Annotated in this window: 60 protein-coding genes, 1 tRNA gene and 2 pseudogenes (1 of these 63 running past the window's edge); 33 read left to right on the forward strand and 30 right to left on the reverse strand. The window is 73.4% G+C overall.

What is annotated here, in order from left to right; translation table 11 throughout:
* Positions 1-34 precede the first annotated feature (34 nt).
* Positions 35-1,378, reverse strand: coding sequence for an ABC transporter substrate-binding protein (locus AB0C04_RS11650; RefSeq protein ID WP_350871930.1), 1,344 nt, complete (start codon positions 1,376-1,378; stop codon positions 35-37).
* A 248-nt stretch (positions 1,379-1,626) separates the two neighbouring features.
* On the opposite strand from AB0C04_RS11650, the gene AB0C04_RS11655 reads away from it, so the two are divergent.
* On the forward strand, positions 1,627-2,403 hold the full coding sequence (locus AB0C04_RS11655; RefSeq protein ID WP_357051899.1) for a peptidoglycan DD-metalloendopeptidase family protein: 777 nt from the start codon (positions 1,627-1,629) through the stop codon (positions 2,401-2,403).
* A gap of 54 nt (positions 2,404-2,457) precedes the next feature.
* On the opposite strand, the pseudogene AB0C04_RS11660 reads toward AB0C04_RS11655, so the two are convergent.
* The 5 genes and pseudogenes from AB0C04_RS11660 to AB0C04_RS11680 all read right to left on the reverse strand — a co-directional run.
* A pseudogene (locus AB0C04_RS11660) lies at positions 2,458-2,703 on the reverse strand (TspO/MBR family protein); the annotation flags it as partial.
* 116 nt (positions 2,704-2,819) lie between these two features.
* Positions 2,820-2,966 (reverse strand): GPGG-motif small membrane protein, encoded by a 147-nt coding sequence (locus AB0C04_RS11665; RefSeq protein WP_357051902.1) that lies wholly within the window; start codon positions 2,964-2,966, stop codon positions 2,820-2,822.
* A 5-nt stretch (positions 2,967-2,971) separates the two neighbouring features.
* A complete protein-coding gene (locus AB0C04_RS11670; RefSeq protein ID WP_357051905.1) occupies positions 2,972-3,733 on the reverse strand; it encodes a metallophosphoesterase in 762 nt (253 codons plus the stop codon).
* Between the two features lie 9 nt (positions 3,734-3,742).
* Entirely contained in the window at positions 3,743-4,018 is a 276-nt protein-coding gene (locus AB0C04_RS11675) for a hypothetical protein (RefSeq protein ID WP_350871940.1), read from the reverse strand.
* A complete protein-coding gene (locus AB0C04_RS11680) occupies positions 4,015-4,656 on the reverse strand; it encodes a nucleotidyltransferase (protein ID WP_357051908.1) in 642 nt (213 codons plus the stop codon). Before AB0C04_RS11680 ends, AB0C04_RS11675 begins: the two co-directional genes overlap by 4 nt.
* Before the next feature lie 113 nt (positions 4,657-4,769).
* Between AB0C04_RS11680 and AB0C04_RS11685 the strand changes: the two genes are divergently transcribed.
* Entirely contained in the window at positions 4,770-5,555 is a 786-nt protein-coding gene (locus tag AB0C04_RS11685; RefSeq protein ID WP_357051911.1) for a dTMP kinase, read from the forward strand.
* Between the two features lie 106 nt (positions 5,556-5,661).
* On the opposite strand, the gene AB0C04_RS11690 is transcribed toward AB0C04_RS11685, so the two are convergent.
* Positions 5,662-6,351 carry an SDR family NAD(P)-dependent oxidoreductase gene (locus tag AB0C04_RS11690; RefSeq protein ID WP_357051914.1) on the reverse strand — a complete coding sequence of 230 codons (690 nt, stop codon included), beginning with the start codon at positions 6,349-6,351 and terminating at the stop codon, positions 5,662-5,664.
* 296 nt (positions 6,352-6,647) lie between these two features.
* Here AB0C04_RS11690 and AB0C04_RS11695 point away from each other — a divergent pair, with 296 nt between their 5' ends.
* From AB0C04_RS11695 to AB0C04_RS11705, 3 genes are all read left to right on the forward strand, one after another.
* Positions 6,648-7,562, forward strand: a complete 915-nt coding sequence (locus AB0C04_RS11695; RefSeq protein ID WP_350871947.1) for a MurR/RpiR family transcriptional regulator — start codon at positions 6,648-6,650, stop codon at positions 7,560-7,562.
* Entirely contained in the window at positions 7,559-8,518 is a 960-nt protein-coding gene (gene murQ, locus AB0C04_RS11700; protein WP_357051917.1) for an N-acetylmuramic acid 6-phosphate etherase, read from the forward strand. Before AB0C04_RS11695 ends, murQ begins: the two co-directional genes overlap by 4 nt.
* A 456-nt stretch (positions 8,519-8,974) precedes the next feature.
* Positions 8,975-9,964: a sigma-70 family RNA polymerase sigma factor gene (locus tag AB0C04_RS11705; protein WP_357051920.1), complete on the forward strand. Its 990-nt coding sequence runs from the start codon at positions 8,975-8,977 to the stop codon at positions 9,962-9,964.
* Between the two features lie 87 nt (positions 9,965-10,051).
* Here AB0C04_RS11705 and AB0C04_RS11710 read toward each other — a convergent pair whose 3' ends face one another.
* Positions 10,052-11,023: an NlpC/P60 family protein gene (locus AB0C04_RS11710; RefSeq protein WP_357051923.1), complete on the reverse strand. Its 972-nt coding sequence runs from the start codon at positions 11,021-11,023 to the stop codon at positions 10,052-10,054.
* A gap of 498 nt (positions 11,024-11,521) precedes the next feature.
* On the opposite strand from AB0C04_RS11710, the gene AB0C04_RS11715 reads away from it, so the two are divergent.
* Positions 11,522-12,049, forward strand: a complete 528-nt coding sequence (locus tag AB0C04_RS11715) for a DUF6232 family protein (RefSeq protein ID WP_357051926.1) — start codon at positions 11,522-11,524, stop codon at positions 12,047-12,049.
* A 79-nt stretch (positions 12,050-12,128) separates the two neighbouring features.
* Here AB0C04_RS11715 and AB0C04_RS11720 read toward each other — a convergent pair whose 3' ends face one another.
* Both AB0C04_RS11720 and AB0C04_RS11725 read right to left on the reverse strand, forming a co-directional pair.
* Entirely contained in the window at positions 12,129-12,455 is a 327-nt protein-coding gene (locus tag AB0C04_RS11720) for a DUF3817 domain-containing protein (RefSeq protein ID WP_350871956.1), read from the reverse strand.
* 26 nt (positions 12,456-12,481) lie between these two features.
* Positions 12,482-12,922, reverse strand: coding sequence for a hypothetical protein (locus tag AB0C04_RS11725; protein ID WP_357051930.1), 441 nt, complete (start codon positions 12,920-12,922; stop codon positions 12,482-12,484).
* Positions 12,923-13,055: 133 nt separating this feature from the next.
* On the opposite strand from AB0C04_RS11725, the gene AB0C04_RS11730 reads away from it, so the two are divergent.
* The 3 genes from AB0C04_RS11730 (at position 13,056) to AB0C04_RS11740 (ending at position 14,375) form a co-directional block, all read left to right on the forward strand.
* Positions 13,056-13,394, forward strand: a complete 339-nt coding sequence (locus AB0C04_RS11730; protein ID WP_357051933.1) for a DUF6158 family protein — start codon at positions 13,056-13,058, stop codon at positions 13,392-13,394.
* On the forward strand, positions 13,394-13,732 hold the full coding sequence (locus AB0C04_RS11735; protein ID WP_357051936.1) for a hypothetical protein: 339 nt from the start codon (positions 13,394-13,396) through the stop codon (positions 13,730-13,732). The genes AB0C04_RS11730 and AB0C04_RS11735 overlap by 1 nt, the downstream gene beginning before the upstream one ends.
* A 100-nt stretch (positions 13,733-13,832) precedes the next feature.
* Entirely contained in the window at positions 13,833-14,375 is a 543-nt protein-coding gene (locus tag AB0C04_RS11740) for a DUF1360 domain-containing protein (protein ID WP_357051939.1), read from the forward strand.
* A gap of 56 nt (positions 14,376-14,431) precedes the next feature.
* On the opposite strand, the gene AB0C04_RS11745 is transcribed toward AB0C04_RS11740, so the two are convergent.
* The 3 genes from AB0C04_RS11745 to AB0C04_RS11755 all read right to left on the reverse strand — a co-directional run bounded on the left by AB0C04_RS11745 (position 14,432) and on the right by AB0C04_RS11755 (position 16,307).
* Positions 14,432-14,641 carry a hypothetical protein gene (locus AB0C04_RS11745; RefSeq protein ID WP_357051942.1) on the reverse strand — a complete coding sequence of 70 codons (210 nt, stop codon included), beginning with the start codon at positions 14,639-14,641 and terminating at the stop codon, positions 14,432-14,434.
* 22 nt (positions 14,642-14,663) lie between these two features.
* Positions 14,664-14,891, reverse strand: a complete 228-nt coding sequence (locus AB0C04_RS11750; RefSeq protein ID WP_357051945.1) for a hypothetical protein — start codon at positions 14,889-14,891, stop codon at positions 14,664-14,666.
* A gap of 321 nt (positions 14,892-15,212) precedes the next feature.
* Entirely contained in the window at positions 15,213-16,307 is a 1,095-nt protein-coding gene (locus tag AB0C04_RS11755; RefSeq protein ID WP_357052265.1) for a 3-deoxy-7-phosphoheptulonate synthase, read from the reverse strand.
* A 300-nt stretch (positions 16,308-16,607) separates the two neighbouring features.
* On the opposite strand from AB0C04_RS11755, the gene AB0C04_RS11760 reads away from it, so the two are divergent.
* Positions 16,608-16,820, forward strand: a complete 213-nt coding sequence (locus AB0C04_RS11760; RefSeq protein ID WP_357051948.1) for a hypothetical protein — start codon at positions 16,608-16,610, stop codon at positions 16,818-16,820.
* Here AB0C04_RS11760 and AB0C04_RS11765 read toward each other — a convergent pair.
* Positions 16,787-17,545: a phosphodiesterase gene (locus AB0C04_RS11765; protein WP_357051951.1), complete on the reverse strand. Its 759-nt coding sequence runs from the start codon at positions 17,543-17,545 to the stop codon at positions 16,787-16,789. The genes AB0C04_RS11760 and AB0C04_RS11765 overlap by 34 nt on opposite strands.
* 129 nt (positions 17,546-17,674) lie before the next feature.
* Between AB0C04_RS11765 and AB0C04_RS11770 the strand changes: the two genes are divergently transcribed.
* The 4 genes from AB0C04_RS11770 to AB0C04_RS11785 all read left to right on the forward strand — a co-directional run bounded on the left by AB0C04_RS11770 (position 17,675) and on the right by AB0C04_RS11785 (position 22,432).
* Entirely contained in the window at positions 17,675-18,967 is a 1,293-nt protein-coding gene (locus AB0C04_RS11770; RefSeq protein ID WP_357051954.1) for a pitrilysin family protein, read from the forward strand.
* A complete protein-coding gene (locus tag AB0C04_RS11775; protein ID WP_357051957.1) occupies positions 18,964-20,307 on the forward strand; it encodes a pitrilysin family protein in 1,344 nt (447 codons plus the stop codon). Before AB0C04_RS11770 ends, AB0C04_RS11775 begins: the two co-directional genes overlap by 4 nt.
* A 433-nt stretch (positions 20,308-20,740) precedes the next feature.
* A complete protein-coding gene (locus AB0C04_RS11780) occupies positions 20,741-21,766 on the forward strand; it encodes an aspartate-semialdehyde dehydrogenase (protein ID WP_357051960.1) in 1,026 nt (341 codons plus the stop codon).
* A 192-nt stretch (positions 21,767-21,958) separates the two neighbouring features.
* Entirely contained in the window at positions 21,959-22,432 is a 474-nt protein-coding gene (locus AB0C04_RS11785; protein ID WP_357051963.1) for a PPOX class F420-dependent oxidoreductase, read from the forward strand.
* Positions 22,433-22,468: 36 nt separating this feature from the next.
* Here AB0C04_RS11785 and AB0C04_RS11790 read toward each other — a convergent pair whose 3' ends face one another.
* Complete coding sequence (locus AB0C04_RS11790) at positions 22,469-23,050, reverse strand: nucleotidyltransferase family protein (protein ID WP_357051966.1); 582 nt, start codon at positions 23,048-23,050, stop codon at positions 22,469-22,471.
* A 96-nt stretch (positions 23,051-23,146) separates the two neighbouring features.
* Between AB0C04_RS11790 and AB0C04_RS11795 the strand changes: the two genes are divergently transcribed.
* Together AB0C04_RS11795 and AB0C04_RS11800 are read left to right on the forward strand one after the other, a co-directional pair.
* A complete protein-coding gene (locus AB0C04_RS11795; RefSeq protein WP_357051969.1) occupies positions 23,147-23,848 on the forward strand; it encodes a TMEM175 family protein in 702 nt (233 codons plus the stop codon).
* Between the two features lie 89 nt (positions 23,849-23,937).
* Entirely contained in the window at positions 23,938-24,354 is a 417-nt protein-coding gene (locus AB0C04_RS11800) for a CBS domain-containing protein (RefSeq protein ID WP_350871981.1), read from the forward strand.
* Positions 24,355-24,406: 52 nt separating this feature from the next.
* Here the strand turns inward: AB0C04_RS11800 and AB0C04_RS11805 are convergent, their stop codons facing one another.
* A complete protein-coding gene (locus AB0C04_RS11805; RefSeq protein ID WP_357051972.1) occupies positions 24,407-25,510 on the reverse strand; it encodes a crosslink repair DNA glycosylase YcaQ family protein in 1,104 nt (367 codons plus the stop codon).
* A gap of 230 nt (positions 25,511-25,740) precedes the next feature.
* On the opposite strand from AB0C04_RS11805, the gene AB0C04_RS11810 reads away from it, so the two are divergent.
* Positions 25,741-26,112 (forward strand): SCP2 sterol-binding domain-containing protein, encoded by a 372-nt coding sequence (locus AB0C04_RS11810; RefSeq protein WP_357051975.1) that lies wholly within the window; start codon positions 25,741-25,743, stop codon positions 26,110-26,112.
* Positions 26,112-28,172, forward strand: a complete 2,061-nt coding sequence (locus AB0C04_RS11815; protein ID WP_357051978.1) for a glycogen debranching N-terminal domain-containing protein — start codon at positions 26,112-26,114, stop codon at positions 28,170-28,172. The genes AB0C04_RS11810 and AB0C04_RS11815 overlap by 1 nt, the downstream gene beginning before the upstream one ends.
* A 121-nt stretch (positions 28,173-28,293) precedes the next feature.
* On the opposite strand, the gene AB0C04_RS11820 is transcribed toward AB0C04_RS11815, so the two are convergent.
* Positions 28,294-28,941, reverse strand: a complete 648-nt coding sequence (locus tag AB0C04_RS11820) for an alpha/beta hydrolase (RefSeq protein WP_357051981.1) — start codon at positions 28,939-28,941, stop codon at positions 28,294-28,296.
* 132 nt (positions 28,942-29,073) lie between these two features.
* Between AB0C04_RS11820 and AB0C04_RS11825 the strand changes: the two genes are divergently transcribed.
* The 3 genes from AB0C04_RS11825 to AB0C04_RS11835 all read left to right on the forward strand — a co-directional run bounded on the left by AB0C04_RS11825 (position 29,074) and on the right by AB0C04_RS11835 (position 31,537).
* Positions 29,074-29,811: a lysophospholipid acyltransferase family protein gene (locus AB0C04_RS11825; RefSeq protein WP_357051984.1), complete on the forward strand. Its 738-nt coding sequence runs from the start codon at positions 29,074-29,076 to the stop codon at positions 29,809-29,811.
* A gap of 137 nt (positions 29,812-29,948) precedes the next feature.
* Positions 29,949-30,557 (forward strand): isochorismatase family protein, encoded by a 609-nt coding sequence (locus AB0C04_RS11830; RefSeq protein ID WP_357051987.1) that lies wholly within the window; start codon positions 29,949-29,951, stop codon positions 30,555-30,557.
* A gap of 2 nt (positions 30,558-30,559) precedes the next feature.
* Positions 30,560-31,537, forward strand: coding sequence for a DJ-1/PfpI family protein (locus AB0C04_RS11835; RefSeq protein WP_357051989.1), 978 nt, complete (start codon positions 30,560-30,562; stop codon positions 31,535-31,537).
* On the opposite strand, the gene AB0C04_RS11840 is transcribed toward AB0C04_RS11835, so the two are convergent.
* From AB0C04_RS11840 to AB0C04_RS11855, 4 genes are all read right to left on the reverse strand, one after another.
* The gene (locus tag AB0C04_RS11840) at positions 31,422-32,153 is read right to left on the reverse strand and encodes a hypothetical protein (protein ID WP_357051993.1); all 732 of its coding nucleotides are present in this window, start codon (positions 32,151-32,153) and stop codon (positions 31,422-31,424) included. The genes AB0C04_RS11835 and AB0C04_RS11840 overlap by 116 nt on opposite strands.
* 73 nt (positions 32,154-32,226) lie before the next feature.
* On the reverse strand, positions 32,227-32,940 hold the full coding sequence (locus AB0C04_RS11845; RefSeq protein ID WP_350871996.1) for a response regulator transcription factor: 714 nt from the start codon (positions 32,938-32,940) through the stop codon (positions 32,227-32,229).
* Complete coding sequence (locus AB0C04_RS11850) at positions 32,913-34,202, reverse strand: hypothetical protein (RefSeq protein ID WP_357051996.1); 1,290 nt, start codon at positions 34,200-34,202, stop codon at positions 32,913-32,915. The genes AB0C04_RS11845 and AB0C04_RS11850 overlap by 28 nt, the downstream gene beginning before the upstream one ends.
* Positions 34,192-35,370 carry an ATP-binding protein gene (locus tag AB0C04_RS11855; protein ID WP_357051999.1) on the reverse strand — a complete coding sequence of 393 codons (1,179 nt, stop codon included), beginning with the start codon at positions 35,368-35,370 and terminating at the stop codon, positions 34,192-34,194. The genes AB0C04_RS11850 and AB0C04_RS11855 overlap by 11 nt, the downstream gene beginning before the upstream one ends.
* Positions 35,371-35,660: 290 nt before the next feature.
* Between AB0C04_RS11855 and AB0C04_RS11860 the strand changes: the two genes are divergently transcribed.
* Complete coding sequence (locus tag AB0C04_RS11860; protein WP_357052002.1) at positions 35,661-36,644, forward strand: hypothetical protein; 984 nt, start codon at positions 35,661-35,663, stop codon at positions 36,642-36,644.
* Between the two features lie 105 nt (positions 36,645-36,749).
* Here AB0C04_RS11860 and AB0C04_RS11865 read toward each other — a convergent pair whose 3' ends face one another.
* A complete protein-coding gene (locus AB0C04_RS11865; RefSeq protein ID WP_357052005.1) occupies positions 36,750-37,295 on the reverse strand; it encodes a peroxidase-related enzyme in 546 nt (181 codons plus the stop codon).
* Between the two features lie 145 nt (positions 37,296-37,440).
* Between AB0C04_RS11865 and AB0C04_RS11870 the strand changes: the two genes are divergently transcribed.
* Entirely contained in the window at positions 37,441-38,196 is a 756-nt protein-coding gene (locus AB0C04_RS11870) for a class I SAM-dependent methyltransferase (RefSeq protein ID WP_357052008.1), read from the forward strand.
* Positions 38,197-38,232: 36 nt separating this feature from the next.
* Here AB0C04_RS11870 and AB0C04_RS11875 read toward each other — a convergent pair whose 3' ends face one another.
* From AB0C04_RS11875 to AB0C04_RS11885, 3 genes are all read right to left on the reverse strand, one after another.
* The gene (locus AB0C04_RS11875; protein WP_357052011.1) at positions 38,233-38,628 is read right to left on the reverse strand and encodes a hypothetical protein; all 396 of its coding nucleotides are present in this window, start codon (positions 38,626-38,628) and stop codon (positions 38,233-38,235) included.
* Between the two features lie 44 nt (positions 38,629-38,672).
* Positions 38,673-39,356 (reverse strand): hypothetical protein, encoded by a 684-nt coding sequence (locus AB0C04_RS11880; protein ID WP_357052014.1) that lies wholly within the window; start codon positions 39,354-39,356, stop codon positions 38,673-38,675.
* Positions 39,357-39,487: 131 nt separating this feature from the next.
* Positions 39,488-40,147 carry a hypothetical protein gene (locus AB0C04_RS11885; protein ID WP_357052017.1) on the reverse strand — a complete coding sequence of 220 codons (660 nt, stop codon included), beginning with the start codon at positions 40,145-40,147 and terminating at the stop codon, positions 39,488-39,490.
* 103 nt (positions 40,148-40,250) lie between these two features.
* On the opposite strand from AB0C04_RS11885, the gene AB0C04_RS11890 reads away from it, so the two are divergent.
* Positions 40,251-40,502, forward strand: a complete 252-nt coding sequence (locus AB0C04_RS11890; RefSeq protein ID WP_357052020.1) for a hypothetical protein — start codon at positions 40,251-40,253, stop codon at positions 40,500-40,502.
* Between the two features lie 205 nt (positions 40,503-40,707).
* Here the strand turns inward: AB0C04_RS11890 and AB0C04_RS11895 are convergent.
* A tRNA-Arg gene (locus AB0C04_RS11895) sits at positions 40,708-40,780 on the reverse strand.
* A 224-nt stretch (positions 40,781-41,004) separates the two neighbouring features.
* Here AB0C04_RS11895 and AB0C04_RS11900 point away from each other — a divergent pair.
* The gene (locus tag AB0C04_RS11900; RefSeq protein WP_357052023.1) at positions 41,005-41,706 is read left to right on the forward strand and encodes a hypothetical protein; all 702 of its coding nucleotides are present in this window, start codon (positions 41,005-41,007) and stop codon (positions 41,704-41,706) included.
* Between the two features lie 77 nt (positions 41,707-41,783).
* Here the strand turns inward: AB0C04_RS11900 and AB0C04_RS11905 are convergent, their stop codons facing one another.
* Positions 41,784-42,848, reverse strand: a complete 1,065-nt coding sequence (locus AB0C04_RS11905; RefSeq protein ID WP_357052026.1) for an alpha/beta hydrolase — start codon at positions 42,846-42,848, stop codon at positions 41,784-41,786.
* A gap of 106 nt (positions 42,849-42,954) precedes the next feature.
* Positions 42,955-43,368: an HPF/RaiA family ribosome-associated protein gene (locus AB0C04_RS11910; RefSeq protein ID WP_357052029.1), complete on the reverse strand. Its 414-nt coding sequence runs from the start codon at positions 43,366-43,368 to the stop codon at positions 42,955-42,957.
* Between the two features lie 281 nt (positions 43,369-43,649).
* Here AB0C04_RS11910 and AB0C04_RS11915 point away from each other — a divergent pair, with 281 nt between their 5' ends.
* The 3 genes from AB0C04_RS11915 to AB0C04_RS11925 all read left to right on the forward strand — a co-directional run bounded on the left by AB0C04_RS11915 (position 43,650) and on the right by AB0C04_RS11925 (position 47,277).
* Positions 43,650-44,462, forward strand: a complete 813-nt coding sequence (locus AB0C04_RS11915; protein ID WP_357052032.1) for a single-stranded DNA-binding protein — start codon at positions 43,650-43,652, stop codon at positions 44,460-44,462.
* A gap of 131 nt (positions 44,463-44,593) precedes the next feature.
* A complete protein-coding gene (locus AB0C04_RS11920) occupies positions 44,594-45,739 on the forward strand; it encodes a cobalamin biosynthesis protein (protein WP_357052035.1) in 1,146 nt (381 codons plus the stop codon).
* On the forward strand, positions 45,736-47,277 hold the full coding sequence (locus AB0C04_RS11925; RefSeq protein ID WP_357052037.1) for a cobyric acid synthase: 1,542 nt from the start codon (positions 45,736-45,738) through the stop codon (positions 47,275-47,277). Before AB0C04_RS11920 ends, AB0C04_RS11925 begins: the two co-directional genes overlap by 4 nt.
* A gap of 313 nt (positions 47,278-47,590) precedes the next feature.
* Here AB0C04_RS11925 and AB0C04_RS11930 read toward each other — a convergent pair whose 3' ends face one another.
* Positions 47,591-47,992 carry a rhodanese-like domain-containing protein gene (locus tag AB0C04_RS11930; protein WP_357052267.1) on the reverse strand — a complete coding sequence of 134 codons (402 nt, stop codon included), beginning with the start codon at positions 47,990-47,992 and terminating at the stop codon, positions 47,591-47,593.
* A 166-nt stretch (positions 47,993-48,158) separates the two neighbouring features.
* Positions 48,159-48,938, reverse strand: coding sequence for an alpha/beta hydrolase (locus AB0C04_RS11935; RefSeq protein ID WP_357052040.1), 780 nt, complete (start codon positions 48,936-48,938; stop codon positions 48,159-48,161).
* Between the two features lie 55 nt (positions 48,939-48,993).
* Here AB0C04_RS11935 and AB0C04_RS11940 point away from each other — a divergent pair, with 55 nt between their 5' ends.
* The 5 genes and pseudogenes from AB0C04_RS11940 to AB0C04_RS11960 all read left to right on the forward strand — a co-directional run.
* Complete coding sequence (locus AB0C04_RS11940; RefSeq protein ID WP_357052043.1) at positions 48,994-49,524, forward strand: PadR family transcriptional regulator; 531 nt, start codon at positions 48,994-48,996, stop codon at positions 49,522-49,524.
* 98 nt (positions 49,525-49,622) lie between these two features.
* Positions 49,623-50,279, forward strand: a pseudogene (locus AB0C04_RS11945) (hypothetical protein); the annotation flags it as partial.
* A complete protein-coding gene (locus AB0C04_RS11950; RefSeq protein ID WP_357052270.1) occupies positions 50,269-51,621 on the forward strand; it encodes a dipeptidase in 1,353 nt (450 codons plus the stop codon). The pseudogene AB0C04_RS11945 and the gene AB0C04_RS11950, both read left to right, overlap by 11 nt.
* Before the next feature lie 77 nt (positions 51,622-51,698).
* Positions 51,699-51,905 carry a hypothetical protein gene (locus AB0C04_RS11955; RefSeq protein WP_350872026.1) on the forward strand — a complete coding sequence of 69 codons (207 nt, stop codon included), beginning with the start codon at positions 51,699-51,701 and terminating at the stop codon, positions 51,903-51,905.
* Between the two features lie 70 nt (positions 51,906-51,975).
* Positions 51,976-53,070 carry the 5' portion of an ATP-dependent DNA ligase gene (locus tag AB0C04_RS11960; protein ID WP_357052047.1) on the forward strand. 489 nt of this gene lie beyond the right edge of the window, so only the first 1,095 of its 1,584 coding nucleotides appear in the window; the start codon lies at positions 51,976-51,978; the stop codon falls past the right edge of the window.

Genomic DNA, 53,070 nt, shown 5'->3' on the forward strand with positions numbered 1-53,070 from the left:
CGGTCCGCGTGCGCGGACCGGCCCACCGCTCAGATCACTTCCAGCTGTTCTCGATGCCCTGGAGCACCGTCGCGGTGTCCTTACCGTTGATCCACTCGACCATGCCCTTCCAGAACGTGCCCGCGCCGACCGCGGCCGGCATCAGGTCCGAGCCGTCGAAGCGGAAGACGCCGCTCTTGTCCTGCAGGATCTGGACCGAGAGCTTGTCGATCGGGCTGGCGACGTTGGCGATGTCCAGCTTGTTGTTCGCCGTGACCCAGTTGCCGAGCTTCGCGCGGCTGTTCACGTACTCGGCCGAGGCCAGGTAGGTCTGCACCGCCTGGACCTCGGGACGGTCGGCGTAGGCGACGACGAACTCGCCGGCACCCAGCACGGGCTTGCCCTTGGCCGAGTCGATGGCCGGGAAGTAGAACGCGAACGCGTCGCCGTCCTCGGCCACCTTGGTGCCGTCGGGGAACTGGTTGGCGTAGAACGACGCCTGCCGGTGCATGGCGCACTTGTTCGTGGTGATCGGCAGGCCGGCCTCACCGAAGGCGGTGGTGCCGATGCTCTTCACGCCGCCGAAGCCGCCGTTCATGTACTTCTCGCTCTTGAGGATGGTGCCGGCCTTGTCGACCGCCTCGACGACCCGCGGGTCGTTGAACGGGATGGCGTGGGTCGTCCACTGGTCGTAGACCTCGGGGCCCTGCGTGCGCAGCAGCACGTCCTCGATCCAGTCGGTGGCCGGCCAGCCGGTGGCGTCACCGGACTCGATGCCGGCGCACCACGGCTTGATGCCGCTGGCCGCGATCGTGTCGCTGAGCTTGATCATGTCGTCCCAGCTGGTCGGGACCGTCCAGCCCTTCTCCTTGAAGAGCTTCGGCGAGTACCAGACGAAGGACTTCACGTTGGCGCCGAGCGGCACGCCGTAGAGGGTGCCGTTGACGGTGCCGTACTTCAGCCAGTCGACCGGCAGGTTCTGCTCGGCCATCGCCTTGGTGTCGGCCCCGAGGGACTTCAGCTTGCCGGCGTCGGCGAACCGCTTGACCAGACCCGGCTGGGGTACGAACGCCAGGTCGGGCGCGTTGCCGCCGTCGACCCGGACGGGGAGCTGCGCCTCGAACTCGGCGTTGCCCTCATAGTCGATCTCGATGCCGGTGCAGTCGGTGAACTGCTCCCACGACCGCTCCAGCAGGTCGGCCTCCGCGTCGCGGATGGACGCGTAGATGGAGACCTTCTTGCCGTCGTTGCCGTCGTACTTCTCATATCCGGCACATTCCGCGGAGCCCGCGTTGTCGCTCTTCTTGTCGTCGCCGGTGCCGCAGGCCGTGGCGCTGAGCGCCAGCCCCAGTACGCCGGCGATCACGAAGGCCTGGCGTGGTCTGGTAAAGACCGCCATGCCGTCCTCCTTTCTAGCCGGCGCGGTCACGCTCTGACCTGCCGCCGGTCCGATGGGCGTGCCCATATGTAAGCGCTTGCATCTCCTGCGGTCCACCCCCTGCTGGACACGACCAAGTAACAATCCCGAAACCTCCGGGCCCCCCGATGGGCGCGCTCCCAGCCCAGACATCCGGCTCTTTCGATCGATGGAGATATCTGTCAGGCTAGAGCTGTCCCATCGAAGGATTTCGACATAGGAGGAGCTGGATGCGTAAGCGGTGGTTCAGCCTGATGGCGGCCAGCCTGCTGGCCGGCGTTGCCGTCCTGGTGCCCGCGGCACCGGCGATGGCCGCGCCGACCTTCAAGGTGCCGTTCCCGTGCGGCCAGACCTGGTCCGGCCAGACCCGCAGCAACCACAGCCCGGCGTACGCGGTGGACTTCAACCGGACCGACGACCTCGGTGACCCGGTGGTGGCCAGCGCGCCGGGCACCGTCGACCGGGTCACCGACCTCGGCGGCACCAGCTACGGCAAGTACGTCCGGATCTCCCACGCCGGCGGCTACCACACCTACTACGCCCACCTGAACGGCTTCAACGTCTCGGTCGGCCAGGCCGTCGGCTACGGGAAGGTGATCGGCTGGGTGGGCAGCACCGGCGGCTCGACCGGTCCGCACCTGCACTACGAGCAGCGCCTCAACGGCGGCGACATCCAGGTCCGGTTCAACGGCGCCCTCGCCCTCTACTGGGGCACGAGGAACTACACCAGCGACAACGGCTGCTCCTCGGGCGCCGGCTCGGGCACGGTCGACACCAGTGGCACCCCGCTGACCGTCCGCTCCGGGCCCGGCACCGGCTACGCCGCGGTCGACACCGTCGCCGACGGCACCCGGGTCACCATCCAGTGCCAGACCAGCGGCACCACGGTCACCGGCACCTACGGCACCAGCTCGATCTGGGACCGGATCGGCGCCGGCCGGTTCATCGCCGACGCCTACGTCTACACCGGCCACGACGGCTACATCCCGGGCGTGCCGCGCTGCTGAGAAGTCAACGGTGGGCTCGGTCGACCCGGTCGGGCCCACCGGCAGGCGGCGGCGTCAGCCGTTGAGCCGCCAGATCGCGAGGTCGAGCGCGGCGGCGAAGGTGACCCACGCCCGGTAGGGGAGCATGAGCGGGACCGCCACCCGGGAGACCCGGGCGCAGAGCGCCACCGTCGCGTCGACCGCCAGCCAGGGCAGGATGATCTCGGCGAACGCCAGCCCGTACCGGCCGGCGCCGAAGAAGAGCGGCGTCCAGGCCGCGTTGAGCACGAGCTGGACGATCCAGGCCCAGAGCGCCGGGCCCGGCCGGCCCGGACAGCAAGGCGCCGGGGTCGTCGTGCCCGGTGCTCCTGTCGGGAGGACGGAGACCGGACGCGACGACCCCGGCGGGTCCAGGTGTCACAACACGGGCGCCGGCGTCAATTGTTGAAGATGCTGACGCCAAACGGGCCGACCAGCAGCCCGACCACGATGAGGACGATGCCCCACAGAAGCTGCCGGCGGAACAGCGCCAGGATGCCGGCAACGACCAGTACGACCGCGAGAATCCAGAGAATCAGCTCCATGGCGATCAGATACCCGAGGCGCCGACGCGGGAAACCTGCTCGTGATCAAGCTGGTCGCCCAGGTGGAAGACGCTGTACGCCTGCTTGATCACCGGGTGCGCGACGTTGCGGACCCGCACCCCGCCCGGGGTGGTGCCGCGCTCCGTGCCGGCGTGCGCGTGCCCGTGCAGGGCCAGTGCGGTCGGTGCCGAGTCGATCGCCTGGCCGAGCTGGTACGAGCCGAGGAACGGGTAGATCTCCAGCGGCTCGCCGGCGAGCGTGTCCGGCACGGGGGAGTAGTGCGTCAACGCCACCAGCAGGTCGCAGTCGAGGCTGTGCAGGGCCTGGGCGAGCCGGTCAGCGCTGTCGGTGGTGGTCCGGACGAAGGACTTCATCTCCGGTTCGCCGAAGTCGCTGGCGCAGCGCCCGGCGAAACCACCGCCGAAGCCCTTCACCCCGGCGACGCCGAGCCGGCCGCCCGCACACTCGAGCACCACACCGGTCCCCTCCAGCACGGTGATGCCTGCGTCCTCCAACACCTTGACCACCTGCGGCACCTGGTCGCACTGGTGGTCGTGGTTGCCGAGCACGGTGATCACCGGCACCCCCAGCCCGCCGAACTCCTGGGCCACGCAGCGCGCCTCGGACTCGGTGCCGTGCCGGGTCAGGTCACCGGCGAGCAGCAGCGCGTCGGCGCAGTCGGGCAACTCCTCCAGGGCCGGCCGGAACCGGCCGACCACATCCTCGTCCAGATGCACATCGCCGACGGCAGCGATCCGGATCACCATGAACCTCCCTCAGGGCAGTTGCTCGATCTCCGTCGGCGCCTGGGCGCGGATCACCCCGATGTCGCTGGTGATCGGCACGTCCGGAAAGCGCTCGGAGACCCGGCGCAGGATCTCCTCGCGGCGGTGCGGGCTCTCCACCTCGCCGTAGAGCACCAGCCCGGTCTCCCGCCGGACCACGGTGATCCCCTGCTCGGCGACGGACGGATCCTCGGCCAGCAACCGGTGGATCTCCGCCTCGATGTACTCGTCGGGTGGTCCGACGCCGATGTCGCGGTGCTGGGTCACGATGTCCCCTTCTCTGCCGGGGTGCCGGAGTCCGGCACCACCTCCAGCCGGTCCAACAGCACCAGGAACGCCTCGGCGTACGGTGAGTGCTGCGTCTCCTTACGTACCCGTTCCCAGTCGATCTGCTCCCGCAGCGAGCGGGCCAGCGGCAGGCCACGGGCGAAGTCGCAGTAGTGCTGGGAGAAGCTGAGCAGCTTGTGCACCATCAGCTGGGTCGCGGAGAGCACCGGCATGTGGATCGCGTCGACCGGGCGGACCACGGTGTCGGCGAACGTCTCCTCGGTCACCGGGGTCTCGATCGGCCGGTGGATCAGGTCCACCATCCGCCCGTCGTCGTAGACCTTGACCAGCCAGTCCTCCGGCGGGCGCTCGGCGATGAAGCCCGCCTCCACCAGCGCCTCCAGGGCCTGCTCGACGTCGGCCTCACGGATGAGGAAGTCGACGTCGTGCTCGCTGGAGTGGCCGCCATGGGCGTAGACCGCGAAGCTCCCGCCGAGCGCGAACGGGATCTCGGACTGCTTGAGCACGGCGGCGACCTTCTTGAGGGTGTGCACGAGAGTCTCGTCCCCGCGCTCGGCCATCTGGGTCTCCCGTCGTCGTGAAACAGGCGGTTGGATTCCAACTCCCGTACCCGGCATTCCGGTCGGCCACACCTGTGCCGGTCGCGGGTGGGCGCGAACCGGGAGTAACGGGTTCATAACACCATGCCCGGAAGCGGCGGTCGGATAGCCTGTGCAAGGTGGTCAGATCAATGCGGACGCGACGCGGCCGAGCCCGGTTGCGCACCGTCGCTCTGATCGGCATCGACGGCTCGGGCAAGACCACCCAGGCGCACCGCCTCGCCGACGCGCTCACCGCCGCCGGCCGACCGGCCACCTACCATCGCAATGCCGGCGGCCGACGCTGGCTGGGTCGGCTCGCCCATCGACTGGGCCGGCCGGACGCCCAGCGGCTGGTCGGGCGGGACGGGCTGCTCGCGGTCGAGTCCGTGCTGCGCTGGATCGCCATCGCCGTCGCCCTGCTCAGCTGCCTGGTCACTGGCCGGACCGCGGTGATGGACCGCTACGCCGCCTGCCAGTACGCCAGCATCCGGGCCCACGGCGGGCACCGCTGGGAGCGGCTGGCCCGGGTCGGCTACCGGGTGTTCCCGCCGCCGCAGGTGACCTTCCTGCTCGCCGTCGACCCGACGGAGGCGTACCAGCGGATCGAGCGGCGCGGCACCGACCACGAGACGATGGGCTGGCTCACCGCCGCCGACACCGCCTACCGGGCGCTGCCGGAGTATCCGACCTTCGTGCTGGTCGACGCCGGCCGGCCGGCGGAGGAGGTCTCCCGGCAGATCCAGCGCCACCTGGCCGGGTGGCTGCCGTCGGGCGACCCGGAGCAGTGGACCGACAGCACCGGCCCGCCGCCCGACCTGGCGCCGGCGCCCGACCTGGCCCCGGCACCCGATCTGGCTCCGCCGCCACGGGCCACCGAGTCGGGCCGCCCCACGCCCGGGGTCGCCACGCCCTTCGCGGCCCAGGCCAGCCCGTAGCCCGCCCGTCGCGCGCTCGGCCCTGCCCGACGGCCCGGCCCCGCGCCGACCGGCCGCCGTCAGACGCGCCGACCGGCCGCAGGGCCCGGGAATCGTGCGTCGAAGCTCAGGCGCGGCCGTAGACCGGCACGGCCGCGCCGCTGGTCGGTGCCGACTCGTCGGAGGCCAGGAAGCGGATCACCGGGGCGATCTCGGCCGGGGCGACCCAGCGCGCATGGTCGGCGTCCGGTTGTGCGGCCCGGTTGGCCGGGGTGTCGATGACGCTGGGCAGCACCGTGTTGCAGCGCACCCCCGATCGGCGGTACTCCACCGCCACCGCGTTGGCGAAGGCGAGCACGGCCGCCTTGGCGGTGGCGTAGCCCGCCGCGCCGGGGAATGGCGCCAGCGCGGCGCGGGCGGAGACGCAGACGATCGCTCCGCCGCCGGCCGCGATCAGGTGCGGCAGCGCCGCCCGGGTGACCAGGTGGGTGGGGCGCAGATTGGCGGTGAACATCCGGTCGAACTCCTCGATCGGTGTCTCGTGCACCAGCCCGCCGCTGGCGTATCCGCCGACCAGGTTGACCACCGCGCGCAGCGGGGCCGCCGGGTCGCCGCTCGCGGCCTCGACCGCCCGGGCCGCGCCGGCCGGATCGGTGAGGTCGGCGACCAGCCGGACCACGTCGCCCGCCGGCGCAGTGGTCGACGCGCCCGCCCGCCCCGGGACGACCACCCGCCAGCCCGCCTCGCGGAAGGCGGCGGTGACCGCCTCGCCCAGCCCGCCCGTTCCGCCGGTGACCAGCACAGTGCGTTGCGCCATGGAGCACACGCTAGCGTCGCCGCCGACCCGCCGGTGCCCGGGTCGCCCGGCCGACGACGCCGGGACGTCCGATGCCGGCCTGCCGCATGGTCCGCCCGCCGACGCCGTACGGTTGGTCAGGCCTGGAAGTGCGCGTCTCCAGCCGCCGTCCGGGAGGCGGGAGCCGGCCCGGCGGCTGACGCGGCGACGCCGCTCGGGTGGCACGCTGTCCCGGAAGGTGGACCGGGTCGCCGGTGTTTTCTCCAACACGCGCAGTCATGGTTGACGCTCACGCCTCGTGAAAGTAAGTTTCATCCGTGGCGAAGAGTCCGAAGATTTCTGCGAGTCAGGAGCCCGGTGGGCTGATCGTCCACATCAGTGGCTTGCTCCCGTCGCTGTCGCCGGCCGAACAGCGGGTCGCCCGCCTGGTCGTCGCCAATCCGGCGGACGCGGCGCGCCGGACGATCACCGACCTCGCCACCGCAGCCGAGACCTCCGAGGCGACCGTCATCCGGTTCTGCCGCTCGGTCGGCATGGACGGCTACCCCCAGCTGCGCATCCGGCTCGCCGCCGAGGCCGCCCGCCGGGTCGAGCCGCCGGACGCGCGGGTGGTCGGTGGTGACATCCCGCCCGGGGCCGACCTCGCCCAGATCATCGCGACGATCGCCTTCAACGACGCGCGCGCCGTCGAGGAGACCGCCGAACAGCTCGACCCGGCCGTCTGCGAGCAGGTGGTCGACGCGATCGCCGGCGCCGGCCGGATCGACGTCTACGGCGCCGGCGCGAGCGGCTTCGTGGCCTCCGACTTCCAGCAGAAGCTGCACCGCATCGGCCGCACCGCCTTCTACTTCCCCGACGTGCACACCGCGCTGACCTCGGCCGCGCTGCTCGGCCGGGGGGACGTGGCGGTGGGCATCTCGCACACCGGCACCACCTCCGACGTGATCGAGGTGCTGGAGCAGGCCCGCGCCCGTGGCGCCGCCACCGTGGCGCTGACCAACTTCCCGCGGTCGCCGATAACCGAGGTGGCCGACCACGTGCTCACCACCGCCGCCCGGGAGACCACCTACCGCTCCGGGGCGATGGCGAGCCGGCTGGCCCAGCTCACCGTGGTCGACTGCCTCTTCGTCGGGGTCGCCGCGCGCAACCGTGCCCGGGCGAGAAAGGCCCTCGAGGTGACAGCCGAGGCCGTCCAGTCGCACCGGGTGGGTGGCGGACGGAGGCGGGCATGACGGCCGGCGCCGTGGAGCCGGACGAGGTGTCGTCACCCGCCGCGCCGGTCCGCCCGGTCGTCCGGGTGGGCGCCCCCACCGAACGCCGCAACCCGCTCAGCGTCGACCTCGACCTGATGTCGACCCGGGACGTCCTCGCCGCGATCAACGAGGCGGACCGGCGGGTGCCGGCCGCGGTCGCCGAGGTGCTGGACGAGATCGCCGCCACCGTCGACCTGGCCGTCGCCGCGTTGCGCGGCGGGCACCGGGTGCACTACTTCGGCGCCGGCACCTCCGGCCGGCTCGGGGTGCTCGACGCGGTCGAACTGGCCCCCACCTTCAACTCGCCCCGGGACTGGTTCTGCGCCCACCTGGCCGGCGGTCCGGACGCCATCTGGCGGGCCGTCGAGGACGCCGAGGACGACGATAGGGGCGGGGCGGCCGAAGCGGCCGAGTGCGTACGCGCCGGTGACCTGGTGGTCGGTCTGGCCGCCAGCGGACGCACCCCGTACGTCCTCGGGGCGCTCGCCGCGTCGCGCGCCAAGGGCGCCTCGACGGTGCTGCTCTGCGCCAATCCGGAGGCGGAGGCCGCCGGGTCGGTCGATGTCTTCATCGGGGTGGATACCGGACCTGAGGTGGTCACCGGGTCGACCCGGATGAAGGCGGGCACGGCGCAGAAGCTTGCGCTCAACGCGTTCTCCACCGCCGTGATGGTGCGTCTGGGCCGGGTCTACTCGAACCTCATGATCGACATGGTGGCCACCAACGCGAAACTTCGCGGGCGCATGATCTCGATCCTCGTGGAGGCGACCGGCTGCTCGGAGGAGGTTTCCCGGCGGGCCCTCAGCGAGGCGGACGGCGACCTGAAGACGGCCCTGGTCTCGCTGGTGTCCGGTGCCGAGGTGCCGGCCGCCCGCGCCGCGCTGGCCCGCTCGGCCGACCAGGTGCGGGGCGCGCTCGCCCTGCTCGCCTCCTGACGCCCCTTCGCCCGAATCCAGCGGCCCGGCGGACCCTCCGGGGAGCCGCCCAGGGGGCCCGGGGCGAGCGGGCATAGAACCCGGCTCCGGATTGTTCAACGGGGCGCGGGGTATTACCAACTCCGTGGATGAACCGACCCGTCCATCGGTGCGTATCAGGCAGTGACCAGGATCGCACCGGGCTGGTGACCCGGGTCGCTGTGCCCCACGACATCGCGATGTTGCCATATCAGGGGCGAACGGCGATCCGTCGACCCGCCGACCCGTTCGTGGTGCCCATCGGCGAGCCACCCGGCGGGGTGCTGACAGCAAACATGGACCGTGCTCTCAGCTACTACTCAGGCATTCGTGACACTTTCGACTCACGGCATGGAATCCCCGACACGTCTCAACTGTTGTGTAGGTGTCAGCACCGGGGGGCACAGCAGAAGTTTCGGGGAGCTGATGGACGTGGGGATGGCAAGGAACCGGGCAACCGGCGCGAGCGAGGGGACCGTGGGCAACGTGGACAAGAACATCGGCATGCGCACCGACGAGGTCGCCGAGGAGCGCGACCTGGTCGGCGTCTACCTGCACGAGATCTCCCGGACGCCACTGCTGGACGCCGCCAAGGAGGTCGATCTCTCCAAGGCGATCGAGGCCGGCCTCTACGCCGAGCACCTGCTCGACGAGGACCGCGTCCCCGCCGGTGTCGACCGGGACGACCTGGAGCGGCTGGTCGTCGAGGGTGAGCGGGCGAAGGACCTCTTCATCCGCGCCAACCTGCGACTGGTCGTGTCGATCGCCCGCCGCTACGTGCGGTCGGGGATGCCCATGCTGGACCTGATCCAGGAGGGCAACACCGGCCTGGTCCGGGCGGTCGAGAAGTTCGACTACGAGCGTGGCTACAAGTTCTCCACCTACGCGACCTGGTGGATCCGCCAGGCGATCAGCCGGGCGATCGCGCAGCAGGAGCGCACCGTCCGACTGCCGGTGCACCTGGTGGAGGACGTCAACCGGATGCGCAACGTGGCCCGCCAGCTCACCCGTGAGCTGGGTGCCGACCCGGAGCCGGAGCAGATCGCGGCGTCGCTCGGCGTCACCGTCGAGCGGGTCAACGAGCTGGTCCGCTGGTCGCAGGACACGGTGTCGCTGGACACCCCGGTCGGCGACGACGGGGACACCAACCTCGGCGACCTGGTCGCCGACAGCGACGCCCCGTCGCCGGAGGACATCGTCCTGACCGGGCTGGAGCGGCAGCGCATCGAGGGTCTGCTCAACCACCTCGACGACCGTTCGGCCGGCATCATGCGGGCTCGCTACGGGCTGGAGGACGGCCGCGAGCACTCCCTCACCGAGGTCGCGTCGCGGTTCTCGCTCTCCCGGGAGCGGATCCGTCAGCTGGAGATCCAGGCCCTCGGGCGGCTCCGTGAGCTGGCCCGGGCAGAGGGGCTGCAGGCAGCCTGAGCTGGTAGTAACACGGCGAACGGCCGGCGTCCGATAGGGGGACGCCGGCCGTTCGCCGTCTGGCGGGGCACCCGCCGCGTGGTTCGCTCAGCGCACCCGGCCGTAGCCCTGGATGGACATCATGTTCATGCCCCGCTTGAGCACGTTGCGCCCGGCGCTGGGCGCGTCGATCACCTGGCCGCCGCCGACGTAGAGGGCGACGTGCCCGAGCCCGCTGTAGAAGACCAGATCGCCGGGGCGCAGCTCGCCGCGACTGATGCGGCTGGTCGCGCCCCACTGCATCCGGGCGTTGTGCGGCAGGGACTTGCCGGCCGCCCGCCACGCCGCCAAAGTCAGGCCGGAGCAGTCGTAGCCGTTCGGGCCTTCACCGCCCCAGGAGTAGGGCTTGCCGACGGCGCCGTAGGCGTACCGGACCGCGACGCCGGCCTGACCGGAGATCGCGGGAGCGTCCCGGCCGGCGTCCGGCCGGGCGGCGGGCGCCTCGGTGGCCCGCCCGTACGCCTGACGGCGCAGCTCGTAGAGGCGCGCCAGGTCCCGTTCGATCCGGGTCTTCGCGGACTTCAGCTCGCGGGCCTGGGCGGCCTGCTGGGCCAGCACCATTCTCAGTCGGCCTCGCTCCTCGAGCAGCGCGCGCTGGCTCTCGGTGAAGCCGTCGATCTGCTCCTGCCGCTGCTTGGTCAGCTGGTCGATGGTGCCGAGCCGGTCGAGCAGGGCGGCCGAACCGCCGGGGCGCAGCAGCGCGTCCGCGGTGCGCAGGCCGCCGGTCTTGTACGCGGTCGCGGCGAGTGCGGCGACGTCGGCCCGGTTCTGCTCGGTCTGCTTCTCGAGCGGGCCGATGCGGGCCTGTAATCGGGCCACCGAAGTCTTGTTGTCCTTGATCTCCTCGGTGAGCTTGTTGTACGACTCGACGACCCGCTCCAGTTGGGCCGACGACTTCTCGATCCGCTGGGTCAGGTCGGCGGGGGACGGTTCGGCGTGGGCCGCCGCCGCCGGGGCGATCAGCGCGGCCGACAGGCCGGTGAGCGCCAGAGTTCGCAGCAGTGTTCTCAGGGATGACAAGAGCGGAAGGCCCCTCTCCCACGGCCGCCGGTGGCTGCTCTCGCCCTCGACGGCACCGGTCCGGGGCCCTCCGGATGGCGGGCGCTGGGCCGGCCGGCCCGATCAACTTAACCCGGGACGGGTGTGATCCGCAGTGGAAGTCGGGGCGAATGTTGGCAAAGTGGCGGAAAGTGAAGGGTGTGTCGGGTGACCCACCGTGATCACCAACGAGGCGACCGCTCGGCGGGTGCGCCAAGGTTGCGGCATTTGATAGGACAGTGGCTTTCGTCGTTCTGGGCGTATGCCGCCGGATAGCAGCCCGCCATAACCGATAAAGACGGAAATGGATTCCCTTTCCCGGCAATGTCCCGTCGCTCCCGTGGCGGCGCTGTCCGCTATTTGGCCGTACGCGCTGGCAGGGCCGCAACACAATGAAGCGCGAGCCGGGAATCCCGTCGACCGGCATTGATGCCTCAGACCGCGGCGGGGCCGACCCGGCGGACCGCCGTGGGAGGGACCGTGAATCCTGAAGGAGCCACCACGCGAGCGCGGCGTTCACCGAGGGTGACCGGCGCGAAGACCACGCTGCTCTACGCCCGTCCCGGCATCATCGTGACCATCGACCGGTTCACCGTCGGTCGCAACACCTTCCGGGTCGCCGAGTTGACGCACCTGCGCAGCACCCGCGGTCCGCACGACCGGGTCGCCGTCCGCGCCTTCGCCACCAGCGCGGTCACCATCAGTGCCGTCGGGTTGCTGCTCGGCTTCACCGGTGGCCTGCAACGGCTCACCGCCGGCGCGTACCTGATCCTCGGGGCGGTGCTGCTGGTGCCGGGCCTGCTCGTGCTGGCCGGCGACCGCTGGCGGCCGCCGGCGTACGAGCTGTGGGGGATGTACGGCGGCGAGGAGGTGCTGCTGTTCAGCGCCGACGACGAGCGCCAGTTCGGCCAGGTGACCCGGGCTCTGGTGCGAGCCCGGGAGATGAACCGGTACGGCGGGTGGAGCGAGCCCCTCGCCTCGACCGACCCCTGGCGGCCGAGCCGCTGACCGGTCGACGCCGGCCAGGCCGACCCCGGCCGGCGTCGACCGGCCAGCAGAAGCCAACGGCGAGGATCGGGCGGACGGCTCAGCCGGCGACCGGCTCCGGGGTGCGCTCGGCGGGACGGTCGAGCCAACCGGTCACCCGGCGCTCGGCGTAGAAGGAGACGAACGGCACGGTGCCGGCCAGCATCACGGCGAGCATCCGCTTCAACGGCCAGTCCGCCCGGCGGGACAGGTCGAACGCGGCCACCAGGTAGACCATGTAGAGGAAGCCGTGCGCCGGGCCGACCGTCTCCACCACCACCGCGTTGTCGAACAGGTACTTCAGCGGCATGCCGATCACGACCAGCAGGATCAGCACCACGCCCACGATCCAGGCGATCACGCGGTACCGGGTAAGGGCTGCGCCCACCTCTGTCCGTCCTTCCCGAGCCCGGCTCAGCCGGGATAGTCACCGGGCTTCGCGCCCGGATTGGCGTTCAACCATGACAGGTAGCGGTTGTAGGCGGCCAGGTCGGTGTCCTCCACGCCGTCCGCCGCGGCCGGCACCCGGGCCACCCGGACCGGCCGGCGAACCACCGGTCGGGTCGCGGACCCCGCCGCCCCGCCGCCCGGTCGCGCCCCGACGACCTCGGCCGGCTCCGCGTCGGCCGGCTCCGTCGGCGCGACGTCACCGCGCAGGGTGTGGCGCAACTCACGCCACCAGACGAAGACCACGAACCCCGCGAAGATCGGCCATTCGAAGGCGTACGCCCAGCTGAGCGTGTTGCCCGAGGCGGCCCGGCTGATCTGCCACCAGCCCAGGCCGAGGAACGCGACGACCAGCACGACCGTGGCCACGTGGCGCACGATCCACGCCGGGGTCCAGAGCCGCTTCATGGCATCGAGGGTACCGGGAGGGACGGCGCTCTCCGACGCGGTGTCGTAGTTGTCGGACGATCAAACGGGTTTGCTGGCACCCGATGTGGGCATCCGTCTAGATGCCAGCCCAAACGAGACCAGGGGGGCGACGATGACCGGATCAGTGCGACAGGACGGGTACCCGTCGAGCGGCGGTACGGACGCCAGCCCGGAGCAGCGGATGCCTGAGTGGAGCGGCGACCACCTGGCCGACCCGACCACCACCGGACTCGACGTGGACGGTGACCTCGGTGTCGACCCGGCCGAGCTGACCGACGAGGACCTGATCCGCGAGATGCACAGCCTGCACCGCACGCGGCTGGACACGCTGCGGCACGCCTCCGACTCCGCGCTCGCCAACCACCTGCGCCGCACCGCCGAGCTGGAGACCGAGTACCTGGCCCGGCACCCGGGGCGGGAGGTCGACCCGAGCCGGCTGCGGGACGAGTGATGGCGGCACACGCCGAGCGCGGGATGTCCGCGCCGCCGGAGGTCGTCTTCAACACCGCGACCGACCCGGACCGGGCGTCCGCGTGGCTGCCCCCGGCGCTGCGCACGGACGGCGCGCCGACCCCGGAGATCGCCGGCGAGGAGCTGCGCGCCACCTGGAGCGCACCCGATCCCTCGGACCTCACGGCCGAGATCCGGGTGGACCCGGAGGACTCCGGCGGCGCGCGGATCCGGTTCGACCTCGCCGGTGCGAACGGGGGAGGGGACCACGACCGGCTGGCCGCGGAGGCGCTGGACAGCCTCGCCCGCGAGGTGGCCGACAACCTCCAGGCCGGCTGAGTCGCGCCGGCGACCCCGGATCGCGCCAACCCCGAACGGCAGGCCTGGTGCGGGCCGGCCGGACCGGGTGGTGATCCCCCGCACGAGAACGAGGAGACCGGTGACCGACAGTGGTTTGAGGCAGAAGGTGGCGCGACTGCGCCAGGCGTACGCGCCACACGAGCACCGGCCGCTCGGCGGCTACCTGGTCGCGATGGGCACCTATGCCGGGGTCGCCGGGGCGCTCGCCGGTCTGGTGCGGTTGACCGGCCGGCCGGTGCCCGAGCGTCCGGCGCCCTCCGACGTGGTGCTGCTGTCGATCGCCACGCACAAGCTCAGCCGGCTGCTGAGCAAGGACGCGGTGACCAGCCCGCTGCGTGCCCCGTTCACCCGCTACGACCGGCCGATCGGCAGCGGCGAGGTGATGGAGCAGGTCCGCGACTCCGACAGCTCCACCCGGCACGCGATCGGGGAGCTGCTGAGCTGCCCGTTCTGCCTGGCGGTCTGGGTAGCCACCGGGCTCACCGGCGGGCTGGTGCTCGCGCCACGGCTGACCCGTCTGGTGGCCACCGCGCTGACCGCGGTGGCCGCGTCCGATTTCCTCCAGATGGCGTACGCGGTGTCCCAGCAGGCCGCCGAGGGCGGCGGGCACGACAAGGACTGATGCGAGGACGAGTAAGGGGCCGGCGGATGCCGGCCCCTTACTCGCGCCAGTCGGCGTCAGGTCGGTGTGGTGCCGTGGTCCTCGCCGGCCCAGCCACGGGCGGCCTCCGGCTCGCGCTCGCCCTCGTCGTCCCCGGTGATCACCTCGCGGTCCACCGCGGTGCGGTCGTGCTCGTTCGCGAAGTCCGGCTCGGGCAGGGTGTCGACGCCCTCCGGGGGCTGACCCAGCGCCGGCACCTTCTCGTGCTGCTCCTCATGGTGGGACATCTCGTTCTCCTCTCGCCGGGGGTCAGGTGACCGATCCGCCGAGCAGGTCCGCCGCCTCGTCCACCGAGTACTCGCCCTCGGGGAGCGCGGCGATCCGGGCGAGCCAGTCGGCGGGGAGCTCCGCGGCCACCGCCCGGCGGTAGATGTTGCCCTGACTGATCCGCTCCTGGCCGTGGTAGAGATCCTCGAGCAGGTCGTCGAGACGCCGGGCGTCCGTCGTCTGGTCGGTCACGGGTGCGTCGTCGGTCACGGCGATCAGCTACCCGTGCCGGAATCGGTCAAACGTCGCCGGCCCCGGCCCGGAGCTGGGCGGAACGCCAGACGGCGCCCCGGCCGGATGGCCGGGGCGCCGCTGGTGTCGGTGTGCAGGTCGCCTCTCGGCGAGTGGCTCGACGCGGCTCCAGCCGAACGGTTTTCCGCGAAGGCAATTGGGTGAGGCCCGGGGACACTGGACACACCGACACCTCACACAACCCACCGACCCCCGCCGCTCTTCCGCCCCGACCTGTGCCCCCGCTCACACCCGTCCCGGCCCCACCACGGGCCGGGACGAGGGGAGGGGGCCTGCGGATCAGGCGGGTGCGGGGAGGGTGGCGCGACGGGCGCGGACGGCGACGGCGAGCTGGTCGAGCACCTCCTCGGTGGTGTCCCAGCCCATGCAGGCGTCGGTCACCGACTTGCCGTACTCCAGCTCCCGGGTCGGGTCCAGGTCCTGCCGGCCGGGCTGCAGGAAGCTCTCCAGCATGATGCCGACGATGCCGCGCTGCCCGGCCGCGAGCTGGGCGGCCACGTCGGCCGCGACGAGCGGCTGGTTGCGGTGGTCCTTGCCGCTGTTGGCGTGGCTGGCGTCGATGACCACCCGCTCCGGCAGATCGGCGGCCCGCAGCAGGTCGAGGGCCCCGGCCACCGACTCCGCGTCGTAGTTCGGCCGGCCGCCACCGCCGCGGAGCACCAGGTGCCCGTCGGCGTTACCGCGGGTGTGCATGATCGCCGGCGTGCCGGAGAAGTCGATACCGGGGAAGACGTGCGGTACGCCGGCAGCCCGGATCGCGTCCACCGCGGTGCCGATGCTCCCGTCCGGGCGGTTCTTCATGCCGATCGGCATGGAGAGCCCCGAGGCGAGCTGCCGGTGCACCTGGCTCTCCACCGTCCGGGCGCCGATCGCGCCCCAGCCCACGGCGTCCGCGATGTACTGCGGGGTGATCGGGTCGAGGAACTCGCAGCCCACCGGCAGGCCGAGGCGCAGCACGTCGAGCAGGAGCGCGCGGGCCATCCGCAGGCCGGTGTTGACGTCGCCGGAACCGTCCAGCCCGGGGTCGTTGATCAGGCCCTTCCAGCCGACCGTGGAGCGGGGCTTCTCGAAGTAGACCCGCATGACGACCAGCAGGTCGTCGGCGACCCGGTCGGCCGCCGCGCGCAGCCGTCGGGCGTAGTCCAGGGCGGCGGCCGGGTCGTGCACCGAGCACGGGCCGACCACCACCAGCAGGCGGTCGTCGGCGCGGTCGAGCACCCGGCCGACAGCGCGCCGGCCGGTCAGTACGGCCGAGGCGAGCGTGTCGTCCAGGGGCAGTTCGTGGTGCAACAGGGCCGGGGTGGTCAACGGCACGACACGGTCGATCCGTTGGTCGCTGACCCGATCGGTCTCCGGGGTCGTCACGGTGGGAATCCTTCCGCCGACCGCGCCCGGGGCCGGTGCCCGGGTCGAGCCGGCTGCTCGTACGCAAAAGGGCAGGAACCCAAGTCCCTGCCCAGCCGGCTCGAAGAAAGGTGACGTCAGTTCATGGTGAAGTCACCGGCTCCTCCAGCCGGCTGCCTAAACCATCGATACGACCGCGTCACGAGGCCAAGCGTACCCGACGGGCCGGCGCGGATCATCCGGACGCCGCGGCAGCCCCGATCGGCCGGGCCCGGCCGGGTCGACCGATCTCGGGCGTGCGGGCGGTGGGGCGGGGGTATGAGGGGTGCCATGACTGACGAGCAGAGCGACCAGGACCGCGTGGAGTCCCGCGCCCACCTGCTGCCGGAGGAGGCGGCGGTGGGCAGCGACGACGCGGAGGCGCAGGCGGAGGCGATCCTCACCGAATCCGACCTGCGGGAGGACCGGAACCTCGCGCCGGACACCGTCCTGGAGCACCGGACCTCGGATCAGACGGTGGCGCCCAACGAGCCGCCGGACTGAACGTCGGCGCCGCGCGCCCGGCGGGAGCCCCGGTAGGTCTGCCCCCGCAGCCATGCCAGCGGCCCGGCGGCCCGCAGCCCGGCCGGCAGGTTGCCGATCGGGTCGAAGGCCAGCGTGGCGTCCTGCCGGGCACTGAGCTGGGTGCCGATGCTGACCTGACCGAACGGCCGCCACGGCCCCACGGCGGAGGCCACCGCGAGCACCAGGCGGGGCTCGTCCGTCCGGGTGGCGGCGGCCACCGCGGTCAGGCTGCGGCCCAGGTCGGCCGATTCCGGGTCGGCCAGCGCGGCCAGCCAGAGCCGCTGCCGGCCGGCGTGCAGCGGCATGATCGTGCTGTACGTCCCGGCGAAACGCCGCCGGGGCAGCGGCATGGCCCGCAGCACCGGCGGCGCGCCGCTGGAGCTGACCAGCAGGTCGAACGGGCGGCCGTCGTCGGGGTGCAGCCGGACCGCCAGGCCGAGCACGTCCGGCCAGCTCCCGGGCGTGGAGACGCCCTTGGAGAGCCGGACGGTCGCCGGGTAGCGGCCCGGCTCGTCGAGCAGGGCGACTCCGGTCGGCGGGCCGGCCGTACCCCAGATCGTCACCTCGCCGGCGAACGAACGTCCGGCCGGATGGAAGAGCCGGGCCCGCCGCAGGCGGGTCAGGACGGCGGCGGCGTGGCTGACGGCGGCACCCGCGCGCGTCACGGCAACGGGCGGGTTGGGGCGTGCGACGGGCGCGGGCATGCCCCTGCGGTACCCCGACCGGACCGGTCGATGCCCCGCCCGCCCGCCCGCCCGGCCGTCGCCCCCGCCCCGGCTCGCCCGGCGGCCGCACGTCACCTTTGCGCCCGCGAGATCGGATAGCGTCGTGCCATGCCCGACAGCGGTTACCCCTGGCCCATCGAGACGACCCGACTCGCCAACGGCCTGCGTGTGGTGGTGAGCGAGGACCGCACGGCCCCGGCGGTCGCGGTCAACCTCTGGTACGACGTCGGCTCCCGGCACGAGCCGGCGGGGCAGAGCGGCTTCGCCCACCTCTTCGAACACCTGATGTTCGAGGGCTCGGTGAACGTCGCGAAGACCGAGCACATGAAGCTGATCCAGGGCTCCGGCGGCTCGCTCAACGCCACCACCAACCCCGACCGGACCAACTACTTCGAGACGGTCCCGGCCGAACACCTGGAGCTGGCGCTCTGGCTGGAGGCCGACCGGATGGGCGGTTTGGTCCCGGCGCTGACCCAGGAGACCCTCGACAACCAGCGCGACGTGGTCAAGAACGAGCGCCGGCAGCGCTACGAGAACGTGCCCTACGGCGACGCCTGGCTGCGGCTGCTGCCGCTGCTCTACCCGCCCGGCCATCCCTACCACCACGCCACGATCGGGTCGATGGCCGACCTGAACGCCGCCGACCTGGCCACCTTCCAGGCGTTCCACCAGACCTACTACGCGCCGAACAACGCCGTGCTGACCGTGGTCGGCGACGCCTCCGCCGCCGAGGTCTTCGCGCTGGCCGACAAGTACTTCGGCGCGCTCCCGGCGCGGGCCGACATCCCCGCCGCGCCGGACGGCCGGAGCGTGCCGGCCACCGGGCGACCGGCGGTGGAGACGGTGACCGCCGACGTGCCGGCCCCCCGGGTCTACGTCGCGCACCGCACCTACCCGTTCGGCAGTCCCGGCTACGACGTGCTCACCGTGCTGGCCACGGTGCTCGGCAGCGGCCGGGGCAGCCGGCTCTACCAGCGGCTCGCCGACGGCGAGCGGCTCGCCCAGCCGGACCTGGTCGGGGCGTACGGGGTGGACCTGGCGCACGCGCCGGCGCCGCTGATCGCCACCGCCACCGCCCGGCCCGGGGTGAGCGCCGAACGGCTGTCCGAGGGGCTGCACGCGGTGGTCGACGAGCTGGCCAGTGTGCCGGTCACCGCCACCGAGCTGGACCGCGCTAAGGCCCTGCTCAGCACCGCCTGGTGGCGACAGATGTCCACGGTGGACGGCCGGGCGGACACGCTCGGCCGGTACGCGACCCAGTTCGGCGATCCGGCCGCCGCCGCCGAGCGCCTGCCGGCCTGGCTCGCGGTGACCGCCGAGCAGATCGCCGAAGCTGCCGTCGAGGTGCTCGCCGCCGACGATCGGGTGACCCTGACCTACCTCGCCGAGGAGAAGCCATGACGCTGATCGCCGTCCGCCCCGGCCCGGGCGCCGCCCGCCCGTACCGGTTCCCGCCGGTGGTCCGCCGTGCCGTGGCCGGCGGTCAGGTCGTCGCCGCACACCTGCCGGGGCAGAACCTCGCGGTCGCGCTGCTGCTGCTCGACGCCGGCGCCGGGCGCGAGCCCACCGGCAAGGAGGGCCTCGGCGGGGTGCTCGCCAAGGCCCTGGAGGAGGGGACCGCCCAGCGGGACGCGGCCGCGTACGCGCTCGCCGTGGAGGGGCTCGGCACCGAGCTGGTGGCCGGGCTGGACTGGGACTCGTTCCAGGTCAGCGTGCAGGTGCCGGTGGACCGGCTGAGCGCCGCCGTGGAGCTGCTGGCCGAGGCGGTCCGCACCCCCCGGCTCGACTCCGCCGACGTGCGCCGGGTCCGTGACGACGAGGCCACCGCGCTGCGGATGGACTGGGCCAACCCGGGACCGCGGGCCGACGCGGCGCTGCGCGCCGACCTGTTCGGCGCGGAGAACCGCTGGGGCCGGCCGATGTACGGCGACCCGGACTCGGTCGCCGGCCTGGACGTCGAGGACGTCACCGTCTTCCACTCCGAGTGGTTCATCCGTCCCGGCACCCTGATCGTCGCCGGCGACCTGGAGCGCATCGACCTGGAAGCGCTCGGCGCTGCCGCGTTCGCCGGGACCGGCGGTGGCCCGGTCGAGCGGGGCGGCCCGATCGAGGTGCCGCCGCACAGCGGTCGGCGGATCATCCTGGTCGACCGGCCCGGCTCGGTGCAGTCCACGCTGCGTCTCGGGCATCCGTCCCCGCACCGCGCCCACCCCGACCACGTGCCGATGAGCCTCGCCGGGACGGTGCTCGGCGGCGCGTTCACCTCCCGGCTCAACCACCTGATCCGTGAGGTGCGCGGCTACACGTACGGGATCCGCGGCGACTTCGCCTCGTCCCGGCGGTTCGGGCGGTTCGCGGTCAGCTCCGGGGTGCAGACCGCGGTCACCGCGCCGGCGCTGGTGGAGGCGGTCGGTGAGATCGCCCGTACCCGCACCGGCGGGGTGACAGAGGACGAGCTGGCGGTGGCCCGGTCCTGGCGGGCCGGGCAGCTGTCCGTGGAGCTGCAGAGCCCGCGGGCGATCGCCGCCGCGCTCAGCACCCTGGTGGTGCACGACCTCCCGGACGACTACCACGCCCAGCTGCGCGCGGCGCTGCTCGCCGCCGATGTCGACCAGGTCAGTGCCGCGGCCGCCAGCCACCTGCACCCGGAGTCGCTCACCCTGGTCGTGGAGGGCGACGCCGCGGTGATCCGGGACGAGCTGGCCGCCACCGGCCTCGGGGAGATCATCGACGCCCCCTGACCGTCCGGCGTCCGGCCTGACCGTCCGGCGTCGGTTGATCGACCTCCGGTTCGCCGAAGTGGGGGTGTCCGACTGGGTCGGATACCGCGATATCGGCGATTCTGTGTCGATCACGCCGGCGCGGGGCGGCCGCGCCAGCCGCCGGGAAGGCGTGGCCGCCGGGAAGGCGTGGCCGGCGGGAAGTGTGACGCGGGTCGCGGTCGAGGCACGGTGCTGGCGTGGAGGGCCTCCGGAGCGGACGCCGGTCGGCGATGCTGCGGCGGTGTGGGCGCGCGGGCTCGGATCTTCCGGTGGGCGCGGTGCTCGGCCGGCGAGGTTCCGGGTGACCGGGTGCCCGGTCCACCGTCGGGTCGGGCCGGCGGGCTGTGACACCGGCCCCGGGCCGTGGGAAAGGGTTCCCGGTCCCGGGGTCGGCGTGGGTAGCCTCGCGGGCATGAGGATCGGCATTGTGGGGGCCACCGGCCAGGTCGGTGGCGTGATGCGGCAGGTGCTGGCGGAACGGGAGTTCCCAGCGGAGCAGGTGCGGTTGTTCGCCTCGGCGCGGTCCGCCGGGCGCACCCTGCCCTGGCGGGACGGCGAGATCACCGTGGAGGATTCGGCCACCGCCGACTTCGCCGGGCTGGACATCGTCCTCTTCTCGGCCGGCAAGGGCACCGCCAAGGAGCTCGCCCCCCGGGTGGCGGCGGCCGGCGCCGTGGTGATCGACAACTCCTCGGCGTTCCGGATGGACCCGGAGGTGCCGCTGGTCGTCGCCGAGGTCAACCCGCACGCCGCCGCGGCGCGCCCGAAGGGCATCATCGCCAACCCGAACTGCACCACGATGGCCGCGATGCCGGTGCTGCGCCCGCTGCACGCCGAGGCGGAGCTGGTCGGCCTGGTGGTCTCGACCTATCAGGCGGTGTCCGGCGCCGGCCTGGCCGGCGTCGCCGAGCTCGACGAGCAGGTCCGCAAGGTCGCCGAGCACGCCAGCGGGCTCGCCTTCGACGGCGACGCGGTCGAGTTCCCGCCGCCGCGGGCGTTCGCCCAGCCGGTCGCGTTCAACGTGCTCCCGCTCGCCGGCTCGATCGTCGACGACGGCTCCTTCGAGACCGACGAGGAGCAGAAGCTGCGCAACGAGAGCCGCAAGATCCTCGAGATCCCCGGTCTGAGGGTCTCCGGCACCTGCGTGCGGGTACCGGTCTTCACCGGCCACTCCCTCCAGATCAACGCCCGGTTCGCCCGGCCGATCACCCCGCAGCGGGCCCGCGAGCTGCTCGACGGCGCTCCCGGGGTGGCCCTCTCCGAGGTGCCCACTCCGCTCCAGGCCGCCGGCCAGGACCCGACCTACGTCGGTCGGATCCGGGCCGACGAGACCGTCGAGCACGGGCTCGCGCTCTTCTGCTCCAACGACAACCTGCGCAAGGGCGCCGCGCTGAACGCGGTGCAGATCGCCGAGCTGGTCGCGGCCGAGCGTCGCTGACCGCCGTCCCGTCTCCCGCCCCGGGCCTCCGCCGATCTCCGGCGGGGGCCCGGCGTCGTCCTGCTCCGCCGACCCGGTGGCATGGGCGGGGCCGAGCGAGAGCGCCGGCCGGGCTCCTCATGGCCGACCCGAGTCGGTAATGACGGGTCGGCCGGGCCGGCTGGATCGCGGGGATCGGCCGGTCGTGTTTGGATGGAGGCTCGACCGGACGAGGTGGAGGTTGCCGTGCCGGATGAGCGGGCGCAGACCGCGCTGTTCGACCTGATCGCCGGCCGGTGGCTGGGCGTGCTGGCGACGATCAAGCGGGACGGACGACCGCAGCTGTCCACGGTGGTCTACTCGTTCGACCGGGAGTCGGGCCTGATCCGGGTGTCGGTGACCGACGACCGGGCCAAGACCGCGAACCTGCGCCGCGACCCGCGAGCCAGCTTCCATGTCAGCAGCGAGGACGGCTGGGCGTACGCGGTGGCCGAGGGGCGCGCCGAACTGACCCCGGTGGCCGCCGACCCGGGCGACGACACCGTCGAGGAGTTGGTCGGCATCTACCGGTCGGTCCAGGGCGAGCATCCGGACTGGGACGACTTCCGGCGGGCGATGGTCGCCGAGCGGCGGCTGGTGCTGCGCCTGCACGTCGAGCGGACCTACGGCGCTCCACCCCGCGGCTGACACCCGCCGGTCGCCCGATCCACTGATCGGGGCTGGTCAGGCCGGTTCGACCACGGTCACGTCGGGCCAGCGCCGGGCCGGTTCCTGCCGGGCCAGCCGCCGCCGGGAGTGCGCCACCGGCACCCGGGCCGGGTTGTGCCGCCACACGCCGCCGAGCAGGTCTGCCAGGCCGTACGGCGCGCAGATCTCGATCTGGTCGGCGGCGTCCAGCCGGACCGCGACGGCGGTCGCGTACTCCGGCCAGGTGGCCACCGCATCGGCGACGCTGCTGTAGGGCTGGATCGGTTCGCCGCCGAACGTCGCGGCGTACCAGGTGTGCACCGCCGCCTGGTTGGACGCCTCCCAGGGCGGCTCGCCCCAGGCGGACGCCAGCCGGGCGGTGGCCCGCTGGTCGTACTCCGGGCTCAGGTCCGTCGAGTCGAAGAAGACCACGTCCACGTCCCGGAGGGCACCGGGGTCGAACCCGGCGCCGTACCGCTGCCCCCACACCAGGTCGCGCAGTGTCCCGGCGCCGATCCAGGCGTCCGGCAGACCGGTCTCGCGGACCACGGCCAGCGCCCGCAGCAACCACGGGCAGCCGCCGACCAGCCCGCGTAACTCCTGCTCGTCATCCGGCATCCCGCCACGCTAACCGCGCGCCCCGGGGCGGTGCGGCCCGGCGGGTACCGCCCCGGATGCCGGGTATAACCCGGCGGGCACCGGGGGAGGGGTGGGATGCGGGCCGAGCGCGAAGGCGACGAGGCGGTCGACGTCGACGGTGACGGCGCGGAGCTGCGTTCGGAGATCGGCCGGCTGCTCACCTTCAGCGACGCGGTCTTCGCCATCATCATCACCCTGCTGGTGCTCGACCTGCGAGCACCGGAGGCGCCCCCGGGCCGGATGTCGCGCGCGTTGCTCGACCAGTGGCCGGCCTACCTGGCGTACGTCACGTCATATCTGGTCGTGGCGGTGAGCTGGCTGAGCCACAAGGGCACCTTCCGCCGGGTGGTCCGGGCCGACCCGGGCCTGCACGGATGGAACCTCACCGTCCTCTTCGGGACCGCGCTGCTGCCGTTCGTCACGTCCATCGTCTCGCGGGCCCTGCAACACGGCGACCGCGCCGACGAGCGGGTCACCACCGGGCTCTACGGCCTGGTGGGGGTGCTGCTCTCCATCGGCTGGCTCGGCCTCTACCACCACCTCAGCCGGAGCCGGGCGTTGCTGCATCCCCGGGTGCCGCCGCGGGTCTTCGCGGTGGAGCGCGGACGCGGCCTGGTCGGCCTGGTCGGGTTCGGGGCGGCCGGCCTGGCGGGTGTCCTGGTCGACCCGGTGGTCGCGCTCGCGATCTTCCTCGTCCTGCCGGTCTTCTACGCCTTGTCCAGCAACGGCCTCTTCGACCTGCAACGCCGGCTGCGGCGGCAACCGGCCCGCCGGTGAACACCCGGGCCCGGACCCGTGGCCGGCCGGCGTTACCCCGCCCTGGGCGGCGGGTAGACGGCCGGGGCCGACACCGAGAGGGGAGCACCATGACAACGGTCGGAGAGTTCATGACGACCCGGTTGGTGACGATGGACGGCAGCGACACGCTCACCGCCGCGGCACAGGAGATGCGCGACAGCGCGATCGGCGACGTGGTGGTGACCGACGGCGACAACGTGGTCGGCATCGTGACGGACCGGGACATCACGGTCCGCGCCGTAGCGGAGAACATGGACCCCAGCTCCACCCGGCTCAACCAGATCACCAGCAAGGACGTGATCACGGTGAGCCAGTACGACGACGCGGTGGCCGCCGCCGACCTGATGCGTACCTACGCGGTACGACGGTTGCCGGTCGTCGAGGAGGGGCGCCTGATCGGCCTGGTGTCGATGGGTGATCTCGCCGTCGAGCGCGAACCGCAGTCGGTGCTCGCCGACATCAGCGCCGACGACCCGAACAACTGACCGTCCGCCGCGGGCGTGCGCCGGCTCCCCGGGTCTCCGGGGAGCCGGCGTCTCATGCCGCCTCGACGTGTACCCGCAGATCTGTCGCGCCGCGGGCGTCCGCCACCGTGGCCGCCTCCGCGTCGATCGCCCGGGTGACTCGCGCCGGCAGCACGCCGAACGGGGTGACGGTCACCTCCAGCCGCCCCCGGGCCGCCTGCCGGGACCGCCAGCTGCCGGCGACCTCGCCGTCGACCAGCAGCGCCCCGGGGTTGCCGATGATGCGCCACAGTTGTTGCTGGTGGGCTCGCTGCGGAACGAGCAGGTCGCGGTCGCGGCCGGCCAGGTAGGGGTCGCCCGGGGGCAGCAGCCGGACCAGTCCGGCCGGCTGCGCCCCGGTGAGCGCGTCGAGCCGGTCGGCCGGCAGCCAGGCCGCCCGCCCGTCGACGCGGACCTCGGCCAGCCCGGCGGGCCAGACCGCGCGCAGTTCGGTGGCGGTGGTACCGAGGAAGCCGGCGGCATCGGCCGGCGTGGCGGGGCCGAGCAGTCGCAGGTAGGTGGCGACCAGATCGGCGGTGCCGGCCGCCCGGGCCGGTGGCCCGGACCAGCCGGGCAGCGGAGCGAGCCGGGCCGCCCGACCGGTCACCACCAGACGCACCCCACCGGCCAGCCCGGCCTGCTGGAAGAGCGCGCCGGAGATGTGTCGGGACCGGCACGCCCGGCACTCGTAGCTCAGCTCCGCCGGGATCCGGTCGGTGACCGCGCGACTCACCTCGCCCTTCGGCAGCTCCGCCGTGACCACCGCCCGGAACGCCTCGGCGGCGGCCCGGAAAGCGGCCAGCCCGAGCCGGGCGCCGGCACCGATCTGGCCGCTGATCCGGCGGGTGGCGTCGGCGTCGCTCAACGGCCAGATCGCCGCGGCCAGGGCCGGCAGCTCGGCGCCGCGGTGCAGGTGCGGGGCCCCGCGCAGGGACCAGACCAGCTCCAGCCGGTCGTCCGGCCCGGTCGCGCCACGGGCCGCGAGCGCCAGCCGGGCCGACCCGTAGGGGGTGTCCTGGACACCGAGCCCCAGCACGGCGAGGTCGGCCGGCCGAAGCCCCGGCCGGTCCAGCTGGTGGGCCGCCACCCGGTAGGCGAGCACCTGCGCCCGGCTGACCTCCGGTGCAGTTCCGGCCATCGCGCCTCCCTCTTGTCCGCCCGTGCCTTCCGGACGCTACCGCCCGACTCCGACCCCGGCGTCCCGCCGCCGGCGCAGCCGACCAGGCGCGTCGCGGCTCACCCGATCCGGGCGAGGTTGACCGTGCCCCGGGCGGGCACCCGTGCTCCGACGCCGATCGGCCGGTCCGGAGGACGCAGACGCCGGTACGGCCGGAACCGGACGCGACCGACCGGGAAGGGGAGGGCCGGATGTTGGACGCGACCACGAGGTTCTTCGAGGAGCTCGATCGGAAGGGGTACGAGCCCCGGCTGGCCAAGACCGTCGGCTCGCTCCGGGTCGACCTGCACGAAGGGCCGCGGACCACGCACTGGCTGATGCGCATCGACCGGGGCCGGGTGGAGGTGAGCCAGGAGGACCGGGAGGCCGACACGGTGATCGGAACCAGCCCGGCACTGTTCGAGGACATCGCGGCCGGCCGCGAGCACGGCATCGCGGCGTTGCTGCGCGGGGACATGACGGTGATGGGTGACGCCCGACTCGTGGTGCAGGTGGAACGGATCTTCCCCGGCAACCCGGACGCCCGTGGGCCACGGCGGCGTTTCCAGCGGGAGGTGCGGTGATGGGGGCTGGCAACACGGTTCGGATCCTGGACGGAAACACCTTCGTGGTGTCCGAGGACACCGGTGACATCGAGGCGACGCCGAGCGAGCCGACCGGGCTCTTCTCCATCGACACCCGCTTCCTGTCGAAGTGGGTGCTGACGGTGAACGGCGAGCGGCTCAACTCCCTCTCCTACGACGACCTCCAGTACTACGAGGCGCGCTTCTTCCTGGTGCCCGGCATGGCGACGCACTACACCGACGCCAAGTTGTCGATCATCCGGGAGCGGACGGTCGGCGGCAGCTTCCGGGAGCAGCTCACCATCCTCAACCACGACGAGAACCCGGTCGACCTGGAGATCCGGATGGACGCCGGGTCGGACTTCGCCGACCTGTTCCAGGTGAAGGACGAGATCCTGAACAAGAAGGGTGAGATCTACGCGGAGGTCGAATCCGACCGGCTGCGGCTGGGCTACCGGCGCGGCAACTTCACCCGGGAGACGACGATCTTGTCGTCCGAGCCGGCCAAGTACGACCGGGACGGCTTCGCGCACACCATCCACCTGGAACCGAACGAGCAGTGGGAGACCCGGATCGACGTGCACACCGCGGCACTGGGGCCGGGCGGGCGGGATCTGCGGATGGGCCTGCGGGTGCACGGCACCGAGCGGTTGGCCCTCCAGCACGACCTGGAGAAGTGGATCGCCGACGCGCCCAAGGTGAACAGCCAGCACGGACGGGTCGCCTCGACCTACAAGCGCAGCCTGATCGACCTGGCCGCGCTGCGGTTCTCGCCGCTCTCTCTCGGCGGGGCGACCCTCCCCGCCGCCGGCCTGCCCTGGTTCATGACCATGTTCGGCCGGGACAGCATCCTGACCTGCCTGCAGACGCTGCCGTTCACCCCGCAGCTGTCGAAGACCACGCTGCGCATCCTGGCCGCCTTGCAGGGCAGCCGGTTCGATGACTTCCGCGACGAGGATCCGGGCCGGATCCTGCACGAGATGCGCTACGGCGAGACGGCCGCGTTCGAGGAGCAGCCGCACTCCCCGTACTACGGCTCGGTGGACGCGACTCCCCTGTTCCTGGTGCTGCTCGACGAGTACGAGAAGTGGAGCGGGGACGTCGCGCTGGTCATGGAGCTGGAGCAGGAGTCGCGGGCCGCGCTGCGGTGGATCGACGACTACGCCGACCTGGTCGGCAACGGCTACATCTGGTACGAGCGGCGCAACACCGACACCGGCCTGGAGAACCAGTGCTGGAAGGACTCCTGGGACTCGATCTCCTACTCCGACGGGCGGCTGCCACCGTTTCCCCGGGCCACCTGTGAGGTGCAGGGCTACGCGTACGACGCGAAGATGCGCGCGGCCCGGCTGGCCCGACAGTTCTGGAACGACCCGGCCTTCGCCGACCAGTTGGAGCGGGAGGCGGCGGAACTCAAGCAGCGCTTCAACCGGGACTGGTGGGTGGCGGACGGCGAGTACTTCGCCCTCGCGCTGGACCCGGACGGACGCCAGTGCGACGTGCTCAGCTCCAACATCGGCCACCTGTTGTGGAGCGGCATCGTCAACCACGATCGGGCCGAGAAGATCGCCCACCACCTGGTCGGCCCGCGGCTCTTCTCCGGCTGGGGGGTGCGGACGCTGGCCGAGGGGGAGGTCCGCTACAACCCGATCGGCTACCACAACGGCACGATCTGGCCGTTCGACAATTCGTTCATCGCCTGGGGGCTGCGCCGGTACGGCTTCGCGGAGGAGGCGGCCACCATCGCGAACGGCATCCTCGACGCGGCCACCTACTTCGACGGCCGGCTGCCCGAGGCGTTCGGCGGCTACCAGCGGGAGTTGACCAAGTTCCCGGTGGAGTACCCGACGGCGTGCAGCCCGCAGGCCTGGTCGACGGGTACGCCGCTGCTGCTGCTGCGCACCATGCTCGGGCTGGAGCCGCACGAGGGGCATCTCTCGGTCGAGCCGCGACTGCCGGTGGGCATGGGCCGGATCGAGGTGCTGGACATCCCGGGCCGGTGGGGTCGGGTGGACGCCTTCGCCCGAGGCCGGCTGGACCTGCACAAGCTGGGCGACTGATCGCCCCCGGTACCGCCGCCGGTACCGCCGCCGGTCGCGCCGGCGGCGGTACCGGGCGTGGCCGCCCCTGCCTGGCCGCCGCCGTTTGCGTCAACGCCGGCCGGAGGAGGGACGGCGTCCGTCAGCCGGTGGGCAGGACGGTGTCGAGGAACGCGGCGGCCGCGGCCCACAGGTCCGGCCGGTCCAACGGCAGCGCGTGGCCGCCGTGGGTCAGCCAGCTGTGCACCGGATGCCCGGCCGCCAGTAGCTGGCCGGTGAGCGTGACGGTCTGCGACGCCGGCACCGAGCGGTCGTCCGTGCCCTGCACCAGCAGCACCGGCACGCCGTTGCCGGCGTGGGTGGCGACGGTGGCGTCGGTGGTGACCGGGTCGTCCGTGGTCGGCGGGTGCCCCAGCAAGCCTTCCCACGGGTCGTCGCCGGCCCGCAGCCGCTTCCAGTCCATGGCGAGCGGGTCGACCGGCGGCCAGTAGGCCAGGACGCCGGCCACGTCGTCCGGCCGGTCGACCCCGCGCAACGCCAGGTGCAGGGCGAGCATCGCGCCGGCCGAGTCGCCGCCGACCAGCAGCGGTAGGCCGTCCGACCCGGCCCGGGCCCGGCGGGCCGCGGCGCGTACGTCGTCGAGCTGGGCCGGCCAGCGCGCCTCGGGCACCAGTCGGTAGTCGGCCTGCACCACCCGCAGCCCCAGCCCGGCGAGCGCGTCGCCGTCCTCGGTCGCCCGGGCGCGCCAACCGCCGCCGTGGATCCAGAGCAGCACGCCTCGTTCAGTCATTCCGCCATCGTGCGGTCCGGGGCCGTGAACGGCCAAAGAAGTCCGCCGTCGGCAGAAAAACTTGACCTGCTCCGCCAAGCGCCGTCGATCCGCTCCCAGGTTGGATTCAGCCGGGGAGGGTAGATTCTGCGGATGCCGGAGCTCGTGTACCCGCCCGTGATCGCCACCGCCAAGACGATGTTCCGAGTCCTCGACCTGAAGATCAGCATTGTGGGCGCCCACCACGTCCCCCGCTCCGGGGGAGCGGTGTTGGCCAGCAACCACGTGAGCTACCTGGATTTCATCTTCTGCGGCCTCGGGGCGCTGGCGTCCCGCCGGCTGGTCCGGTTCATGGCCAAGCAGTCGGTCTTCGCGCACAAGATCTCCGGCCCGCTGATGCGCGGCATGCGACACATCCCGGTCGACCGGGAGGCCGGCGCGGGCTCGTACGCCGCGGCGGTGGACGCGCTGCGCCGCGGCGAGGTGGTCGGCGTCTTCCCCGAGGCGACGATCAGCCGGTCGTTCACCGTCAAGGACCTCAAGAGCGGCACCACCCGGATGGCCCGCGAGGCCGGGGTGCCGGTGCTGCCGGTGGCGATCTGGGGCACCCAGCGGCTCTGGACCAAGGGGCGCCCGCGCACCCTGACCCGCCGGCACACCCCCGTCACCATCCTGATCGGCGAGCCGATGCAGCCGGCCGACTGGCCGGACGCCGCGGCGATGACGCTCGCGCTGCGGGAGCGGCTCACCGCCCTCGTCGACCGGGCGCAGCGGGAGTACCCGCACGCGCCCACCGGGCCGACGGACCGGTGGTGGCAGCCCGCGCACCTGGGCGGGACGGCCCCCACCCCGGCCGAGGCCCTCGAACTGGACAGCGCCGGGCGCGGCTGAACCGACCTGGATGTGCGGGCCGGACGGGGTCCCCGACCGGCCGCCGAGCCGACCGACCCGCGGCGTGGCCGGATCGTTCCGCATCCGGGCATGATGGTGTCTGCCCTCGCGGCTCGCGCCCGGTCAGGATCATTGCCATGAACAGAGCTGCCCTCGTCGTGATCGACGTCCAGGAGTCCTTCCGCCAGCGCCCGATCTGGGCGCACGGCTCCCACCCCGACATCGTCGGCCAGGTCGACCGGCTGGTGACCGCTGCCCGCGACCGTGGCGACCTGGTGGTCTGGGTCCTGCACTCCGAGCCGGGCACCGGCGGGGTGTTCGACCCGGCCAGCGGGCACGTGCGGCTGATCGACGGGCTGACGCCGGCCGAGGGCGAGCCGACGTTGGTCAAGACGGCGCACAACGCCTTCACCACCACCAACCTCCAGCAGCTGCTCACCCTGGCCGGCATTGGCGACATCACGGTCTGCGGCATCCGCACCGAGCAGTGCGTCGAGACCACCGCTCGGGTCGGCGCCGACCTCGGCTACCGGATGACCTTCGTGACCGACGCGACGCTGACCTTCCCGACGCCGCACCGGGACCTGCCGGAGACCGCCACGCTCGCGGAGGTCCTCGCCGATCCGCGCACCCTGTCGACCGAGGAGATCATCACCCGCACCGAGTACGCCCTCGCCGGCCGGTTCGCCACCGTACGCACGGTGGACGAGGTGACCGGCGCGACCCTCGCCGGCACCCGGAGCTGACCGTGACCCGGGTCGTCTTCCTGCTGGTTCCGCAGCTGCACCTGCTGGACCTCGCCGGGCCGGCCCAGGTCTTCTCCGCCGCCGCCGACCTCGGCCACGACTACCAGCTGCACTACGTGGCCGAGCGGAACCAGGTGCCCAGCGTCCAGGGCGTACCGCTGGTCGCGGACACCACGTGGCCCGAGCTGACTCCGGACGACCTGGTGGTGGTGCCCGGCTGGCGACCCCGCGCGCACCCGCCGCACGGGCCGGTCGGAGTCGACGACCTGCGGCGGCTGGCCGCCCACCACGCGAGCGGGGGCACCGTGGCCAGCGTCTGCGCCGGCGCGTACGCCCTCGGCCGGGCCGGGCTGCTCGACGGGCGGCGCTGCACCACCCACCACGAGGTGCAGGACGACCTGGCCCGGCGGCACCCGGCCGCCCGGGTGGTCCGCGACGTGCTCTACGTGGTCGACGACCGGGTGGTCACCTCGGCCGGCATCGCCAGCGGCGTCGACGTGGCGCTGCACCTGGTGGCCACCCGGCACGGCCCGGCCGCGGCCGCCGCGATCGCCCGCACCATGGTGGTGTACGCCCGGCGCAACGGCCACGAGCAGCAGGCGAGCGCGATGATGCGGTACCGGTCACACCTGTCCGACGCGGTGCACCGGGTGCAGGATCTGATCGACAGCCGCTTCGCCGAGCCGCTGCCGTTGGCGGAGCTGGCCGCCGTCGGCGGGGTCGCCGAACGGACCCTGACCCGGCTGTTCCGCCGGACGACCGGCCTCACCCCGCTCGGTTACCAGCAGTTGCTGCGGGTCGAGCGCGCCGAACACCTGATCGGGCACGGTACGACCATGGACGCCGCCGCCCGGACCGTCGGCTTCACCGATGCCCGGATGCTGCGTCGCCTGCGGGCCCGGGATGCTCGGGTGCCACGGCACGCCGGTAGTAGTCGTCCCGGGAGCGGAACTCCACCGGTAGCGACCCGGGCAGGGTGATCCGGGCGTCCCCGGCGATCAGCGCGGCGTGCGACCGCAGCGCCAGCACGTCCCGCTCCTGAGCTGACAGGTCGACCAGGTGCGGGCGAGTCAGCCGGAAGGCCGCCACGGTCCGGCACACCCGCCGGGCCAGCTCCACGATCTCGTCGGCCGGCCCGCTGAGGGCGAGCGCCGGCTGCTGGATGGTCCGCAACGCGTCGCAGACGATCAGCAGCTGCGCCGGGTGCTCGGCCCGGGCCGGCAGCAGCTCCAGTCGGGACGGCCACTGCCAGCGGATCTGCCCGCTCACCAGGCCGGCCTGCCGGGCGGGCGGACGCTGCCGGACCGTGCCGCCCGCCCGCCCGCCGGCCACCACCGCCAGCTGCGATCCCTCGCCCACCCAGACGATCCGCTGGTCGGTGACGGTCACCGACACCGGCCCGGGCAGCGCCCATGCCCGCCGGGTCTCGCTCGGGCCGAGCAGGTGCCCCGCCACCAGCAGCCGCTGCCGCCAGAGCAGCTGCTCGCCAGCCACCGGCACCAGCTCGTACCGACGGTCGAGCACCGGTCCCACCTCATCGTCCGGCGCGTCGAAGCGGTGCGGACCGATGAAGAAGGGGGACGCGTCACCGTGCATAGTCACGACCTCCCGGGCAGCTGATGTCACCGTCGAGGGTGGCGGATCAGCAGCCCAGGTGTCATGACACCCGTTAGGGGGTCGGCCGGTCGTAGCTCGCCTGTGACCGGTAGATGCCGATCTCCTCCGGCCGGACTAGGCCGTCCTCGATCGCCCGGGCCAACAGTGCCGCCTTCGTGGCGGCCGGCCGACCCGCTCGGGTGTACTTGATCCGCGCCCGGTCGACGTACTGCTTGACCGTGTGCTCGCTGATCCGCATCCGACGGGCCACCGACGCCTTCGACATCGACTGGAACCAGAGCAGCAGGGCCTCGCGCTCCTTGTCGGAGAGGACCGGTCGGTCCGGGCGCGGGTCACCGACCATCGCGCCGGCCAGCGCCGGCGGCACGTACGGGCGGTCGCTCGCCGCGGCGAGCACCGTGTCCACGCAGTGCTCCCGGCCCTCGTGCTTGGCGAGGAAGGCGACCGCGCCGGCGTCCAGCGCGGCGAGCATCGTCTCCGGGTCGGTGTGCTCGGAGTAGACCACCACCCGGCGGCCCGCCGCGCTCAGTTCGGCCAGCTTGCCCAGCGCCATCCGGCCGTGCAGCCGCAGGTCGAGCAGGACGACGTCGGCGTCCGGCGCGGCCCGCAGCACCTCGTCCGGGTCGTCGCCGGTGGCCAGCACGGTCAGTCGGGGCTCGGTGGCGAGCCAGGCGCGCACACCCTCGACCACCACCGGGTGGTCGTCCACGATGGCCACCCCGATCGGCCGTTGCGCGCTCATCTCCGCCATCGGGTCTGCGCCCATCTGATCTCCCCGTCCCGCTCGTAGAGCCGCTCCACCCGACCGTCGTCGTCGCCGTCCCCGTAGCCGGTCGGGGGCCCCGCCGTGTCCGGGCCCTCCCGGTCCGGGGTGACCAGGCTGACCACCACCTCGTCCGGGCCGGAGACCACCGTCATCCGGGCCCAGCCGTCCGCGTCGGCCAGGGTGGCGGTGAGCGGGTCGGCGAGCCGCCGGCGGATCCGTACCGGCAGTGGCGGCGGCGCACCGATGATCACCAGGTCGATCGGCAGCCCGTTCCGCTCGGCCAGGTCCGCCGCGGCGCGCAACTCGTGCAGCAGCGGATCGGGCACGTCGTCGGCCTCGGCGATCAACCGCCGCAGCCGTGCGGCGGCCAGCACCGCGCGCCGCTGCACGGTCGGGTCGGTCGGGTCGGCGCGACCGTCGGCCAGCTCGGCGAGTACCGCCTCCGCGGCGCCGCTGACCAGGGCCAGCTGGTCCCGTCGGTCACGGCGGGCCCGCTCGGCCGCGTCCCGCTCAGCGGTCATCGCGTGGGTGGCCGCGGCGGTGGCGGCCCGGTCCCGGGCCAGCGCCGCGATCGCCGTGCTGCCCACGAAGACCGCCACCGGCAGCGACGACGTGCCGTACACGTACATCGCGAAGCGGGCCAGGTCCGCGGGCTCGGTCGCGCCGTATCCGACGACCGCCACCAGCGCGATCAGCGAGTGCGCGGCCAGCAGGGAGAAGAGCCCGGCCACCCGCCGGCCCCAGACCGCGAGCACGAGGAACCAACCGAGGGTGCCCCACACCCAGTTGGCCGCGGTGAAGAGCTGCCGTTCGCCGGCGGCGGCGAAGACCGTCGCGTCGATGAGGAGCAGCAGCCCGGCCAGCGGCCACGCCGGCAGCGGCTGGCCGCGCAGCAGCCGGATCCCGGCCAGCACGCCGGCCGCCGCCACGACCACCCAGCCGGCGAGCGCCACCTCGGGCGCCGCCAGCTGCGCCTGGGCGGCCAGCACCGCCGGCAGGGCGATCGCGGCGTGCCAGGCCAGGGCGATGGCCACCGCCGCTATCCGGGCGCCGCGGTCCGAGGCGCGCGCCACGGCTGCCGCCGCCTGGCCCGCCCCGACCGGACCCGCCGGGTGGTGGTCCGGGGCGTCGTCGGGGGTACGCGACCTCGGCGGCGGCCCGGCCACGCCGGCAGTGTTCCCGCCCGGTCGGACCGCCGCCGGTGTGCCCGGTCGCCCGTCGCGGGTCGGGGTGCGGGCGGCGGCGTTCAGCTCAGCCGACACCGGGCCACTCCAGCCGGATCCGGGTGCCCGCGCCGAGGTCGGAGTCGATCCGGGCGCTGCCACCGATCGCCGCCATCCGGCCGCGCACCGACTCGCGCAGCCCGTACCGGTGCGGCAGGACGGTGGCCGGGTCGAAGCCGGGGCCGTCGTCGACCACCTCGACCACGACGCCGCCGGCGTCCCGGGCCAGCCGCAGCCCGGCCGTCGCGCCCGGTGCGTGCCGGGCCACGTTGGACAGCGCGGCGTAGACGCTGGCGGTGACCGCGTCCGCCACCGCCGCGGGCGCCGTGCACGCGGCCAGTTCCAGCGTCACCGGCAACTCCGGCAGCCGATCGCGGACCGCCCGCAGCCGGTCGTCCAGCGCCACCGGGCCGTCGCCGGGAACCCCGCGGGCGTCGGCCAGGGCGGTGAGGGTACGCAGGTCGGCGGCGCACCGCTCGCGCAACGCCACGGACGGACCGGAGACGGCGCCGAGCCCGATCATGGTCAGCGTGCCGAGCACGGTGTCGTGCAGGTCGCGGTTCTGCCGGCGCTCGGACTCCCGGGCGGTGCGGGCCAGCAACGCCTCCCGGGCCAGCCGTTGGTGTTCGGCGAAGCCCCGGTCGGCGCGCGCGATCCGGCGCCGCATCACCGCGCTCATCATCGCCGTGCAACCGGTCTGTACGAACAGCGTCGCCGCGTGCGCGGTGGCCTCCCGTGGGTTGCCGGCGGCGTGGGCGCCGGTGGCGTAGCCGGCGGTGACCAGCAGACCGGCCGGGATCGACCACCGAGCCGGCGCGGTGACCTGGGCGTTGATCACCGTTGTGCTGGCCAGCACCGCGATCCAGCTTCCCTCGCCGGGAAGCACCTCGGGCGCCACCAACTGGGGAATGAGCAGACAGGCCGCGGTGGTGAGCGCGACGTCACCGGCCACGAGCGACGGCGTCACCCCGCCGCGCAGGGTCCGTGCGGCGTACCAGAGCGACCAGGCGGTCAGCACCGCGACGGTGGGCAGCAGCAGGGCCGTCTGCACCGGCGGTGTCCGGACCGAGAGGGCCACCACGGCGGCGACCAGCCCGCAGGTCAGTCGTAGCACCGCCGGCAGCGTGGTGAAGATGAGGTTGAGCGCGCCGCCGGCCGGGCTGTCCAGCACGGCGGGCGGCGCGGTCCGAACAGGAACGGCCGGCATGGGGAGAAGCGTCCTTCCGACAAGGACCCGGTCCGGTCCCTGCGGCATAGATCGACAACGGAGAATAACACGGGCTCGGAGGCCCAGTCACACACTGTGTGCGACGTATTGCCATTGAGTAAACGAGCGCCGCAATCGATGCAGGTCAGGTGGTCGGCGGCCGGTGCCGGACGGTTACCGCTTGTCGATCGTCATCCCGCCGGAGCACGCCAACCCGCGGGCCGCCCTCGCGGCCGGGTGGCGGCGGGCCGGCGGAACCGGGCGGTCCGACGCCGCGTCCGATGGACGTGGTGAGCGGGGGGTCGGGCGGCTTGATGGCGGCGGCGGCGATCGCGGTGGTCGGCGTCGCGATCGCCGGTTGCGTACCGTCCGGGTCGCCCGGCCCCCCAGCCCGCGACGGCGGTCCGCCGCGGATCGTCGAGCGGTGGACCTCCTGCGCGCCCGCCGCCCCCGAGGTTGGCGGCGGCCTACCGGTGCCCGGTGCGGCGACGGGCCTGCCGCTGCTCGACGACACTTTCACCCCGGTCACCGCCGTCCTCTGCGGTCAGGAGGCGCGGCAGCGTCCCGGCGGTGGGCGGGACCTGGTGGTGACCGAGCGGCGGGCGGACGACGTGGCCGCGCTCGTCGCCGCGCTACGGCTGCCCGACGAACCACCGGCCCGCGGTGCGTGCACGGCTGATCTGGTCCTCCCGCCCTGGCTCGCGCTGCTCGACGAACGGGGCGGTTGGCTGCGCCCCGGTATTCCGGCCGACGGCTGTGGTAAGCCCCGGGCCGAGGTCCGCGCGGCGCTCGGCGGGCTGCGGCTGACCACCGTCTCGACGCGTACCGTCCGCGAGATCGAGTCGGCGGAGGCGGCCGCCGCGGGCTGCGCCCAGCAATGGGCGGACATGGTCGCCGTGCGGACGGCCTCGGGGCCATCGCCGACGCGGGCGACCGGGCCGCCGCCGATCGCCGCCGACGTCGCCGTGCGGCTCTGCGTCTACCGGGTCCCCGCGCGCGAGCAGGGCAGCGCGAAGCCGGCCGGCGAGTTCGCGTACGGCCGGGTGTTGCCGCCCGATCGGTGGGCGACGGTGGCTCGCGCGCTGGCGGAGACCGGGCCGGCGGCGGCGTGCGCCACGCCGGCCGGCCGGGTCGCGCTGCTGCGCCCGGCGCACACCCCGGGGGCCGAGGTGTACGTGGAACTCGACGGCTGCCGGCGGGTGCTGAACCTGCCGGCCACCGGTGACCCGTCCCTCGCCCAGGCCGACCGCACCCTGACCGACCTGCTCACCTGACCCCACTCCGTCTTGTTGATCATGAAGTTGTTGCCCGGACACGCCGGGGCTGCTGACAACAACTTCGTGATCGACCGGGGGCGGCTCGGGGTGAGGTGGGTGGGGTCAGGGGGTGTAGCCGTGGGTGAGGATCCGGTGGGCTATCGCGGCGTAGGCCTGGGGGTCGGTGGGGGTGAGGGTGGCCAGGCCGTCGACGTAGCGGTTGACCATGCAGAAGGTGGCGGCGATCAACACGACGTCGTGGATCTCCAGATCGGTGGCGCCTTCGCCGCGCGCCGCCTCGACCAGCTCGGCGGTCACCTTCCGGCCGTCCTGCTGCACGGCGGCGGCGATGCGCAGCAGCGCGCGCAGCTTGCCGGAGATCGGAGCGTGCTCCAGGTCGACCCGGACCTGCTCGACCAGCGTCATTCCGCCGTCCAGCTGGGCCGCTGCTGTCGCCGAGTGCCCCGCCGAGCAGAAGTCGCATTCGTTCAAACCGGAGACGTAGGCGGCGACAAGTTCGCGCTCGCCCCGGCTCAACGGGTGCGGCTCGGCGCGCAGCAGCACCTCGACCAGTGCGTTGAGCGGCCGGGCCGTCTCCGGCCGGAACCGCATCAGGCCGGTGACGCCGGGAAATCGCTGCTCGTCGACGCCGAGGTCGATGTGCGCCATGGAGTCACACTCCGGTCAGGTCTCGGGCGGGGACTGCCCCGCACCCTGCCACAGCCGCGCCACGCCCGCTGCCCGGCCGCCGGGTCCCTCTCGCCCCGAGCCTCGCCGGGCGATAAACGGTTCGACAAAGTGGATCGTCGGGTCGATGGTGGGCGGTGTGGAGCAGGAGCAGATCTGGGACGCCGATGCCGCCCAGCGCTATGACACGCCGGGCGCCGGGATGTTCTCCCCCGAAGTCCTCGGGCCGACCGTTGACCGGCTCGCCGAGTTCGCGGGCGACGGGCGGGCTCTCGAGTTCGCCATCGGCACCGGACGGGTGGCCGTACCGCTCGCGGAGCGCGGCGTCCCGGTCACCGGCATCGAGCTGTCCCTCCCGATGATCGAGCAGCTGCGCTCGAAGGTGGACGAGGCGACGATCCCGGTGGTCGTCGGCGACATGGCGACCGCCTCCGCCTCGGGTGACTACGCCGTCGTCTACCTCGTCTACAACACCATCTCCAACCTGCTCACCCAGGCCGAACAGGTCGAGTGCTTCCGCAACGCCGCCCGCCACCTCACGGCGGGCGGCCGGTTCGTGATCGAGCTGTGGGTGCCGGAGCTGCGCAAGCTCCCGCCCGGCCAGCAGGCGGTGGTCTGGCACAGCGATCCCGGCTACATCGGCCTGGACACCTACGACACGCTGCGCCAGCACGCCGTGTCGCACCACTTCCAGTTCGACGAGAGCCGGCAGGCTCGGCTGACCCGCAGCCCGCACCGCTACATCTGGCCGGCCGAACTCGACCTGATGGCCCAACTGGCCGGGTTCCAGCTGGAATCCCGGCACGCCGACTGGACCGGGGCCGAATTCACCGCGGACTCGCGTTCGCACGTCTCCGTCTACCGCCTCCCGCCGGAGCGCTGACCGCGCTCGGCTGTCTCTGCCGGGACGAGGACGGACTCAGGCCAAGGCCTCGATGGGGGCCGTCGTGACCAGCCCCTGCACCGCCTGGGCGAGTTCCGCATCAAGCGTGATGAAGGCGTCGGCCTGGAGTTGGGTCAGGGCGACGTACTCGGCGGTGAGCGTGTCGGGCCAGCCGAGCTGATCGGCGATCTTCCAGGCGACGCTCTGCAGGACGCGGTCACCGAGCAGCCGGATCCGTAGCCCTCGCACGTAGTCGAGTGCGCGGTCGGCGTCCTTCCTGGACATGTCACCGCGCCGCACAGCCTGATACAGCAACGACAGCAACTGCGAGCGGAGCAGCGTCGGCGCCACGATCTGGTGCTCGGCGGAGATCACTGCCTCGTCCCGGGCCAGTCGAAGGGCGACCTCCGGCCCGATCACATACCTGGTCAACGTGACGACCCTCCTCCGCCAGACATAGCCGCTCTGCCTCCTCGTCAGCTCACCCGTTGTCGGGCAGCATCGGCGTCAGCGGGCGGGCTCGACCGTACGACAGGTTCCGCGCCGAAGTCGCGATCGCGGCGGCGCCGAGCACGGATGGCGCGTACCGCAACGAACACGGCAGTGGTCACGGCGGCGAACCACACGGTGAGCCGGACCGGTCCCGCCACCAGGCTCTCCCGCGGCGGTGGCAGGACCACCATGTTGGCCGCCGCCCCGAAAGGAACGACCAACGCTGCGAAAACTCCGATCGGGCCGGGACGCCGAACGGTGGCTCCGACCGCGCCGAGGGGCAGTCCCAACGCCACGCTGCCGACCAGCCAGAACCGCGTCACCCAACCCCACCCGAAGTCGCCCGTGAACAGCAGTTCCCCGCAGTAGTAGACGGCCGTGGCGGCGACCAGCGCGACACATCCCGCGAGTGCCCCGACGAGCAACCCCATCCTCGGTCGCAGATCGCTGCTCACCAACCAGCCAGCGACCACGGCCGCGGCAGCCCACGCCCAGCCGGAGTCGAGAATCAGGCTGGCGAACTCCGCGGTCTGCGACCAGCCGCTGCGATCTGCGCGCGCCTCACCCACCTCGCCCAACAGGCTGGGCACGCTGTTGACGACAGAAGCGCTGGCGCCCAACGCCGGCCCGACGGTCAAGGCGGCCGCTGGCCACTGGATCGATCGCACCCGCTCATGCTAGGGACCCAACAGCCACATCCCGCGCTCTGCGCCGGGAGTGCGGCCGGCAGGGTTCGGGACCTGCGGCCTTGGGATCAGAAGAAGATCGCGGACGGCTGGTCAGGTAGTCGCTTGCCTGGTCAGCTCGTCTGCCGTTGTCGGGCGGCGTCGGCTTCGGTGGGTGGTCTTGGCTGTAGTAGCCAGTCCAAGGCGTCGAGCAAGGCCGCTGCTAGGGCCGACCGGTTTCTTGCACCGATCCCCTCCAGAGCCCTGTGCAAGATCTCCTCGGCGTCCTCGGACAGTTCCTGCGGACCCAGCATGGGCAGCATCAGGATGAGCCGCTGCGCCCAGACCAGCCGCTCATCGGGTAGCGCCGCTGCTGCCAGCAGCTCCGCCCAGGTCATCGCGGACGTGAACCCGTGGCCCTCGACCGAGGTGACCACCTCTGCCGGACGGCCCGGCCGCTGCTCCACGAAGTCCAGTCCTGCCGCATCCTCGATGTTGCGGTACACGATCCGTAGCCACGCTTCTCCGTCGAGCCGCACCGAGATGACCGGCCAGCGCTCGGGGTCGTCCAGGACGGCGCCCATCGCGTTGTAATCAGCGGCCTGCACCTCGAAGGCAGCCTCCGACTCCGGGTAGGCACCCAGGGGTCCCGACAGGTAGTGCCACCAGAAGGCGGCGTGTCCCACCACGCCATCTGCCGCATACACGGTTGCGTCGCACTCGGTGGTGTAGTCAGGCGGGGCCATGGCGTTGTAGCCGGGGATCGTGAACGCGGGTCCGACGGTCAGCGACATGACCCGCATCCAACACGAAACCAGACAGGCCATCCCATCGAGATTGCCCGTACCTTCGTCCGTCAGCGTGGCCCCGGTCGGTCTGGCATGCCACCATGCACCAGTGACGCTCACCGATCAATTGGCGCAGTGGCGCGAGTCGCTGGAGGCTATTGGAGCGCCAGTGGCACCAGCGCTCAAGCCGGGAACCAGTCGGGCGGAGATCAACGCTGTGCTCGGCCCGGCCCTCCCGCACGCCGTGCTTGAGTGGTTCGCCTACTACCTCGATGATCAGCACCAGTTGGAGGTCGACGACGCGTTGTACGACGAGGTCTACGACACCATCGTCGGTCGCCGCCCGGCGCAAGAGATCTAGACCGACCGTCAAGCAGGTACTGGGACCAGATCGGGTTGACCATGAACACCTACGCCGACGTCGTGTCAGAGGTCGAGCGAGCCGCCGTCGACGAGGCCGCAAAGCCTCTCTTCGGCCGAGTTGGGTGTACGAATGGCTGTAAGGGGCGCCGTACTGAACCCGGTGGTTGAGCATCGCCAAGCCGTTCGGCCTGCGGTGATGTAGGTGCGCCCGGCAGGATTCGAACCTGCGGCCTTGGGATTAGAAGTCCCCTGCTCTATCCGCTGAGCTACGGGCGCGCGCGTGGGTGTTGCGCCAAGAGGGTACCGCCGTCGTCCGGCGGATCGACGCAACGGGTCTCGTGCGGTGCCGCCGATCAGGTTCGCACGGAGCACGGTCGGCGGGCATCGGGTTTCCAGCTCGTCCGGTCGCTGCGGACCGATCGTGACCAGCGCCGGGACAGCGGGAGCCGGATCCGGCCAGCCCACAGGACCACCGAATGAGACCACGTACTCTCGGCCACGTGCTGCTTGATCCCGACGCCGAGAACGACGTTGCCTACGAGCTCTGCCAGATCGTCGGCCGGGCCATCCTGCCGTACCGCCGCGCCGGCGAGGCCGACCGCGACGGCGGCGACGGCACGGCGGTGCTGTTCCGGGACGCGACCGGGGAGTACCTGCTGACGGCCGACGCGCTGGCCGGCGTGGCACCGGGCGAGATCGGTCTGCGGGCGAGCGTCACCGAGCCTGCCGGCGTCGCCCCGGCCTCGGTGTCGGTCACCCCGGGTGGGGCCGGTTGGGTCCGCCGCCCGGAGGCTGGGGTCGCCGTCCTGCCCACCGCCGACCTGCACCGGCAGGCGGGCGAGGGCGGTTGGGCGTGGCGGACCCAGGAGGTGGTCGACGCCATCGCGGCCGACGCCGAGGTGATCGCGCGGATCGGTGCCGAGCCGGGCTCGGCCTTCGTGCTCGCCCACGGTGTCCGGGAGGACGGGTCGCGGCCGCTGGAGGTGGCGATCGAGCGGGTGGTCCGCGCGGACGGCACGCTGCGGATCACCGCCGACCTGCCGTCCGGGTACGTCGGTGCGCCGGTCTTCGGCGTGCAGGCGGACGCCGACGGCGAGCTTGCTCTGCACTGCCTGGGCCTGGTGCTGCCGGGTTCGGACGGACACCCGGTGGCGACCTTCGACCGGATCCGGGCGGCCCTCCCGAGGAGCGGCGACGCCTGAGCCGTCCTTCGTCCTGGCGGTCGGCGACGCCTGAGCCCCGCCGGGTCTGGACCCACCAATAACCCGCGGTACGTCGGTCAGCTGCCGGGTGCCGTCGCGCCGGCCTCCGCCGTCGGGCGTCTGCTGGCCGGCGCCGCAACGGCGGCCGGCTCGGCCGGCTGAGGTGCGGCCGACGTCGGTTCGGCGGGTGTCGGGCCGGCGCCGAGGAACGCCTCGGCCCAGCGGCCGACCTCGGTGAAGACCTTCTCCCGTACGGCCGGGCCGGAGAGGGTGAGGTCGTGCATGCCGCCGTCGAAGCGGGCCAGGGTCACGTGCCGGCCGAGGCGGGGCGCGTAGCGGACCATGTGCTCGACGTCCAGGACGGCGTCGGCCAGCACGGCCGAATCGTGCCACCGCTTGCCCTTGAACGATCGGGTCGAGCAGGCGAGCAGCACCGGCACCGGGATCTCCAGCCCGGCCCGCAGTTGCCGCTGCGCGGTGCGGATCGCGTTCAGCCAGCCGGCCCGGACGGGGAACCCGGCGAGCGGCTTCCAGGCCAGGTCGTAGCTCCACTCGCCGCGGTGGTCGGCGTGGATGCTCTCGCCGTACACCGTGCCCAGGCCGAAGGGGATGATGCGCTGCGGCGCCCGGCGGCCCAGCCGGGAGACGGCGGCCGCGAGGGGTCGCCGCACCGCCCAGGGGGCGTTGAGGTCGAAGAACGGGCTGTTGAGGAAGATGCCGTCGACCACACCGGCGTCGCGCCGGGCGTGCGCCCAGAGCGAGATGATCAGCCCACCGGTGCTGTGCCCCATGGCGAGCAGGGTGTCGTGCCCGTCGTCGGTGCGGATGATCTCCGCTGCGGCGTCCAGCTCGGGGAAGTAGTCGGCGAGGTCGCGGCAGAAGTTCGGGGTCTGGTGGCTGAGCAGGCTGCGACCGTACTTGCGCAGGTCGAGCGCGTAGAAGTCCCAGCCCCGCTCGGCGTAGAAGTCGGCCAGGTGGGTCTGGAAGAAGTAGTCCACGAAGCCGTGCACGTAGAGCACGGCCCGCCCGGTGGGGCGCTCGGCGCGCCGCCGGACCAGGGTGGCGACCACCGGCCCCTCGTCGTCGGTGCCCAGGTCGATCGTCTGCCGCTCGTAGGGCGGCCCCAGCACGTCCGGTTCCACGAACGCGACGGTACGCCGGCAAGCTACCGGGCGGTAGCCCTCACGGTTGCCGGCGCCATGGCCCCCGTCCGGCCGCACCTGGCGGCGGGGGCCATGGGCGTACGGCTCAGGCGGTCTCCGCGTCCGCGCGCTCCGGGTCGTCGGTGGCCGGTTCGGCCGCCGGCTGCCCCATTTCGCGTACGTGCTTGTTGTGCCGCGGCTCCTGCCGGGTCTTCGCGTCGTTCAACCGCCGGCGCAGGTCGTCGCGGGCGTCGTTGAGCGCGGCCCGCAGGTCCTCCTCGCCGGAAGTGGTGACGATCTTCTGCCGGCCCGCGATCCAGCACTCCAGGGTGACCTTCTGCCCGCGGGCTTCCCGGTCCTTGACCGACACCTCCAGCTCGGTGGCGTCGGCGTGGAACGCGGCCAGCCGGGAGTCCAGCGTGGCGAACTGCTCCACGATCCAGTTCCGGTCGCCCTGGGAGAACCCGGCGCCGACCCGCAGACACTCCGCCACGGTGGCCGGGTTCGTCACGGCGCTCATCGCTGCACCTGACCAGGGACGCGGGTCGGGCCGGTGGTGGTCGTCATCATGGGCGGTGCCCCCCTTGCTCGGTGTTGCGGTTGATCAAATCCATACCCAGTCGCCGCGGATCTGGAACCGCCACCGCGGACCTAGCAGATGTGAGCTTGATCAGGGCGTTCTCCACAGGTGGCCGCGTCGTCCACAGGCCGGCGGGCGACGGTGGCGCGCGGCCGCCGGGGCGGGCCAGGCTCGGCCCGAGTCGACTCGCGATGGCAAGCCCCGGATCCCCTGGAGGGACGATGTTCGACACCTACGTCACGATCGTGGGCAACGTGCTGACCACGCCCGAGTGGCGACGCACCACCCAGAGCAACACCCTGGTGGCCAACTTCAAGGTCGCCTCGACCGCCCGCCGGCTCGACCGCGACAGCGGCCGATGGGTCGACGGCAACAGCCTGCGGGTCCGCGTGAACTGCTGGCGGAAGCTCGCCGAGGGGGTGGCCGCCTCGGTGATGGTCGGCGACCCGGTGGTGGTCTGCGGCCGGCTCTACACCCGGGACTGGACCGACGACGCCGGCAACCACCGCACCCTCTACGAGCTGGAGGCGGTGGCCGTCGGCCACGACCTGTCCCGCGGTCGGGCCCGGTTCCTGCGCAACCGCCCGAGCATGACGACCAGCACCGTCGAGGACGCCGAGGCGGAGAGCCGGGTGCACGGCGAGCCGACCGAGCCGGTGCCGCACGGGCAGGCCCCGGCGCTGCCCGACGCCCGTCCGCTCGACGACGACTTCGAGCTGCCGGACTTCGGCGCCGCTCGTGTCGGCCACGACCCGGTCGCCCGGGCCAGCCTCGACGAGCCGGTCGGCTTCGCCGGCCTGGACGGCGACGAGGACCCGTTCGCCCGTACGGCGGGGGACCGGGCGGCCGTGGGGGAGGAGCGGCCGACCGACGGTGACGACCTGGCGGGCGGCACCGACGAGTTGGGGCCGCTGCCCGGCGAACCCGAGGGCGGGGACGGCGAGTTGGACCCGGAGCCCGACGAGTCCCCGGTGGGCGCCGCGACGGGCGGGCGTGGCCGCCGAGGCCGAGGGCGGGTACCGCAGCCGGTGTGACCGGCCCGGCGACCGGCGCGACGGGGGTGGGGTGGCGACGGCACGCCGACGTCACCCCGCGTGCCGGCGGGGTGCGGCCGGGCTGGTCCCGCAGGTACCTCGTCTAGGCTGGCCGGCCGGAGGTGGTGCGCGTGCGGCAGGCGGCGCCGGTGGCGAACGCGGCGGGACTCGTGGCGGGGTACGCGCTGGACAGGCTGCTCGGCGACCCGCGTCGCTGGCACCCGGTGGCCGGCTTCGGTCAGGTCGCCGGCGACCTGGAACGGCGGATGTACCGGCCGGACCGATCGGCCGGTGCCGCGTTCACCGCGCTGGCTGTCGGCGTGCCGGTGCTGCTCGGCGCGGCCGCCACCGTGGCGACCCGACGTCGCCCGCTCGCCCGGGCGGCGCTGGTCGCGGCCGGGACCTGGACGGTGCTGGGCGGCCGGACGCTGCGCCACGAGGCCGAGGTGATGGGCCAGGCGCTGCGCGCCGGCGACCTGCCGGCCGCGCGGCAGCGCCTCGGCCACCTCTGCGGGCGGGACCCGTCGACCCTGGACGAGCCGGAACTGGCCCGAGCCACCGTCGAGTCGGTCGCCGAGAACACCTCCGACGCGGTGGTCGCTCCGCTGCTCTGGGGCGCGGTGGGCGGCCTGCCCGGCCTGCTCGGCTACCGGGCGGCGAACACCCTCGACGCGATGGTCGGGCACCGCTCGCCGCGCTACGCCCGGTTCGGCACCCCGGCCGCCCGCCTGGACGACCTGCTCAACCTGGTGCCGGCCCGGCTGACCGGGCTGCTGACCGTCGCGCTGGCGCCGGTCGCGCACGGCGACCGGGACCGTGCCTGGCGGGTGTGGCGGCGCGACCGCAACGACCACCCGAGCCCGAACGCCGGCCAGTGCGAGGCGGCGATGGCCGGCGCGCTCGGCGTCCGGCTCGGTGGGCGCAACGTCTACTTCGGGCGGTCCGAGGTGCGGCCGTTCCTCGGCGACGGCCCCCGTCCGCAGGCCCGGCACCTGAAGCGGGCAGCCCGCCTCTCCGGGGCGGTCGGATTGGCCGCCCTGGCCGTGGCGGCCAGCTATCCGCTGACCGCCGGGCGCCTGGTGAACGCCGTCGGCCGCCGGGTCGCGGCAGCCTCGGGCGGGGCCCGGAGCGCGGCCGTTCGCGGCGGTGTCCGGGGTTTCCGGGGTGTGCTGGGTTCCGGCGGTGCCCGGGGCGTGCTGGGTTCCGGCGGTGCCCGGGGCGCGCTGGTCACGGACGGGGTCCGGGCGGCGGCGGTCGGGCGAGGGCGGAACCGGTGAGCGGCGGGCTGTTGGTCGCCGGCACCACGTCTGACGCCGGTAAGAGCGTGCTCACCGCCGGCATCTGTCGCTGGCTGCACCGGCAGGGCGTGAAGGTCGCCCCGTTCAAGGCACAGAACATGTCGAACAACTCGGCGGTGGTTGTCGGGCCGGACGGGCGCGGCGGCGAGATCGGCCGAGCGCAGGCGATGCAGGCCGCCGCCTGCGGGCTCGCTCCCGACCTGCGCTTCAACCCGGTGCTGCTCAAGCCCGGCAGTGATCTGGCCAGCCAGGTGGTGCTGCTCGGCGAGGCGGTCGACACCGTCACCGCCGGCAACTTCCGCGAGCTGCGGCCCCGGCTGGCGCAGACCGCGTACGCGGCGCTGGCCGACCTGCGGGCGACGTACGACGTGGTGATCTGCGAGGGCGCCGGCAGCCCGGCCGAGATCAACCTGCGGGCCGGCGACTACGTGAACATGGGGTTGGCCCGGCACGCCGGGCTGCCCGCCATCGTGGTCGGCGACATCGACCGCGGCGGTGTCTTCGCGTCGATGTTCGGCACGGTGGCGCTGCTCGACCCGGCCGACCAGGCGCTGATCGCCGGCTTCGTGATCAACAAGTTCCGCGGCGACCTCGGCCTGCTCCGGCCCGGGCTGGACATGCTGCACCAGGTCACCGGCCGGCCGACGTACGGGGTGCTGCCCTGGGCGTTGGATCTCTGGCTCGACGCCGAGGACTCGCTCGCCTACGGGCGGGTGCTCGGCCGCCCGGCCGCCCCGCGCGGCGCCGAGTGGTTGGACGTCGCGGTGGTCCGGCTGCCCCGGATCAGCAACGCCACCGACGTCGAGGCGCTCGCCACCGAGCCCGGGGTCCGGGTGCGGCTCACCGTCGAGCCGGCCGAACTGGCCGCCGCCGACCTGGTCGTCCTGCCCGGGTCCAAGTCGACCGTGGCCGACCTCGCCTGGCTGCGGGAGACCGGCCTCGCCGACGCGGTCACCGCCCACGTCGCGGCCGGCAAGCCGCTGCTCGGCATCTGCGGCGGCTTTCAGATGCTCGCCCGGGCGATCCACGACCCGGTGGAGAGCCGGCAGGGCAGCGTCCCCGGCCTGGGCCTGCTGCCCATCGAGATCACCTTCGATCCGCGCAAGACCGTCCGGCAGTCGGTGGGCAGCATCGGCGGCGACGTGCCGGTCCGCGGCTACGAGATCCACCACGGGTACGTCTCGTCGGCCGATCCGGAGCTGACCCCGCTGCTTCGCAACGCGGACGGCAGCGGTGAGGGCGCGGTGCTCGGCGCGGTGCACGGCACGCACTGGCACGGGGCGTTCGAGTCCGACAGGTTCCGCCGGCGGTTCCTCACCGAGGCAGCCCGGCTGGCGGGCCGGCACGGCTTCCGGGTCGCGCCCGACACCGTCTTCGCGGCCGCCCGCGAACGCTCCCTCGACCTGCTCGGCGACCTGGTCGAGGAGCACCTGGACACCGACGCCCTCTGGCGCCTCATCGAAACCGGCCCGCCCCCCGGCCTTCCCTTCATCCCCCCGGGCGCCCCACACCCCTGACCGCGCCCCACGAGCACGGCCCGCGCCCCACGAGCACGGCCCGCGCCCCACGAGCACGGCCCGCGCCCCACGAGCACGGCCCGCGCCCCACGAGCACGGCCCGCGCCCGCCGGGCACAGTCCGCGCTCGCCGGGCCCGGTCGATCATGCAGTTGTGGTGGTGGACGAAAGCCGCGACTGCGGACAAAGCTGGCACCAGGAGTGCATGATCGGCGCGCGCGGGCGGGCGGGCGGGCGGGCGGGGGCGGGCCGGGCGGGACGGGACGGGACGCGGGCGGAACCGGGGTGCGGGGCGCCAGGGGGCGGGGCTTGGGTCAGGGGCGGACGTCGGCGGGGTGGTCGGCTAGGGGCAGGCCGGCGGCCACCCAGGCCTCGACCCCGCCGATCATGTCAGTTGCCCGGCGCAGCCCCAGTGTCTGCAGGCTCGCGGCGGCGAGGCTCGAGCTGTAGCCGTGCTGGCACGCCACCACGATCTCCCGGTCGTACCCGGTGGCCTCGGGGATGCGCCAGCTGCTGGCCGGGTCGAGGCGCCACTCCAGCACCGTGCGTTCGATGACGATCGCGCCCGGCAGGTCGCCGTGTTCCCGGCGCTGTCGATCGGTACGGGTGTCGACCAGCAACGCGCCGCCGCGCACCGCCTCGACGGTTTCCTGCGGGGACAACCGGCGCAGCCCGGACCGGGCCTGCTCCAGCAGGGCCTCGACACCGGGGCTCATCACGTCACGCAGCACCTCCCGATCATGCCCAGCCGGCCGCCGGCCCGGCGGGCAAACGGATGCGTGCCCGCCGGTGGGGGACGCGAATCCCCCGGACGTGATCGGCGGCTCCGGCTGGGCGCCCCTGACGAGGGCGTCGACGCGCCCAGTTGGTCAACCGTGCCGGTCAGCCGACCGGCTGGGCGGCGACCGCGAGGGCGGCGACGACGGCCCGGGTGAACGCCTCGGGGGCGTCCAGCATCACGTTGTGACCGGCGTCGGGGACGGTGACCACGGTGACTCCGGCGGCGGTCAGGTCGTCCGCGCCAACCACGGGACCGCTCCGCCCGCCCTGCACGAACGTCCGCGGCATCGGCAGGCGCTCCAGCATGTGCCGCATGGTGGGCCGACTTCCCGCCATCAGCCCCAGCGCGGTGCGGTGCAGCGCTACCGGATCGGCGAGCCGCATGGTGGCCGCCCAGTGTGGTCCGACCCGGTCGAGGGTCCGGGCGTGACCGGTGGAGAGGAACTCGTCCTCGGCGTAGCTGGCGACGCCGCTGCTGCCGGCGGTCGGCGGAGGATTCGGGTCCAGGGTGGCCTCGACCAGCACCAGCCTGCGGACCAGGTCGGGCCGGTGGTGGGCGAGCACGATGGCCACCGCGCCGCCCATGCTGTGCGCGATCACGTCCGCGGCCCGGACGCCGGCCGCGTCGAGCGCCCGGGCGAGCGCCGTCGCGTGTTCGTCGAGTGTGTAGCCGAACGCCGCCGGCCGGTCGCTGAGGCCGAAGCCCAGCAGGTCCACGAAGAGCGACCGGTGGCCGGCCAGCTCCGGCCGGGTGGCCACGGGAACGAAGTACGGCGCCGACATCGCCCCGAGCCCGTGCACGTAAACCCGGGCCGGCTCGCTGCCGGAGGTCTCCACCCATCGCATCTGGGCCCCGTCCGGGCCCACCGTCGCTGTCTGCATGCCGGAGACAATACATCCGTCCCGAGGTATATCGTCAAGAGGGCATAATGGTGGCGTGCTCGAACTCGCCATCCTCGGTTTCCTGGCCGACCAGCCGCTGCACGGCTACCACCTGAAACGGCGGATCGCCCAGCTCACCGGGCACATCCGGCCGATCGCCGACGGCACGCTCTATCCCGCGGTCAAGCGGTTGGAGCGCGCCGGCCTCCTGACCCGCCGTGCCGAGCCGGGCACCCGAGCGGCGCCCCGACAGATGCTGGTCCTGACCGACCAGGGCCGGGCTGAGTTGAACCGCCGGCTGCGCGAACCGGACGAGCTGGAGATCAGCGACGAGAACCGCTGGTTCGTCCTGCTCGCGTTCCTCCGCCACCTCGACGAGCCGGCCGCCCGAGACCACGTGCTCCGCCGCCGGCTGGCCTTCCTCCGCACCCCGAGCAGCTTCTTCTACGACGGCGACCGCCCCGTGCGGGCCGAGGAGCTGACCGACCCCTACCGTCGCGGGCTGCTCACCATCGCCCGAGCCACCAGCCGGGCGGAACTGGCCTGGCTCGGCGAGATGCTGGGCGAACCGGTGGAGCCGGCGTGACACCGGAAACCGCCCGGCCGGATCCGACCGCCGGGTCGGCGGGCGATCTCGCCGGGGAGACCGCCGCGCCGGTCGCGGTCGTCGAGCCGTACGCCGAGTTGGCCGGGCGGGTGCTTGCCGGGCCGGCCCGGTTGGGGCGTACCCGACTGGTCGCGGTCGACGGGCCGAGCGGCGCGGGCAAGAGCCGGTTCGCGGCACACCTCGCGGACGCCCTCGCCCTGCTCGGCGGCGACCGTCCGCCGGTGCTGCACACCGACGACCTGCTCGACGGCTGGGACGACCAGCTCACCTTCTGGTCCCGGCTGGAGGAGTCGGTGCTGGCCCCGCTGCGCGCCGGGCGGCCCGGGGCCTACCGCCGGTACAGCTGGGTGCGGCGGCGCTTCCTGCCGGACGCGGTGCCGGTGCCGGCCGGCCCGGTGCTCGTCGTCGAGGGGGTGAGCGCGGCCCGGGCGGCGGCCCGACCGGAGCTCACCCTGGCCGTCTTCGTCACCGCGCCGGCAGCGCTGCGGCTGGCCCGTGCGGTCGCCCGGGACGGCCCGGAGATCCTGCCCGAGCTGCGCCGCTGGCACGCCGGGGAGACGGCACACTTCGCGGCCGACGGTACGGCGGAGCACGCCCACCTGGTGGTCGACGGCGCGCCGGGGCTGCCGCACGACCGCACCCGCTACTACGTGCGCATCCGCTGACCGGGCCGCCCCCGCCCGGTAAGGCCGGCATACGATGCCGGTCATGACCACACCGATCATGTCCGAGTCCGAGATCCGGGCCGCCGTCGAGCGGGAGCTGCCCGGGGTCCGCGCCGACCTGGAACGCCTCGTCCGCATCCCCGGCATCGCGTTCGAGGGCTTCGACCACTCGCACGTGGAGCGCTCCGCCGAGGCGGTGGCCGAGTTGCTGCGCGGTTGCGGGTTGGACGTCACGATCGTGCGCTCCGGCGGGCAGCCGGCGGTGATCGGTACGCGGGCGGCCCCGCCCGGGGCGCCGACGGTGCTGCTCTACGCCCACCACGACGTCCAGCCGGTGGGCGACCTGTCGCTGTGGGAGTCCGACCCGTTCGAGCCGGTGGAGCGGGACGGTCGGCTCTACGGCCGGGGCGCGGCCGACGACAAGGCCGGCATCATGGCGCACGTGGCGGCGCTGCGTGCCTTCGGCGACCAGCTGCCGGTCGGCGTGGTCCTGTTCATCGAGGGCGAGGAGGAGTACGGCTCCGACTCGCTGGAGCGGCTACTCGACGAGCACCGCGACCAGATCGCCTCGGACGTCATCGTGATCGCCGACTCCGGCAACTGGGACATCGGCGTTCCGGCGCTGACCACCTCGCTGCGCGGCATCGTGAACTGCTTCGTCGAGGTCCGCACGCTGGACCACGCGGTGCACAGCGGGATGTTCGGCGGCGCCGTCCCGGACGCGTTGACCACGCTGGTCCGGCTGCTCGCCACCCTGCACACCGACGCCGGTGACGTCGCGGTCGAGGGCCTGGTGGGCCGGGAGGGCGCCACCGTCGACTACCCGGAGGAGCGGGTCCGCGTCGAGGCCGGGCTGGCCGACGGGGTCTCCTTCATCGGCACCGGCCGGATCACCGACCGGCTCTGGACCAAGCCCGCCCTGGCCGTGCTCGGCATCGACGCCCCGGCCACCGGCGAGGCGCCGAACGCGCTGGTCCCCGCCGCGAAGGCCAAGCTCAGCATCCGTCTCGCCCCGGGCGACGACCCGAAGCGGGCGTACGAGGCGCTCCGCGGCCACCTGGAGAAGCACGCGCCGTGGGGCGCCCAGGTCACGGTCACCTTCGAGCACGACGGCGACCCCTGCGTCATCGACGCGTCCGGGCCGATGTTCGACGCCGCCCGCTCGGCCTTCCGGACCGCCTGGGACGGCACCGACCCGGTCGACATCGGCGTGGGCGGCTCGATCCCGTTCATCGCCACCTTCCAGGAGATGTTCCCGCAGGCCGCGATCCTGGTGACCGGGGTGGAGGACCCGCACGCCCGGGCGCACGGGCCGAACGAGAGCCTGCACCTGGGCGAGTTCGCCCGGGTCTGCCTGGCCGAGGCGCTGCTGCTGGGCAACGTGGCCGCGGCGGGCACGGACCGGAGTTAGGTGTCGGAACCGTAACGTCCCGGTCGATTTGGGAGTTTGCGGCGTGTCGCATCCTGAGCTGATATAGGGTTTCGAACATGAGTACGAACGAGGTGATGGCCCGGTTGCAGGCCGCCGTCAGCGCTCTGGGGGACGTAGACGTCTCCGCGTGGCCCGAGGACACGCTCAAGGAACAGCTTGGTGAGCTCTCCGCCGCGCTGGTCACGCTCGACTCGCTGCTCAGCCGGGTGGCCGACGAGGTTCGCGGCCGCGGGCTGCGGATCGAGGAGCCGGTCTCGGCCTGAGCCGGGCCACGCCGTTCGCCGGGCACGGCAATGCCCGGGTGGTGTCGGAGGTGGCTGGCAGGATGAACCCGTGCGGTTCCTCGATCTGGCAGCCACCTCTGCCGCCGTGGCGGCCACCAGCGGCCGACGGGCCAAGGTGGAGCTGCTGGCCGGCGCGCTGCGGGCGCTCGACCCGGCCGAAGTGCCGGCCGGCGCCGGCTGGCTCGCCGGCGAGCTGCGCCAGCGGCAGACCGGGGTCGGCTATGCGAGCCTGCGCGACCTGCCACCGCCGGCCGCCGAGCCGACGCTGACCGTGGCCGCCGTCGACGCGGCGATCGACGAGATCGCCGCGGTGCACGGCGCGGGCTCCCAGGGCCGCCGCAGGGCCCTGCTCGGCGCGCTCTACGCCGCCGCCACGGGCGACGAGCAGCGGCTGCTGACCGGCCTGTTCAGCGGCGAGCTGCGCCAGGGCGCGCAGGCCGGGCTGCTGGCCGACGCGATCGCCCGGGCGGCCGACGTGCCGGCGACGGCCGTCCGCCGGTCCCTGCTGCTCGCCGGCGACCTGCGGGCGGTCGCGGTGGCCGCGCTCGACGGCGGCGCGGCCGCGCTGGCCGGGTTCGGTCTGCGGGTGGGGCGTCCGCTCGCCCCGATGCTGGCGCAGAGCGCGCCCTCGGTCGACGAGGCGCTCGCCGCGACCGGCACGCCCGCGGTGGTCGACGTGAAGCTCGACGGCATCCGGATCCAGGTGCACCGCTCCGGCCAGGACATCGCGGTCTTCACCCGCAGCCTCGACGAGATCACCGCCCGGGTGCCCGAAGTGGTCGCCGCGGTCCGCGCCCTGCCCGCCCGGGAGTTGGTGCTCGACGGCGAGGCGATCGGGCTCGACGAGACCGGCCGGCCGCTGCCGTTCCAGCAGACGTCGAGCCGGGCCGCCCGGCGCACCACGCCGAGCACCACCGGCCGCGCGCCGGTCGCCCCGGCGGTGCTCGCCGCCGCCGAGACCACCGGCCAGGCGGTGCTGACGCCCTACTTCTTCGACCTGCTGCACCTCGACGGCGATGATCTGATCGACCTGCCCGGCCGGGAGCGGTGGGCCGCGCTGGCCGGCGCGGTCGACGAGTCGTTGCTGGTCGGGCGGATCGAGGTCGACGGGCCGGAGCAGGCGGGGGCGGCGTTCGCCGCCGCG

The sequence above is a fragment of the Micromonospora sp. NPDC048909 genome, from assembly GCF_040649635.1.
Classification (GTDB): Bacteria; Actinomycetota; Actinomycetes; order Mycobacteriales; family Micromonosporaceae; genus Micromonospora.

Bases quoted from the DNA above. Each gene is read 5' to 3' on its own strand.
- AB0C04_RS11650 (WP_350871930.1), bottom strand. From the start codon at position 1,378: ATGGCGGTCTTTACCAGACCACGCCAGGCCTTCGTGATCGCCGGCGTA.
- AB0C04_RS11655 (WP_357051899.1), top strand. From the start codon at position 1,627: ATGCGTAAGCGGTGGTTCAGCCTGATGGCGGCCAGCCTGCTGGCCGGC.
- AB0C04_RS11665 (WP_357051902.1), bottom strand. From the start codon at position 2,966: ATGGAGCTGATTCTCTGGATTCTCGCGGTCGTACTGGTCGTTGCCGGC.
- AB0C04_RS11670 (WP_357051905.1), bottom strand. From the start codon at position 3,733: ATGGTGATCCGGATCGCTGCCGTCGGCGATGTGCATCTGGACGAGGAT.
- AB0C04_RS11680 (WP_357051908.1), bottom strand. From the start codon at position 4,656: ATGCCGGGTACGGGAGTTGGAATCCAACCGCCTGTTTCACGACGACGG.
- AB0C04_RS11685 (WP_357051911.1), top strand. From the start codon at position 4,770: ATGCGGACGCGACGCGGCCGAGCCCGGTTGCGCACCGTCGCTCTGATC.
- AB0C04_RS11690 (WP_357051914.1), bottom strand. From the start codon at position 6,351: ATGGCGCAACGCACTGTGCTGGTCACCGGCGGAACGGGCGGGCTGGGC.
- murQ (WP_357051917.1), top strand. From the start codon at position 7,559: ATGACGGCCGGCGCCGTGGAGCCGGACGAGGTGTCGTCACCCGCCGCG.
- AB0C04_RS11705 (WP_357051920.1), top strand. From the start codon at position 8,975: ATGGCAAGGAACCGGGCAACCGGCGCGAGCGAGGGGACCGTGGGCAAC.
- AB0C04_RS11725 (WP_357051930.1), bottom strand. From the start codon at position 12,922: ATGAAGCGGCTCTGGACCCCGGCGTGGATCGTGCGCCACGTGGCCACG.
- AB0C04_RS11730 (WP_357051933.1), top strand. From the start codon at position 13,056: ATGACCGGATCAGTGCGACAGGACGGGTACCCGTCGAGCGGCGGTACG.
- AB0C04_RS11735 (WP_357051936.1), top strand. From the start codon at position 13,394: ATGGCGGCACACGCCGAGCGCGGGATGTCCGCGCCGCCGGAGGTCGTC.
- AB0C04_RS11745 (WP_357051942.1), bottom strand. From the start codon at position 14,641: ATGTCCCACCATGAGGAGCAGCACGAGAAGGTGCCGGCGCTGGGTCAG.
- AB0C04_RS11760 (WP_357051948.1), top strand. From the start codon at position 16,608: ATGACTGACGAGCAGAGCGACCAGGACCGCGTGGAGTCCCGCGCCCAC.
- AB0C04_RS11765 (WP_357051951.1), bottom strand. From the start codon at position 17,545: ATGCCCGCGCCCGTCGCACGCCCCAACCCGCCCGTTGCCGTGACGCGC.
- AB0C04_RS11770 (WP_357051954.1), top strand. From the start codon at position 17,675: ATGCCCGACAGCGGTTACCCCTGGCCCATCGAGACGACCCGACTCGCC.
- AB0C04_RS11775 (WP_357051957.1), top strand. From the start codon at position 18,964: ATGACGCTGATCGCCGTCCGCCCCGGCCCGGGCGCCGCCCGCCCGTAC.
- AB0C04_RS11780 (WP_357051960.1), top strand. From the start codon at position 20,741: ATGAGGATCGGCATTGTGGGGGCCACCGGCCAGGTCGGTGGCGTGATG.
- AB0C04_RS11785 (WP_357051963.1), top strand. From the start codon at position 21,959: ATGGAGGCTCGACCGGACGAGGTGGAGGTTGCCGTGCCGGATGAGCGG.
- AB0C04_RS11790 (WP_357051966.1), bottom strand. From the start codon at position 23,050: ATGCCGGATGACGAGCAGGAGTTACGCGGGCTGGTCGGCGGCTGCCCG.
- AB0C04_RS11795 (WP_357051969.1), top strand. From the start codon at position 23,147: ATGCGGGCCGAGCGCGAAGGCGACGAGGCGGTCGACGTCGACGGTGAC.
- AB0C04_RS11800 (WP_350871981.1), top strand. From the start codon at position 23,938: ATGACAACGGTCGGAGAGTTCATGACGACCCGGTTGGTGACGATGGAC.
- AB0C04_RS11805 (WP_357051972.1), bottom strand. From the start codon at position 25,510: ATGGCCGGAACTGCACCGGAGGTCAGCCGGGCGCAGGTGCTCGCCTAC.
- AB0C04_RS11810 (WP_357051975.1), top strand. From the start codon at position 25,741: ATGTTGGACGCGACCACGAGGTTCTTCGAGGAGCTCGATCGGAAGGGG.
- AB0C04_RS11815 (WP_357051978.1), top strand. From the start codon at position 26,112: ATGGGGGCTGGCAACACGGTTCGGATCCTGGACGGAAACACCTTCGTG.
- AB0C04_RS11820 (WP_357051981.1), bottom strand. From the start codon at position 28,941: ATGACTGAACGAGGCGTGCTGCTCTGGATCCACGGCGGCGGTTGGCGC.
- AB0C04_RS11825 (WP_357051984.1), top strand. From the start codon at position 29,074: ATGCCGGAGCTCGTGTACCCGCCCGTGATCGCCACCGCCAAGACGATG.
- AB0C04_RS11830 (WP_357051987.1), top strand. From the start codon at position 29,949: ATGAACAGAGCTGCCCTCGTCGTGATCGACGTCCAGGAGTCCTTCCGC.
- AB0C04_RS11840 (WP_357051993.1), bottom strand. From the start codon at position 32,153: ATGCACGGTGACGCGTCCCCCTTCTTCATCGGTCCGCACCGCTTCGAC.
- AB0C04_RS11845 (WP_350871996.1), bottom strand. From the start codon at position 32,940: ATGGGCGCAGACCCGATGGCGGAGATGAGCGCGCAACGGCCGATCGGG.
- AB0C04_RS11855 (WP_357051999.1), bottom strand. From the start codon at position 35,370: ATGCCGGCCGTTCCTGTTCGGACCGCGCCGCCCGCCGTGCTGGACAGC.
- AB0C04_RS11865 (WP_357052005.1), bottom strand. From the start codon at position 37,295: ATGGCGCACATCGACCTCGGCGTCGACGAGCAGCGATTTCCCGGCGTC.
- AB0C04_RS11870 (WP_357052008.1), top strand. From the start codon at position 37,441: ATGGTGGGCGGTGTGGAGCAGGAGCAGATCTGGGACGCCGATGCCGCC.
- AB0C04_RS11885 (WP_357052017.1), bottom strand. From the start codon at position 40,147: ATGTCGCTGACCGTCGGACCCGCGTTCACGATCCCCGGCTACAACGCC.
- AB0C04_RS11910 (WP_357052029.1), bottom strand. From the start codon at position 43,368: ATGAGCGCCGTGACGAACCCGGCCACCGTGGCGGAGTGTCTGCGGGTC.
- AB0C04_RS11915 (WP_357052032.1), top strand. From the start codon at position 43,650: ATGTTCGACACCTACGTCACGATCGTGGGCAACGTGCTGACCACGCCC.
- AB0C04_RS11930 (WP_357052267.1), bottom strand. From the start codon at position 47,992: ATGAGCCCCGGTGTCGAGGCCCTGCTGGAGCAGGCCCGGTCCGGGCTG.
- AB0C04_RS11935 (WP_357052040.1), bottom strand. From the start codon at position 48,938: ATGCAGACAGCGACGGTGGGCCCGGACGGGGCCCAGATGCGATGGGTG.
- AB0C04_RS11950 (WP_357052270.1), top strand. From the start codon at position 50,269: ATGTCCGAGTCCGAGATCCGGGCCGCCGTCGAGCGGGAGCTGCCCGGG.
- AB0C04_RS11955 (WP_350872026.1), top strand. From the start codon at position 51,699: ATGAGTACGAACGAGGTGATGGCCCGGTTGCAGGCCGCCGTCAGCGCT.